Source organism: Kitasatospora sp. NPDC056783 (assembly GCF_042789895.1).
Classification (GTDB): Bacteria; Actinomycetota; Actinomycetes; order Streptomycetales; family Streptomycetaceae; genus Kitasatospora.
Genome location: NZ_JBHUAF010000021.1, coordinates 1 through 45,037, shown reverse-complemented (window position 1 = coordinate 45,037; position 45,037 = coordinate 1). Strand labels below are relative to the sequence as shown.

The following is a 45,037-nucleotide window of genomic DNA, read 5'->3' as shown; positions in this document are numbered from 1 at the left end:
GAGACGTCCAGCGGGGCGCGCAGCGGGTAGGCGCCCGCCATGTGCTCGCGGACGAGGGCCTCGACCTGCTCGCGCTCGCCCGGGGCCAGCTCCAGCACGATTTCGTCGTGCACCTGGAGCAGCATCCGGGAGGTGAGGCCGGCCGCGCGCAGCGCCTCGTCCACCCGGAGCATGGCGATCTTGACGATGTCGGCGGCCGAGCCCTGGATGGGGGCGTTGAGGGCCATCCGCTCGGCCATCTCGCGGCGCTGGCGGTTGTCGCTGTTGAGGTCCGGCAGGTAGCGGCGGCGGCCGAGCAGCGTCTCGGTGTAGCCCGTGGCCCGCGCCTCCTCGACGACCCGGTGCAGGTAGTCCCGCACGCCGCCGAAGCGCTCGAAGTAGGTGTCCATCAGGCCCTGGGCCTCGCCGGGCTTGATGCCGAGCTGCTGCGAGAGCCCGTACGCGGAGAGCCCGTACGCCAGGCCGTAGGACATCGCCTTGATCTTGCGGCGCATCTCGGCGTCCACCGCGGCGCCCGGGACCTCGAAGACCTGGGAGGCGACGGTGGTGTGCAGGTCCTCGCCGGAGAGGAAGGCCTCGATCAGCGCCTCGTCCTCGGACAGGTGCGCCATGATCCGCAGTTCGATCTGCGAGTAGTCGGCGGTGAGCAGCGATTCGTAGCCGGGGCCGACCACGAAGGCGCGGCGGATCGCCCGGCCCTCCTCGGTGCGGACCGGGATGTTCTGCAGGTTCGGGTCCTGCGAGGAGAGCCGGCCGGTGGCGGCGACCATCTGGTTGAAGGTGGTGTGGATGCGGCCCTTGGGCGAGACCGTCTTGAGCAGGCCCTCGACGGTGGTGCGCAGCTTGGCCTGGTCGCGGTGGCGCAGCAGGATGACCGGCAGTTCGTTGTCGGTCTGGGTGGCGAGCCAGGTGAGCGCGTCGGCGTCGGTGGTGTAGCCGGTCTTGATCTTCTTGGTCTTGGGGAGGGCCAGCTCGCCGAAGAGGATCTCCTGGAGCTGCTTGGGCGAGCCGAGGTTGAACTCGTGCCCGGCGGCGGCGTGCGCCTCCTCGACCACGCGCTGGATCTCGGCGGCGAACTGGGCCTCCAGTCCGGTGAGCCACTCGCGGTCGGCGGCGATGCCGTAGCGCTCCATCCGGGCCAGCAGGGCGGCGATCGGCAGTTCCATGTCGTGCATCAGCCCGGCGGCGCCGACCTCGGTGAGGCGGGTGTCGAAGAGCGCGGCGAGGTCGAGGACGGCGCGGGCCTGGAGCATCAGCGACTGGGCCGCGGCCGTCTCGTCCTCCTCCGGTGCGTCGAACGCAAGTTGGCCGGTCTCGGTGGCGGGGGCCGGGGTGAGCGAGCGGGCCAGGTACTCCTCGGCGAGCACCTCCAGGGTGAAGGTGCGGCGGCCGGGCTTCTCCAGGTACGCGGCGAGCGCGGTGTCGGCGACGACGCCGGCGATGGTCCAGCCGCGCTCGGCGAAGGCGCGCATGACCTGCTTGGCGATGTGCAGGGCCTTGGGGGCGGCGGCGTCGGCGAGCCAGTCGGCGAAGGCCCGCTCGTCCTCCTCGGCGAGCAGTGCCGGGTCGAACCAGGCGGCCGACTCCCCTGCGGCGAGGGCGACTTCGGTGACCTCGCCGGTGCCGAGCGCCCACTGGTAGACGGCGGCCAGGGCGACGGTGGTCTTGCCGTCGGCGGCGTGCTCGGCCAGCCAGGCGGCGAGGGTGCCCGGGTCGGTGAGGAGTTCGCCGTCGACCTCGACGCCGGGGGCGAGTTCGGCTTCCGCCGAGGCCTCGCCGGTGGACGGGTCGACGCCGAAGACCCGGTCGCGGAAGTTGGCGTTGCGGAACTCCAGCGACTCCATCAGGGTGCCGACGGCGTCCTTGTCGAACGGCTTGCGCTCCAGGTCGGTGACGCCGAGCGGGAGTTCGACGTCGCGGACCAGCTCGGTGAGCACCCGGTTGCGCTTGACCGAGTCGAGGTGGTCGCGCAGCTTCTCGCCGATCTTGCCCTTCACCTCGTCGGCGCGGGTGACGAGTTCGTCGAAGGAGCCGAACTGGTTGACCCACTTGGCGGCGGTCTTCTCGCCGACGCCGGGGATGCCGGGCAGGTTGTCGGACGGGTCTCCGCGCAGCGCGGCGAGGTCCGGGTACTGGCGCGGGGTGACGCCGTACTTCTCGGCGACCTTCTCCGGGGTGTAGCGGGTGAGCTCGGAGACGCCCTTGGTCGGGTAGAGCACGGTGACGTGGTCGGTGACCAGTTGGAGCGAGTCGCGGTCGCCGGTGACGATGTCGACGTCGTAGCCGGCCGCCTCGGCGGCGGTGGCCAGGGTGGCGATGATGTCGTCGGCCTCGAAGCCCTCGGCCGTCAGCCGGGGGATGTGCATGGCGTCGAGCAGTTCGCCGATCAGGCCGATCTGGCTGCGGAACTCGTCCGGCGTCTTGGCCCGGTTGGCCTTGTAGTCGGGGAACTCGACGGAGCGGAACGTCTGCCGGGAGAGGTCGAAGGCGACGGCGAGGTGGGTGGGCTGTTCGTCCCGGACGGTGTTGGCGAGCATCGAGGCGAAGCCGTAGACCGCGTTGGTGGGCTGGCCGGTGGAGGTGTTGAAGTTCTCCACGGGCAGGGCGTAGAAGGCCCGGTAGGCCATCGAGTGCCCGTCGAGCAGCATCAGCCGGGGCCGCCGGCCGGCCCCGCCGCCACCCGTCGCGCCCTTGTCCGTACTCTGCGTAGCCACGTCAACGTCCGTTCCTGCCGATTCCACTACCGGCCACCGATCCTATGGCCCGGCACCGACAAAAGGGACGCCGCGCCGGTCCGGCCGGAGCTGTTACCTACCAGTAGGACGGTCGTACGATCACAGGCGGCAGATCCCCGAGCGGCAGGAGCTCCCCATGACCGACGCGGCCCCCGACACCGACCCGGGCACCGCCCCCGACACCGACCCGGGCACCGCCCCCGACACCGACCCGGGCACCGCCCCCGTCCTGAACGTCCCGCAGGACGTGCTGGACCACTTCGCCAAGCTCGGCGTGACCCCTGGGACCTTCTCCGGCGGCCACCTCGGCGAGAAGCTCGGCATCCGGATCGTCGAGGCCTCCGGCGACCGCGTGGTCGGCACCATGCCCGTGGAGGGCAACCAGCAGCCGTACGGGCTACTGCACGGCGGCGCGTCGGCGGCGCTGGCCGAGACGCTGGGCTCGATCGGGGCGATGCTGCACGCCGGCCCCGGCCGGTACGCGGTCGGCGTGGACCTCAACGCCACCCACCACCGCTCGGCCACCTCCGGACTGGTGACCGGGGTGGCGACGGCCGTGTTCAAGGGACGCACCGCCGCCACCTACGAGATCGCGATCACCGACGACACCGGCCGGCGGATCACCAGCTGCCGGCTGACCTGCATGCTGCGCGACCTCTGACCGGACTCGCCCGCAGCAGATCCACAACGTCCCTACGGCGTCCGCGAGTTCACTCCGGACAACATCAAGTCCCTTTTCCGCCCCCTTGTTTGACCATCCGCCACCCTGGGCAGGCGTTGGTCTGAGCGAGGGGGCGTCGGCATGCCCGACCGCGGCCGGGCGCCGCCGGAGCGCGGGCCGCCGCGAACCCGCGCATGTAACGCTACGTAACAAGTAGGAAATCCGATCAATTGCCACTTCCGGTGCTCACGAGCGCCCTGGGGCACCCTCGCCGCACCTTCGATGTCCGCTATACGGACACTCAAGGCCGAAGGCAGAGCCTCGGACACCAGTGTCCGATAGTCGGAGCTGCCAGCTGCAACCCCCATTTCTGGGCCTTACATCGACCTGTCGGCACGTCAGATCCCGACAACACGGGTTCGATCGAGCCGGAACGACCGCATGTTGAGACAAATAATCCGTGTGCTCATAACAAGAGAATCACAGCCTGCTCGCAGCACTGCCCGAGCCGCCCAGCGACATCTAGAGTCACGGCCAGTCACCGCGCCATTCGATTGGGCCCGGCCCTCCGCGCACTCCGGCTCCCGCCATTCAGGCGCGGGCGCCTCCTGAACCGAAGGGGACCCTCGTGCGTCATCGTTCAGCACTTGTCGTGAGCATTGCCGTGATCGGCGCTCTCACCCTCAGCGCCTGCGGCTCCCGCGGAGAGAAGAAGAGCGGCGACGGCGGCAACGCCGACTCCGGCACGACCACCGTCGTCATCGGCGTCGACGCCCCGCTCACCGGCGACCTCTCCGCCCTCGGACTCGGCATCCGCAACTCCGTCGACCTCGCGATCAAGCAGGCCAACGAGACCAAAGAGGTCCCCGGCGTCAAGTTCGAGATCAAGGCCCTCGACGACACCGGCAAGCCCGCCCCCGGCCAGCAGAACGCCACCCAACTCGTCAGCGACCCCAAGGTCCTCGGCGTCGTCGGCCCGCTCAACACCAGTGTGGCGCAGTCGATGCAGCAGATCTTCGACGACGCCAAGCTCGCCGAGGTCTCCCCCGCCAACACCGGCGTCGACCTCACCCAGGGCGAGAAGTGGGCCAGCGGCGTGAAGAAGCGCCCCTTCCAGTCCTACTTCCGCACCGCCGCCACCGACGCCATCCAGGGCCCCTTCGCCGCCCAGTTCCTCTACAACGACGCCAAGAAGACCAAGGTCTTCCTCATCGACGACCAGAAGGCCTACGGCGCGGGCCTGGCCGCCACCTTCAAGGGCGAGTTCACCAAACTCGGCGGCACCCTCGCCGGCGAGGAGCACGTCAACCCCGACGACCGCGACTTCGCCGCCATCGTCACCAAGGTCAGGAGCTCCGGCGCCGAAGCCGTCTACTACGGCGGCGAGTACCCCGCCGCCGGCCCGCTCTCCCTCCAGCTCAAGGAAGCCGGCGTCACCATCCCCCTGATGGGCGGCGACGGCATGCAGAGCGCCGACTACCTCAAGCTCAACCCCAAGAGCCAGGGCGACTTCGCCACCGCCGTCGGCCTGCCCATCGAAAGCCTCGACACCGCCAAGAAGTTCATCGACGACTACAAGAAGGCCGGCTACAAGGACGCCTACGAGACCTACGGCGGCTACTCCTACGACAGCGCCTCCGCCATCATCCAGGCCGTCAAGGCCGCCAAGGCCGGCGGCAAGGAACTCACCCGGGTGAACGTCCGCGACGCCGTCCAGAAGGTCTCCTTCGCCGGCGTCACCGGCACCGTCTCCTTCGACGAATTCGGCGACACCACCAACAAGCAGCTCACCGTCTACACCGCCAAGGACGGCAAGTGGGCCGTGGAGAAGTCCGGCACCTTCAAGGGCTGACACACAGTCACCACCTGCTCCACAGGCGCCACTTCACCACCACAGCGCGCGGGGGCGCCACGAGTGCCCCCGCGCGCACCCACATCCACCACCCACGCGGACACCCCCGAACGCACTACGGAGGCCCAGCGGTGCACGACCTACCGCAGCAGCTGGCCAACGGCCTGATCCTCGGAGCCCTCTACGGACTCGTCGCGATCGGCTACACGATGGTCTACGGCATCGTCCAGCTCATCAACTTCGCCCACGGCGAGATCGTCATGGTCGGCGGCTTCGGCGCCCTGACCGCCTACCTCGCCCTCCCCGGCGGCACCACCCTGTGGCTGGCCCTGCCGCTCATGCTGATCGCCGGCATCCTGGTCTCCACCCTCACCGCCGTCGCCGCCGAGCGCTTCGCCTACCGCCCCCTGCGCAACGCCCCCCGGCTCGCCCCGCTGATCACCGCGATCGGGCTGTCCATCTTCCTCCAGCAACTGGTCTTCTCCTTCTACCCCGACGCCAAGAAGGCCCGGGTCTTCCCCAAACTCCCCGGAGACCCGTTCAGCCTCGGCTCCGTCACCATCCAGCGCAGCGACCTCTTCCTGATCATCGCCGCCCCCCTGTGCATGCTCGCCCTCGGCTGGTTCGTCACCCGCACCCGCTCCGGACGCGCCATGCAGGCCACCAGCCAGGACCCCGACACCGCCAAGCTGATGGGCATCGACACCGACCGCATCATCGTCATGGCCTTCGCCATCGGCGCCGCGTTCGCCGCCGTCGCCGCCGTCGCCTACGGACTGCGCAGCGGCCAGGTCGACTTCCGGATGGGCTTCATCCTCGGCCTCAAGGCCTTCACCGCCGCCGTCCTCGGCGGCATCGGCAACATCTACGGCGCCATGCTCGGCGGCCTCGCCCTCGGCCTCGCCGAAGCCCTCGCCACCGGCTACATCCAGCACCTGCCCGGCATGCACCTCTTCGGAGGCGGCGCCTGGAAGGACGTCTGGGCCTTCGTACTCCTCATCCTCGTACTCCTGATCCGGCCCCAAGGCCTGCTCGGCGAGCGCGTCGCGGACAGGGCGTGACCACCATGACCACCACCGAGACCACGCCGGTCATCCCCCTGCCCGCCCGCGCCGCGGCGGCCCTCACCGGACTCGGCGCCCTCGCCACCGCCGCCTCCGCCGCCCTCCACTGGACCTGGACCCCCGACTTCCCCGGCGACCTCACCTACGACGGCTCCCCCGCCGGCCTCCAATGGCTCGCCCTCGCCGCCGGCCTCCTCACCCTCCTCCTGCTGCTCGGCGCCCAAGGCGTCCCCGGCCTGCGCTGGACCGCCCCCACCCGCAGCAACAACGCCGTCCTCTACGCCGCCACCGGCGGCCTCGCCGTCGCCGTCTACTCCGTCGCCGCCATCGCCGGCGAACTCGGCGGCCTCGCCAACCTCGAACCCGGCGGCTGGATCCTCGCCGCGGGCGGCCTCCTCACCGTCATCGGCGCCCTCGGCCTGCCACTCGACCGCCGCACCGCCGTCCCGCTGCGCCTGCTCGACAACCGGCTCTTCCTGCTCGTCCCGGCCGCACCGCTCGTCTGGTTCGGCGCCCACGCCGTCCCCGCCGACAAGCCCGTCGCCCCCGTCCTGACCGCCCTGGCCGGCGGCCTCGCCCTCGCGGCCGGCGCCGTCCTGCTGCTCCAGCTCGGCCACCTCGCCAACACCGCGCTGCGACTGGGCCGCACCGACCACCCGCTCGCCGCCCCCCGCCCGCTCCCCTCCTGGGTCGAGATCCTCCTGATCGTCCTCGCCTTCGGGCTCGGACTCTTCGCGATCACCTTCGGCATCGACACCGAGTACGGCGAACTCTTCACCGGCTACCTGCTGTTCGTCGCCCTCGCCGCCCCCGCCCTCGCCCGGTCCGGCCTGATCGCCCGGCTGCGCGCCCTGACCGTCAAGCACCGCCCGGTCACCACCGGCGCCGCCTTCGCCGCCGCCGCGAGCTTCCCCTTCACCCAGACCAGCGACCAGTACACCTCCGTCGCCACCAACATCCTGATCTTCGCCACCGTCGCCCTCGGCCTCAACATCGTCGTCGGCCTGGCCGGCCTGCTCGACCTCGGGTACGTCGCCTTCCTCGGCGTCGGCGCCTACGCCGCCGCCCTGGTCTCCGGCTCCCCCGCCTCGCCCATCCACGTCCAGTTCCCGTTCTGGGCCGCGATGCTCACCGGCGCCGTCGTCTCCATGGTCTTCGGCGTCCTGATCGGCGCCCCCACCCTGCGGCTGCGCGGCGACTACCTCGCCATCGTCACCCTCGGCTTCGGCGAGATCTTCCGCATCACCATGCTCAACCTCAACGGCACCACCGGCCCCAAGGTCACCAACGGCTCCAACGGCATCCCCCGCATCCCCGACCTGGAGATCTTCGGCTTCGACCTCGGCAGCCCGCACACCGTCCTCGGCGTCGAACTCGGCCGCTTCTCCAACTACTACCTGCTGATGCTGCTGGTCACCGCCCTCGTCGTGCTGATCTTCGCCCGGGTCGGCAACTCCCGCATCGGCCGCGCCTGGGTCGCCATCCGCGAGGACGAGACCGCCGCCGAAGCCATGGGCATCAACGGCTTCCGCCTCAAACTCCTCGCCTTCGCCCTCGGCGCCCTGCTCGCCGGCCTGGCCGGCACCGTCCAGGCCCACGTCAGCTACACCGTCACCCCCGACCAGTACACCTTCGCCGAAGCCCTCCCCCCGAACTCCGCCTTCCTGCTCGCCGCCGTCATCCTCGGCGGCATGGGCACCATCAGCGGCCCGCTGGCCGGCGCCACCCTGCTCTTCCTCATCCCGAAGAAGCTCGAATTCCTCGCCGACTACCAGCTCCTCGCCTTCGGCGCCGCCCTCATCATCCTGATGCGCGTACGCCCCGAAGGCCTCATCCCCAACCGCCGCCGACAACTGGAGTTCCACGAGGCCGCCCTCCCGGCCCGGAGCACCGGCGAGCCGACCGCACTCACCAAGGCAGGGGCGTGACCCACCCCATGACCACCACCGCCGCACCCCTGCTCGAAGTCACCGGCGTCACCATGCGCTTCGGCGGCCTCACCGCCGTCAACGACGTCTCCCTGACCGTCGGCGAAGGCGAGATCATCGGTCTCATCGGCCCCAACGGCGCCGGCAAGACCACCTTCTTCAACTGCCTCACCGGCCTCTACGTCCCCACCGAAGGCGCCGTCCGCTACCACGGCACCCTGCTGCCCCCCAAACCCCACCTGGTCACCCAGGCCGGCATCGCCCGCACCTTCCAGAACATCCGGCTGTTCGCCAACATGACCGTCCTGGAGAACGTCCTCGTCGGCCGGCACACCCGCACCAAGGAAGGCATCTTCTCCGCCATCCTGCGCGGCCCCGGCTACCACCGCGCCGAAGCCCTGAGCCGCGAAAAGGCCATGGAACTCCTGGAGTTCACCGGCCTCGCCGCGAAGGCCGACCACCTCGCCCGCAACCTCCCCTACGGCGAACAGCGCAAGCTGGAGATCGCCCGCGCCCTCGCCTCCGAACCCGGCCTGCTGCTCCTCGACGAGCCCACCGCCGGCATGAACCCCCAGGAGACCCGGGCCGCCGAGGAACTCGTGTTCGCGATCCGCGACAGGGGCATCTCCATCCTCGTCATCGAGCACGACATGCGCTTCATCTTCAACCTCTGCGACCGCACCGCCGTGCTCGTCCAGGGCCGGAAGATCGTCGAGGGCGACCGCGCGACCGTCCAGAACGACGAACGCGTCATCACCGCCTACCTGGGCGCCCCGCTCGAAGGCACCACCCCGGCCGTTACGGAGACCGACCAGTGACCGCACTCCTCGAGGTCGAGGACCTCCGCGTCGCCTACGGCAAGATCGAAGCCGTCAAGGGCATCAGCTTCACCGTCGAACAGGGCGAGGTCACCACCCTCATCGGCACCAACGGCGCCGGCAAGACCACCACCCTGCGCACCCTGTCCGGCCTGCTCAAGCCCACCGCCGGACGCATCGCCTTCGACGGCCGGGACCTCTCGACCGTCCCCGCCCACAAGATCGTCGCGCTCGGCCTCGCCCACTCCCCCGAGGGACGGCACATCTTCCCCCGGATGACCATCGAGGAGAACCTCCTCCTCGGCGCCTTCCTGCGCGCCGACGCCCCCGGCATCGCCGCGGACGTCGAGCGGGCCTACGACCTGTTCCCCATCCTCGGCGAACGCCGCCGACAGGCGGCGGGCACCCTCTCCGGCGGCGAACAGCAGATGCTCGCCATGGGGCGCGCACTGATGTCCCGGCCGAAGCTGCTCATGCTGGACGAGCCCTCGATGGGGCTCTCGCCGCTGATGATGCAGAAGATCATGTCCACCATCGTCGAACTGAAGTCGACCGGGACGACCATCCTCCTGGTCGAGCAGAACGCCCAGGCGGCGCTCTCGCTCTCCGACCGCGGCTACGTCATGGAGACCGGCCGCGTCGTCCTCTCCGGGACGGGCGCCGACCTCCTCCACGACGAGTCCGTCCGCAAGGCCTACCTCGGCGAGGACTGACGCCCCGCACACGACGGAGGGCCCGGCAGAAACGTTCTGCCGGGCCCCTTCCGTACGTGCCCTACTCGCCCTTGTCGGCCTTGTCGGCCTCTTCCGCCTTCTTGCGGTCCTGGGCCTCGCCCTCCTCGATGACCGCCTCGGCCACCGCGGCCATCGTCATCCGCCGGTCCATCGAGGTCTTCTGGATCCACCGGAAGGCGGCCGGCTCGTTCAGCCCGAACTTCGTCTGGAGCACACCCTTCGCCCGGTCCACCAGCTTCCGGGTCTCCAGCCGCTGACTGAGATCCCCGATCTCCTTCTCCAACGCCCGCATCTCGGCGTACCGCGACACCGCCATCTCGATCGCCGGCACCAGGTCCGACTTCGAGAACGGCTTGACGATGTACGCCATCGCCCCCGCGTCCCGCGCCCGGTCCACCAGCTCCCGCTGCGAGAACGCCGTCAGCATCAGCACCGGCGCCAGGTGCTTCTCGTGGATCTGCTCGGCGGCCGACAGGCCGTCCAGCACGGGCATCTTCACATCGAAGATCGCCAGATCCGGCTTCAGCTCCTCCACGAGCCGCACCGCCGTCTGCCCGTCCCCGGCCTCCCCGACGACGGTGTACCCCTCCTCCTCCAGCATCTCCTTCAGATCGAGACGGATCAGCGCCTCATCCTCGGCGATCACGATCCGGGTGATCTGGGGCGTATCGGTCTCAAGCGGCTGCGCCTGCTCGTCGGCGGTGCTCACGGGGCTCCTAGTTCCGGCGGGGTACTGCATGCACGAGGGTACCGAGACACGGTATGTTTGAGACCAACGGGTCCGAAGTTCAACCTTCGAATCCATGGGCGCCCCGGTAGCCCAGCGGGAGAGGCGATGGTCTCAAACACCATACAGCGTGGGTTCGAATCCCACCCGGGGCACTTTTCCTTCGATTCTTAAGCCACTTAGGGTAACCTGATGGTTGGCGATCTTCATTACTTCGGATGAAGATCTCGGCATTCGCCAGATCCATCCACGCGATTCGCACACGCTCGATCGCATGTACGACATGGTCGCACGCCAACGAGCACTCGATCTGCGCGCCTCTGGGCTGACCTTCAGCCAGGTCGGCCACGCGACCGGGATATCCCGCTACACGATCCGTGAGTGGACATCCGGTGCCGTCCCCGGCCCGCGCATGACGGCCGAATGCCCGGTCCGCGGAGGCCGGCTCGATCCCTCGCGCCCGCCGGCCGACTACGCCTACCTACTCGGTCTCTATCTCGGCGACGGCTGCATCAGCGAGGGCCGCCGCAAGGTCTACGCCCTTCGCATCGCCTGCTGCGGCACTTGGCCCGGTCTCATCGACGAGTGCGCGCGGGCCGTCGCCGCCGTCATGCCTCACAACAAGGTCAACCGGGTGAAGGCGCCCGGCTGCGTCAGCGTCGTCAGCACCAGCAAGCACTGGCCCTGCCTCTTTCCCCAGCACGGCCCCGGGCCGAAGCACCTGCGGCGGATTTCTCTCGCGCCCTGGCAGCAGGAGATCGTGGACGCCCACCCCTGGGAGTTTCTCCGTGGGCTGATCCACTCCGACGGCTGCCGCATCACCAACTGGGCCACCCGTACCGTGGACGGCGTCACGAAGCGCTACGAGTACCCGCGCTACTTCTTCACCAACACCTCGACCGACATCATCGGCCTCTTCACCGCCACCCTCGACGCCGTCGGCGTCCAGTGGAAGGCAGCCTCTCGATCCAACGGCGCCACGAACATCTCCATCGCCCGCAAAACCGACGTCGCCCTCATGGACGCCCACATCGGCCCCAAGCACTGACGGCGGCGCGGCGCCCGGAGGGGCCACGCCGCCGCCGAGAGGCTCAGACGTCCAGGGTCCCCACGTGGTGGACGCGGACGAGGTTGGTGGAGCCGGCCAGGCCGGGGGGCGAGCCCGCCGTGATGACGACGATGTCGCCCTTCTGGCAGCGGCCGAGCGAGAGGAGGGCCGCGTCGACCTGTTCGACCATCTGGTCCGTCGTCGGGGCGAACGGGCCGAGGAAGGTCTCCACCCCCCAGGTGAGGGCGAGTTGGCTGCGCACCGCGGGCTCGTAGGTGAAGGCGAGCACCGGGATCGGCGAGCGGTAGCGGGTGAGCCGGCGGGCGGTGTCGCCGGACTGGGTGAAGGCGACGAGGTACTTGGCGTTCAGGAAGTCGCCGATCTCGGCGGCCGCGCGGGCGACGGCGCCGCCCTGGGTGCGCGGCTTGCTGCCGGCGGTCAGCGGCGGCAGCCCGGCCGCCAGGATGTCGGTCTCGGCGGCCTCGACGATCCGGGCCATGGTCTTGACCGTCTCGACCGGGTACTTGCCGACCGAGGTCTCCCCGGAGAGCATCACCGCGTCCGTGCCGTCCAGGACGGCGTTGGCGACGTCCGAGGCCTCCGCCCGGGTCGGCCGGGAGGCGTTGATCATCGAGTCCAGCATCTGGGTGGCGACGATGACGGGCTTGGCGTTGCGGCGGGCCAGTTTGATGGCGCGCTTCTGGACCAGCGGGACCTGTTCGAGGGGCATCTCCACGCCCAGGTCGCCGCGGGCCACCATGATCCCGTCGAAGGCGTCGACGACGGACTCCAGGTTCTCCACCGCCTGCGGCTTCTCGACCTTGGCGATGACCGGGACGTAGCGCCCCTCCTCCGCCATGATCCGGTGGACGTCCTCGATGTCCCGCCCGCTGCGGACGAAGGAGAGCGCGATCAGGTCGGCCCCGGTGCGCAGCGCCCACCGCAGGTCGGCGACGTCCTTGTCGCTGAGCGCGGGGACGGAGACGGCGACGCCGGGGAGGTTGAGGCCCTTGTGGTCGGAGACCAGGCCGCCTTCGATGACGAGGCAGCGTACGCGCGGCCCGTCGACGGCGACGACCTCCAGGGTGACCCGGCCGTCGTCGACCAGGATGCGTTCGCCGCGGCCGACGTCGCCGGCGAGTCCGGAGTAGGTGGTTCCGCAGATGTCCTTGTCTCCCACGACGCCCTTGTCGGTGGAGATGGTGAACTCGTCGCCGCGTTCGAGAAGTACCGGCCCGTGGGCGAAGGTGTCGAGGCGGATCTTCGGGCCTTGAAGGTCGGCGAGGATGCCGACGCTGCGGCCGGTCTCGTCGGCGGCCTTGCGGACGCGGCGGTAGCGTTCCTCGTGTTCGGCGTGCGTGCCGTGGCTGAGGTTGAATCGGGCGATGTCCATCCCGGCGTCGACCAGGGACTTGATCTGGTCGTACGAGTCGGTGGCGGGCCCGAGGGTACAGACGATTTTTGCTCGGCGCATAGTGCTGAGACTAGGCATTACCGACGCGTAACCACGACGCGGGTCCGGACTGCGGGATGACCTTTGCGGTAAGGCGAGTTGAACAATCTGACACACACTCGGACCACCGTGCGGGCACCCCTTCCCGCGCCCCTCCCGCGCGCCGTCCACGCTCCCCCGCGCCCCGCCCGTCAATACGATTCCGTGAAGGGGTGTTCACCCCCGGTTCATCGCCGCTTCCGTCGCCGCTCCCCGCCCGGCGGGACGCTCGTCACCCCCGGGTGGATACCCGGGCTCCCCGGGTGACCACCCGGACGAAGTAGCTGACGAGGGGCAGGCGTTCGGCATGAAACGCGCTCTAAGGGTGGTGGCGACCCTGGCCCTGTTGGGCGGGGTGGCCTTCGCGCTCATCCCCGACGACAAGCCGGAGGGCGCCAAGACGGTCACCGTCACCGGCCTGATCGGTTCGGAGAAGCGCGCCTTCTTCGAAGACGCCGACGTCAAGGCCGAGTTGGCGAAGCAGGGCCTGGACGTCCGGGCGGACTCGACGGGGTCCTGGAGGATGAGCGACCAGGCGGAGAAGACCCCGGGGCTGGACTTCGCCTTCCCCGCGAGCGCGGCGCCGGCCCGGGAGATCCAGCGGATCTGGAAGTTGCAGGACTCCCCCCTGGTGCCGTTCTACTCGCCGCTGGTGATCGTGGCCCACGACTCTGTGGCCCAGGTGCTGAAGAAGAACAAGCTGGCCGACGTGGACCCCGCCACCGGCGTCTGGACGTTCCGGATGGACGAGTACGTCAACGCCCTGAAGGGCAACCGCAGGTGGGAGGAGCTGGACGGAGCCCGCGAGCACCCCGAGCTGTCCGGCCAGCTCTTCGTGACCACCACCGACCCGGAGAGCTCGTCCTCCGGCGCGATGTACCTCGCGCTGCTCTCCTACGTCGCCAACAACCACCAGGTGGTGTCGGACGACGCCGGCGTCGCCGCCGTCAGGGACCTCCTGCACACCGCGAACTCGCTGCAGGGCATCCAGAAGAGCAGCAGCGACGAGCCGTTCCGGGACTTCGGCGCGGGGATCGGCAGCCCGCTGATCTTCGCGTACGAGTCGCAGGCCGCCGCCCTGGCGCTCCAGGGCAAGCCCACCGGGGACATGGTGGTGCTGTACCCGGACACCACGGTCTACTCGGACCACACCGTGGTGGCCCACACCGGCAACGGCCGCAGGCTCGCCGAAGTACTCCAGAACGACGAGACGCTGCGCACCCTGGAGGCCAAGTACGGTCTCCGGCCGCAGGCCAAGCCGGAGGCCTTCGCCAATCTGATGCGGGAGCGCAAGCCGGTCTTCGCACCCGATCTGACCGCGGCCAGGATCAAGCAGGCGACGCTGCCCTCGCTGGACAACCTGACCAAGCTGACCACCGCGGCGAAGGGGACCAAGTGACCAGCCCGATGAAGCGCCGCGGCCTGCTCGCCGCCGCGCTGGCGGCCGCGGTCGCCGCGGCGACCGCCTGCACCTCCGACCCCGCGCCCGGCCCGAACCCGAGCGGCCCGCCCGCCGAGACCGCCCGCCCCGGGGTGCTGCGCGTCCTGGCCGGCAGCGAACTCCAGGACCTGGCACCGGTCCTGGAGGACGCCCGGAAGGCCACCGGGGTGACGGTGCAGTTCTCCTGGACGGGCACCCTGGACGGCGCGGACACCGTCTCCTCGGGGAGGGCCGACGGCAAGTACGACGCCGTGTGGTTCCCGTCCGACCAGTACCTGCGGCTCGATCCGGCCGGCAAGTCCAAGGTGATCTCCGAGACCCCGGTGATGGTCTCGCCGGTGGCGATCGGGGTGCGCTCCTCGGCGCTCGGCGAACTCGGCTGGGGCGACGGTTCGAAGGTCACCTGGGCGCAGGTCGGCGAGGCGGCCGCGGCCGGCAAGCTGCCGTACGGGATGGCCGATCCGTCCCGTTCCAACTCCGGCTTCTCCACCCTGGTCGCGGTGGCCTCGGCCTTCTCCGGCGCGGGTGCGGCGCTGACCGACGCGGACGTGCAGAAGGCGGGCCCGCAGCTGAAGGAGTTCTTCAAGGGCCAGAAGCTGACCTCCGGTTCCTCGGGCTGGCTGGCGCAGGCGTACACCCGGGCCGAGTCGGGCGTGGTGAGCGCGCTGGTGAACTACGAGTCGGTGCTGCTGTCGATGAACCGGACGCTGCCGGCGCAGCAGCAGCTGACGGTGGTGCGGCCGGTGGACGGCGTGGTGTCGGCGGACTACCCGCTCTCGCTGATGTCCTCGGCCGCGCCGGACCAGCGGGACGCCTTCCAGCGGCTGACCGCCTACCTGCTCAAGGAGGACGTGCAGAAACGCATCTCCGAGACGACGCTGCGCCGCCCGGTGACGGCGGGCGTGGCCCCGGCCTCCGGGCTGCCCTCGGAGCGCCGCCGGGAGCTGCCCTTCCCGGGCACCCGGGCGGTCGCGGACGGCCTGCTGGCCGCGTACCAGAACGAGCTGCGCCGCCCGTCCCGGACGGTGTACGTGCTCGACACCTCGGGCTCGATGGAGGGCTCGCGGATCGCCGCGCTGAAGAGCGCGCTGGGCCGGCTGACCGGGGCGGACGACACCCGCGGGGTGCGCCGTTTCCGGGACCGCGAGGAGATCACGCTGCTCTCCTTCGCCTCCGCGGTGAAGTGGACCAAGACCCACGTGGTGCCGGCCTCCGGCGGCAAGCCGGGCCCGGAGACGGAGCTGGCCTCGATCGACGCGGACGTGCAGTCGCTGGCCGCCTCGGGCGGCACGGCGCTGTACTCCTCGCTGGAGGAGGCGTACAAGGTGATCGAGCGCCAGCAGGCGGCGGCCGGTGACGACCGGTTCACCTCGATCGTGCTGATGACCGACGGGGAGAGCAACGCCGGGGCGACGGACGCCGACTTCAAGCGCTTCCATGACGGGCTGCCGGCCGGGGAGAAGGCGATCCCGGTGTTCCCGATCAAGTTCGGGGAGGCGGCGGTGAGCCAGCTCCAGGGGATCGCGGACCTGAGCGGCGGCAAGCTGTTCGACGGGACGGGTTCGCTGGACGGGGTGTTCGAGGAGATCCGTGGCTACCAGTAACGGTGACGGCGGCTTCGGCGCCCGGACGCTGCGCTACCTGGAGTCGGCCCGCAACCTGGTCGGCTGCGCGGGCGGCGCGGTCGGGCTGGGGCTGCACTTCGCCGGACTGGGCGGGGCCTGGTGGCCGGGGGTCGTGGCCGGGCTGTACGGGGTGGGCGCGCTGCTGGCGCCCGCCCCGGCGGCCCGCCGGGAGCCGACGCCGGGGCCGGGGCCGGGGCCGACGCCGCGGACCACGGCGCCCGAGCGCTCCGGGGAGGGCGTGTCGGCCCTCCTCTCCGAGGTCTCCGCGGAGCTCTCCGCCCCCGACGGGGCCTCGGCCCGGCCGCCCGCGCGACCGCCCGTCCAGCCCGTCCAGCCGCCCGCGCCCGACCCGGAGCTGGAGGCGCTGGCCGCCTACCTGGACGGCGTGCCGCTGCCGCCCTCGGCCGGCGTGGACGGCCTGCTGGCGGCGCTGCGCTCGGCCGGTCCGGGGCCGGTGGCGGAGCGGATCGTCCGGCACGGGCTGCCGGTCGCGGTGGCGGGCTACCTGCGGGCGCGGACCTGGCAGCCCTGGGCGGGCGCGGGCGCCCCGGACCCGGTGGCCGAGCTGGGCCGGGAGGTCGGCCGGCTCGTGGGTGAACTGTCCTGACGCGCCCTCCGGGGCCCTCCCTACCACCCCGCACCTCCCCCGTTCCCGTCACGAACGAGTCGCCAAGATCTCACCTCCCGGACAGGTCCGGGGACTATCCAGCACCCCGGCCCGCACGGCACACTGCTACGCGCGTCCTTCTACGCGCGTCGACGCGTTGACGCACCCTTTTCCTCACGCACACCAGTTGACGGCCCGTTCGCCGTCGCCCCACTCGGGAGATTCGTCCATGCCCCTGAACCGCCGTGACTTCGTCACCCGGTCCGCCGCCACCGCCGCCGGTGCCGCCCTGGCCGGTGGCGCCACCCTGGCCGCCGCCCCCTCCGCCGCGGCCGCCCAGCCGGACACGGCGGCCGCCAAGGGCCCGCAGCGCAAGCCGCGCAAGCAGGCCTTCACCGTCATGGGCACCACCGACCTCCACGGCCGGGTGCTCAACTGGGACTACTTCACCGACGCCGAGTACACCGACAAGGCCCACAACGCGGTCGGCCTCGCCAAGATCTCCACCCTGGCCAACCAGGTGCGCGAGGAGAAGGGCTGGGACCGCTGCCTGCTGATCGACTCCGGTGACACCATCCAGGGCACCCAGCTGTCCTACTACTACGCCCGGATCGACTCGATCCTCAGCGACGCCGACACCGTGCCGGACCACCCGATGGCCGTCGCCATGAACCTCATGGAGTACGACGCCGCCGCGCTCGGCAACCACGAGTTCAACTACGGCATCCCGCTCCTGCGGGCCTACGAGGAGCAGCTGGAGTTCCCGCTGCTGGGCGCCAACGCGCTGTACGCGAAGAACGAGAAGCCCGCCTTCAAGCCCTTCGTGATCAAGGAGCTGCACCTGGGTGAGGGCCGCCCGCTGCGGGTCGGCATCCTCGGCCTGACCAACCCGGGCATCGCGATCTGGGACAAGGCCAACGTCAGCGGCAAGATGGTCTTCCCGGGCATCGTCGAGACCGCCGCCACCTGGGTGCCGAAGGTCAGGGCCGCGGGCGCGGACGTCGTCGTGGTCTCGGCGCACACCGGCTGCGACGAGGCGACCACCTGGGGCGACCAGCTGCCGTGGACCGAGAACGCCGCGGTCGAGCTGGCGGCGACCGTCCCCGGCATCGACGCGGTGCTGGTGGGCCACGCCCACAAGGAGATCCCGCAGCGCCTGGTCGTCAACAAGAAGACCGGCAAGACCGTCGTGCTCTCCGAGCCGCTCTGCTACGGCCAGCGCCTGACCTGCTTCGACTTCGAGGCCGAGTTCGCGGCCGGCGCCTGGACGGTCACCTCGCTCTCCTCCCGGCTGCTGAACTCCAACACGGTGCCGGAGAACCCGGAGATCACCAAGGCGGTCGCCAAGCAGCACAAGAAGGTCGTCGCGTACGTCAACCAGGTCATCGGCGCCGGCAAGATCGCGCTGTCGATCGCCGAGGCCCCGTTCAAGGCCACGCCGATCATCGACCTGATCGGCCGGGTCCAGGCCGACCAGGTCAAGGCCGCGCTGGCGGGCGGGCAGTACGCCAAGCTCCCGGTGCTGGCCCAGGCGGCGCCGTTCAACCGCACCGCGCTGATCCCGTCCGGCCAGGTCAAGCTGCGCGACGCCGCGGGCCTGTACATCTACGAGAACACCCTGGAGGCCCGCGTCCTGACGGGCGCCCAGCTCAAGGACTACCTTGAGTACTCGGTGAAGTACTACAACCAGCTCGCCCCGGGCGCCGCGGTCGACAAGGACAAGCTGACCAACGCCGAGGCCACCCCGGACTACAACTACGACTCGATCTACGGCCTGAGCTACGACATCGACATCGCGCAGCCCAAGGGCCAGCGGATCGTCAACCTGTCCTTCCAGGGCAAGCCGATCGACCCGGCCGCCGAGTTCGTCCTGGCCGTCAACAACTACCGTGCCAACGGCGGCGGCAACTTCCCGCACGTCGCCAAGGCCAAGGTGGTCTGGTCGGACTCCGACGAGATCCGCAACACCATGATCGCCTGGGTGAAGGCCAAGGGCACCATCGACCCCGCCGACTTCTTCACCGACTCCTGGCGCCTCGTCCGCGCCGGCCAGCCGGTCTTCTGACCGACGCCCCCACCGGAAGGCCGTCGCCCCGTCGGCGACGGCCTTCCGGCCTGTCCGGTGGAGAAGAATGGCGCCATGAGCGAGTTCCGGATCCCAGACCGCCACGCCCGGCTGCTGGCCTACGCGCAGAGCCTGACGCCTCCGGCCGGATGGAAGATCGAGATCTCCGGCGACGAGATCATCGTGACGGCCGGACCGCCGGTGATCCACCAGCACAACGTCCTGTTCGTCCGCGAGCAGTTCGATACACACCGTCCATCCGACCTCATGCCGAGCGAGAACACCGACCTCGCCTCTCCGAACGTCGGCAAACTGCGCAACCCAGACCTGACCTACATCCCCCGCTCGTTCGTCAAGACCGGCGGCAACCAGGTCCCCGCCGAACAGGCCGCCCTCGCCGTGGAGATCGCCTCGCCGTCGAACCCGGAGAACGACCTCGTCGGCAAGGTCCGCGACTACCCGCTGATGGCCATCCCGGTGTACCTGCTGATCGACCCGCGCGAGGGCGATCTGACGCTCTACTCGGAGCCGTCCGGCAGCGGCTACCACCGCAAGTGGAGCGGCAAGTTCGGCGACGCGGTCCCGATCCCGGCCCCGTTCGACTTCGATCTCACCACCGACGGCCTGATCCGGTACCCCGCCTGACACCACGGGCCCCGGCGGATTCCCGCCGGGGCCCGGGCCGTTCCAGGACTCCCCGGTCAGAAGGGGAAGACCTCGCGCTCGTGCTGGACGGAGATCCACTTCACGGTGGTGAAGGCCTCCACCGTGGCCTCGCCGTTGAGGCGGCCGACGCCGGAGTTCTTCTCGCCGCCGAAGGGGACGCCCGGCTCGTCGGCGATGGTGCCGCCGTTGACGTGGATCATGCCGGTCTCGATCCGCTGGGCGACCTTCACGCCGCGGTCGACGTTCGCGGTGTGCACCGCGCCACTGAGCCCGAACGGCGTGTCGTTGGCGAGCCGTACGGCCTCGTCCTCTCCGTCGAAGGGCACCAGCAGCACCACCGGGCCGAAGAGTTCGTTCCGCAGGATCGGCGCGTCCTGCGGGAGGCCGGTGAGCACCACCGGGCCCATCAGGCTGCCGACCTTGGGGCCGCGCAGCAGCGCGGTGGCGCCGGCCGCGACCGCCTGGTCGACCTGGGCGTTGAGGGAGTCGGCCTGGACGGGGTTGATCAGCGGGCCGATGTGGGTGGCCGGGTCCCTGGGGTCGCCGATGGTGAGCGAGGCCACCTTGGCGACGAACTTCTCGGTGAACTCCGCCTCGACGGCCCGGTCCACCAGCACCCGGTTGGCGGCCATGCAGACCTGCCCCTGGTGGACGAAGCGGCTGAACACCGCGGCGTCCACGGCGTGGTCCACGTCGGCGTCGTCCAGCACGATCAGCGCGCTGTTGCCGCCGAGTTCCAGGACGGTCCGCTTGAAGTGCCCGGCGGCGACGGTGGCGACGTGCCGGCCGACCCGGTCGGAGCCGGTGAAGGAGATCACCTTGGGCACCGGGTGCTCGATGAAGCTGTCGCCGATCTCGGCGATGTCGGTGATCACCACGTTCAGCAGGCCGGGCGGCAGGCCCGCGTCCTCGAAGATCTTGGCGATCAGTCCGCCGCCGACCACCGGGGTCTCCTGGTGCGGCTTGAGGACGACGCCGTTGCCGAGCGCGAGGGCCGGGGCGACGGCCTTGAGCGCCAGGAACAGCGGGAAGTTGAACGGGCTGATCACGCCGACGACGCCGACCGGCAGCCGGTAGAGCCGGTTCTCCCGGCCGTGGACGGGCGAGGTCAGCAGCCGGCCCTCGGGGGCCACCGACTGGTGCAGGCAGTCCCGCAGCACGTCCTTGACCAGCGAGAGTTCGAAGACCGCCTTCAGCGCGGTGCCGCCGAGCTCGGCCATGATCGCCTGGACGATCTCCGGCTCGCGCTCCTCCACCAGCCGCAGCGCGCGCTCGAAGACCACCCGCCGCTGGTACGGGTTGGTGGCCGCCCACTCCTTCTGGGCGCGCTCGGCGGCGCGGTAGGCCAGGTCGACCTCGGCGGTGGTGGCGACGGTGATGACGGCGAGCTTGTCCCCCGTGTAGGGGTCGACGTCGACGATGTCCCAGGAGCCGCTGCCACTGCGCCACTCGCCGTCGATGTACTGCAGCGCCAACTCGGAGAAGTACGACATCTGATCCCTCTCATGCACCGACCTGATGGGACCTCATCGTACTGACGTATTAAAGCTCCTGGCGTACCTCGTGCAACAGATCGCGGGTCTTTTCCGGGCTGAGGCTGTCGGCGACCAGATCGTCCATCGCCTGCCGGTACTCGGCCACCTCCGCCGGCTTGTCGAGGTAGAGCGCGGTGGTGAACTGCTCCAGGTACACCACGTCCGCCAACTCGGCCTCGGCGAAGCCCAGGACGGTGAAGGCACCGCTCTCCGCGCTCAGCCCGGCGTTGCCCAGCGGCAGCACCTGGAGCCGGACGTTGGGCAGCTCACCGAGCTCCAGCAGCCGGTCCAGCTGGCCGCGCATCTGCTCCGGCCCTCCCCAGGGACGGCGCAGCGCGGCCTCGTCCAGCACGGCGACCAGCTGCGGCGCGCGCTCGCCGGTCAGTACCGTCTGCCGTTTGAGCCGGACGTCGACCCGGCGGTCGATCTCCTCCGGGCCGGCGGCGTGGCAGCCGGCGGTGACCACGGCCCGGGCGTAGTCGGCGGTCTGGAGCAGCCCGTGGACGAACTGGACCTCGTAGCTGCGGATCTCGGCGGCGGCCTCCTCCAGTCCCAGGTAGTTCTGGAACCAGCCGGGCAGGACGTCGCCGTACTCGTGCCACCAGGAGCTGGTGTTGGCGTCGCGCAGCAGTCCGAGGACGCCGGCGCGCTCGTGTTCGGCCTCGACCCCGTACAGGGTGAGCAGGTCGGCCACGTCGCGTTCCTTGAAGCCGACCCGGCCGAGCTCCATCCGGCTGATCTTGGATTCGGAGGCCCGGATCGAGTACCCGGCCTCCTCCCGACTGACGCCTCTGGCCTCGCGGAGCTTGCGCAGCTGGGTGCCGAGCTGCAGGCGCCGTACGGTGGCGCCCCCGCCTGCCTGAGTCGTGCCCATCGACGTCATCCTCCGCGCTAGACCAGCCCCCCGGCCGTCGGCGGCAGTCTGCCACCTGGCACCGACGAACAACAGCCCATCGGTCGTGAACCGCTTGGGGCGGCGGACAACTCCGCTTGTTTGTCCGAGAGTTGACTCCGGCCCGGAAGCCGCTTCTCCGGTCCCGGCCGTCGGCGCCCCCGGAAGAGGACGCGACGGCGAGAGGACGCGACGGCAAGAGGACGCGACGGCGCCCGCCCTCCAACTGGTCGGGGAAGAGGGCAGGCGCCAGGAGACCGCGTTGGCCCGGCGACACTGGCGGGAGCAGCGGGTTGAGCCCCCGGCGATGCGGCGCCGGGCGTTCGGTGGGTGGGCCGGTCGGACCGTCCGCCCGTCAGACCACCAGGGGGCGGTCCGTGGGCCGGATCGGGGCGGGAAGCGGGGTCTTGCCGCCCAGGTACCTGTCCACCGCGGCGGCGGCCGAACGGCCCTCCGCGATGGCCCAGACGATCAGCGACTGGCCTCGGCCGGCGTCTCCGCAGACGTACACGCCATCGACATTGGTGGCGAACCGGCCGTCGCGGGCAATGTTACCGCGCGCGTCGAGATCCGCTCCCAGCTGTTCGACCAGCCCGTTCCTCACGTCGGTCCCGGTGAAGCCCATGGCCAGGGTCACCAGCTGGGCCGGGACGGCCCGCTCGGTGCCCGGCACCTGCTCGAACCGGCCGTCCTTGAACTCCACCTCGACCAGGTGCAGTTCCTGGACGTTGCCGTCCTCGTCGCCGCTGAAGTGGGTGGTGCTGACGGAGTAGATCCGCTCGCCGCCCTCCTCGTGCGCGGAGGTGACCTTGTACGTCATCGGCATGGTCGGCCACGGCTGGTTCCCGGGCCGCTCCTCGCCGGGCCGCGGCATGATCTCCAGCTGGGTCACGGACGCCGCGCCCTGCCGGTGGGCGGTGCCGACGCAGTCCGCGCCGGTGTCGCCGCCGCCGATCACGACGACGTGCTTGCCCTTGGCGCTGATCGGCGACTCCACGTAGTCGCCCTCCTGCACCTTGTTGGCCAGCGGCAGGTACTCCATGGCCTGGTGGATGCCCCTGAGCTCGCGCCCGGGCACCGGCAGGTCACGGGCGGTGGTGGCGCCGGCCGCGACCACCACGGCGTCGAAGCGCTCGCGCAGCTGCTGCCCGGTGATGTCCTCGCCGACGTGGACGCCGGTGCGGAACCGGGTGCCCTCCGCCCGCATCTGCTCGATGCGGCGGTTGATGTGGCGCTTCTCCATCTTGAACTCGGGGATGCCGTAGCGCAGCAGTCCGCCGATCCGGTCGGCCCGCTCGTACACCACCACGGTGTGCCCGGCCCGGGTGAGCTGCTGGGCGGCGGCGAGGCCGGCCGGGCCGGAGCCGACCACGGCGACGGTCTTGCCGGAGAGCCGCTCGGGCACCTGTGGGGTGACCCCGCCGCGGTCCCAGGCCTTGTCGATGATGGTGACCTCGACGTTCTTGATGGTCACCGCGTCCTGGTTGATGCCGAGGACGCACGCGGACTCGCACGGAGCCGGGCACAGGCGGCCGGTGAACTCCGGGAAGTTGTTGGTGGCGTGCAGCCGCTCGATCGCGCCGGTGAAGTCGTCCCGGTAGGCGAGGTCGTTCCACTCGGGGATGAGGTTGCCGAGCGGGCAGCCGTTGTGGCAGAACGGGATGCCGCAGTCCATGCAGCGGCCGGCCTGCTCGGTGATGATCGGCAGCAGGCTGCGCTCGACGTAGACCTCGTTCCAGTCCCGGATGCGGACGTCCACGGGACGCCGCTCGGCCAGCTGCTTGGGCGTGGTCAGGAAGCCCTTGGGGTCAGCCATTAGCCGCCTCCATCATCTTGCGAGTGGTCTCGGCCTCGGAGAGGCCATCGCGCTCAGCGGCGTCCTTGGCGGCGAGCACTGCCTTGTAGTCGGTCGGCATGATCTTGGAGAAGCGGGAGACGCCGCCGCCCCAGTCCGCCAGGAGTTCGGCGGCGACGGTGGAGCCGGTCTCCTCATAGTGCTGCTGCACGGTCTCGCGCAGCCAGTCGCGGTCGGCGGCGGTGGGGGCCTCGATGCCCACCATGCCGTCGTTGACGTTGGCGGGGCGCAGGTCCAGGACGTACGCGATGCCGCCGGACATGCCGGCCGCGAGGTTGCGCCCGGTCTCGCCGAGGACGACGACCCGGCCGCCGGTCATGTACTCCAGGCCGTGGTCGCCCACGCCCTCGACGACGAGGGTGGCGCCGGAGTTGCGGACGGCGAAGCGCTCGCCGGCCTTGCCGCGCAGGTGGACGCGGCCCGAGGTGGCGCCGTAGCCGATGGTGTTGCCGGCGATGACGTGGTTCTGGGCGTCGTTGCCGATGGCCGCCGCCTCGCGGGCCGGGCGGACGACGACCACACCGCCGGAGAGGCCCTTGCCGACGTAGTCGTTGGCGTCGCCCTCCAGCCGCAGGGTCACGCCGCGCGGCAGGAACGCGCCGAAGGACTGCCCGGCCGAGCCGGTGAAGGTGACGTCGATGGTCCCTTCCGGAAGGCCCTCACCGCGGTACCGCTTGGTCACCTCGTGGCCGAGCATGGTGCCGACGGTGCGGTTGACGTTTCGGATCGGCAGCTGGATCCGGACGCTCTCGCCGCGCTCCAGCGCGTCCTCGGCGAGCTCGATCAGCCGGTTGTCCAGGGCCTTGTCGAGCGCGTGGTCCTGGGTGGTGGTGCGGTGGCGGGCCGCCCCCTCGGGCAGCGCCGGCACGTGGAAGAGCGGGGCGAGGTCGAGCCCGGCGGCCTTCCAGTGGTCGATCGCGGGCCGGGCGTCGATGTGCTCGGCGCGGCCGACGGCCTCCTCGATCGAGCGGAAGCCCAGCGAGGCCAGGATCTCCCGGACCTCCTCGGCGATGAACTCGAAGAAGTTGACCACGAACTCGGGCTTGCCGGAGAAGCGCTCGCGCAGCACCGGGTTCTGGGTGGCGACGCCGACCGGGCAGGTGTCCAGGTGGCAGACGCGCATCATGATGCAGCCGGAGACCACCAGCGGGGCGGTCGCGAAGCCGAACTCCTCGGCGCCGAGCAGTGCGGCGATCACCACGTCGCGGCCGGTCTTCAGCTGGCCGTCGGTCTGCACCACGATGCGGTCGCGCAGCCCGTTCAGCAGCAGCGTCTGCTGGGTCTCGGCGAGCCCGAGCTCCCAGGGGCCGCCGGCGTGCTTGAGCGAGGTCAGCGGCGAGGCGCCGGTGCCGCCGTCGTGGCCGGAGACCAGGACGACGTCCGCGTGCGCCTTGGAGACGCCCGCGGCGACCGTGCCGACGCCGACCTCGGAGACCAGCTTCACGTGGATGCGGGCCGCCGGGTTGGCGTTCTTGAGGTCGTGGATCAGCTGCGCCAGGTCCTCGATCGAGTAGATGTCGTGGTGCGGCGGCGGCGAGATCAGGCCGACGCCCGGGGTGGAGTGCCGGGTGCCGGCGACCCAGGGGTACACCTTGTGGCCGGGCAGCTGGCCGCCCTCGCCGGGCTTGGCCCCCTGGGCCATCTTGATCTGGATGTCGTCCGCGTTGACCAGGTACTCGGAGGTGACGCCGAACCGGCCGGAGGCGACCTGCTTGATCGCCGAGCGGCGCTCCGGGTCGTACAGGCGGTCCGGGTCCTCGCCGCCCTCACCGGTGTTGGACTTGCCGCCGAGGCGGTTCATCGCGACGGCCAGGGTCTCGTGCGCCTCGCGCGAGATCGAGCCGTACGACATGGCGCCGGTGGAGAAGCGCTTGACGATCGCGGAGACCGGCTCGACCTCCTCGACCGGGATCGGCTCGCGGCCGAGCCCGTCCAGCTGGAACAGGCCGCGCAGCGTCATCAGGCGCTCGGACTGCTCGTTCACCCGGTCCGTGTACTGCTTGAAGATGTCGTACCGGCGGTTGCGGGTGGAGTGCTGGAGGCGGAAGACGGTGTCCGGGTCGAACAGGTGCGGTTCGCCCTCGCGGCGCCACTGGTACTCGCCGCCGATCTCCAGCGCGCGGTGCGCGGCCGGGATTCCGGAGGCCGGGTAGGCCTTGGCGTGGCGGGCGGCGGTCTCCCTGGCGATCTCGTCCAGGCCGATGCCGCCGAGCTTGGTGGTGGTGCCGGCGAAGTAGCCGTCGACCAGGTCCTGGGAGAGGCCGATGGCCTCGAAGACCTGGGCGCCGCGGTAGGAGGCGACGGTGGAGATGCCCATCTTGGACATGACCTTGAGCACGCCCTTGCCGAGCGCCTTGATCAGGTTCCTGATCGCCTTGTCGGCCTCGACGCCCTGGATGCCCCACTCATTCATGTACGTGCCCTGGGCGACCAGGTCCTCGACCGACTCCATCGCCAGGTACGGGTTGACCGCGCCGGCGCCGTAGCCGATCAGCAGCGCGACGTGGTGCACCTCGCGGACGTCGCCGGCCTCGACCAGCAGCGACACCTGGGTGCGCTGCTTGGTGCGGATCAGGTGGTGGTGGACGGCCGAGGTGAGCAGCAGCGAGGGGATCGGGGCGTGCTCGGCGTCGGAGTGCCGGTCGGAGAGCACGATGATCCGGGCGCCGTCGGCGATGGCGGCGTCGGCCTCGGCGGCGATCGCGGCGAGCCGGGAGGCCAGGGCCTCGCCGCCGCCGGCGACCTTGTAGAGGCCGGAGAGGGTGACGGCCTTGAGGCCGGGCTGGTCGCCGTCGGCGTTGATGTGGACGAGCTTGGCCAGCTCGTCGTTGTCGATCACCGGGAACGTGATGCCGACCGAACGGCAGGCGGCGGCCTCGGCGGCCAGCAGGTTGCCCTCGGGACCGAGGTTGGACAGCAGCGAGGTGACGAGTTCCTCGCGGATGGCGTCCAGCGGCGGGTTGGTGACCTGCGCGAAGAGCTGCACGAAGTAGTCGAACAGCAGGCGCGGCTTCTCGCTCAGCGCGGCGATCGGGGAGTCCGTGCCCATCGAGCCGAGGGCCTCGGCGCCGGTGCGCGCCATCGGCGCGAGGATGACCCGCAGCTCCTCCTCGGTGTACCCGAAGGTCTGCTGACGGCGGGTGACGGAGGCGTGGGTGTGCGCGATGTGCTCGCGCTCGGGCAGCGTGGCGAGCTGGATCTGCCCGCCGGCCACCCATTCCTCGTACGGGTGCTCGGCGGCGAGGGCGGACTTGATCTCCTCGTCCTCGACGATCCTGCCCTGGACGGTGTCCACCAGGAACATCCGGCCGGGCTGGAGGCGGCCCTTCTTGGCGATCTTCTCCTGGTCGATGTCGAGCACACCGACCTCGGAGGAGAGGACGACCAGGCCGTCCTCGGTGATCCAGTAGCGGGCCGGGCGCAGGCCGTTGCGGTCGAGCACGGCACCGATCTGGGTGCCGTCGGTGAAGGTGACGCAGGCCGGGCCGTCCCAGGGCTCCATCAGGTTGGAGTGGTACTGGTAGAAGGCGCGGCGGGCCGGGCTCATGGTGGCGTGGTTCTCCCACGCCTCCGGGATCATCATCAGCACCGAGTGCGGCAGCGAGCGGCCGCCGAGGTGGAGCAGTTCCAGGACCTCGTCGAAGGAGGCGGAGTCGGAGTGGTCCGGGGTGCAGATCGGGAAGATCCGCTCCAGGCCCTGCCCGTTCTTGTTGGCCTGGATGAGGTCGGTGGCGAGCTGCGACTCCCGGGCACGCATCCAGTTGCGGTTGCCCTTGACCGTGTTGATCTCGCCGTTGTGGGCGACGAAGCGGTACGGGTGGGCGAGCGGCCAGCTCGGGAAGGTGTTGGTGGAGAACCGCGAGTGCACCAGGCCGATGGCGGAGGCGTAGCTGCGGTCCGACAGGTCGGGGAAGAAGGGTTCGAGCTGGCCGGTGGTCAGCATGCCCTTGTAGACGATGGTGCGCGCGGACAGCGAGGGGAGGTACACCCCGGCCTCGCGCTCGGCGCGCTTGCGGACCACGAAGGCGATCCGGTCCAGCTCGATCCCGGCCGGGGCGTCCTGGGCCGGGTCCTGTCCGGCGGGCGCCGCGAGGAAGAGCTGCCGGAAGCGCGGCATCACGCCGCGCGCGGTGGAGCCGAGCAGGTCCGGGGTGACCGGGACGTCGCGCCAGCCGAGGACGGCCAGTCCCTCCTCGGCCGCGATCGTCTCGATCCGGGCGACGGCGGCGGCGTCCGCCGCGTCCTCGTCCGGCAGGAAGGCGATGCCGACGGCGTAGGACCCGGCCGCCGGGAGCTCGAAGGAGACCTTTCCGCGCAGGAAGGCGTCCGGGATCTGGGTGAGGATCCCGGCGCCGTCGCCGGAGTCCGGCTCGGCGCCGGTGGCGCCGCGGTGCTCCAGGTTGCGCAGGACGTTCAGCGCCTGCTCGACGATGGTGTGGTCGGCGATGCCGGTCAGGGTGGCGACGAATCCGACGCCACAGGCGTCGTGCTCGTTCCGCGGGTCGTACAGGCCCTGGGCAGCAGGTCGGGCATCCGGCACGAGCGCGTACGGCCGGCTGGTGGCGCCGGCCTGGGGCTCGTTGGCGGAGTGCGTGGATGCGGACAGCATCGGCTCTCCCGTCGTCGTCTTTCGGCAGGTTGGTGCAAGTAGGGACGACGCTGGCCCTGATGCGGTGGTGCGTGGGTGCAAGTTACATGATGCCCGTGACCCTGAGAAGCGGAATATCCGTCCGGATGGCGGGATGCCGCGCAGGTCAGGAGGTGTGTGAGAGGACGCGCCGCAATGCGCGTCCCGACGATTGTGCCCAACCGTCCGCGGCCCGAAACAGCGGCGGTACCGGGCAGCCGTGGAAGCCGATCATGGCCGCCTGCGAATCCATTCCGGGAGCCCGCCCGCGGATGCGAATCCGCGGCGCGGCGGCCCGAATGGTGAGACTAGGCCAGGCGTCGCCGGACCCTCATGTGTGGAACGTCACGCACTCGACAGCATAATCATGCATACGTACGGCTCATCCCAGGTGCCCGCCGATCAGCCACCCGAGCAGGTAGGTCACGCCGGCCGCGGCCCCGCCCAGGACCAGCTGCCGCAGCCCGCTGAACCACCAGCTGCGCGCCGTCACCCGGGCCACCACGGCACCGCAGAAGAACAGCCCGGCGGCGGCCAGCAGCAGGGCGGGCAGCAGCGTGGTCGCCCCCAGCAGGTACGGCAGCAGCGGCAGCAGCGCGCCGAGCGCGAAGCACAGGAACGACGATCCGGCCGCCACCAGCGGCGAGGGCAGGTCGGTCGGATCGATGCCCAGCTCCTCGCGGGCGTGCACCTCCAGGGCCAGCTCCGGGTCGGCGGACAGCTGCCGGGCCACCTCGTGGGCCAGTTCCGGGTCCACCCCGCGCGAGGCGTACAGCTGGGCCAGCTCGGCCAGCTCGCCGTGCGGGTTGCGGGTCAGCTCCAGCCGCTCGACCTCGATCTCGGCCTGCACCAGCTCCCGCTGCGAGGCCACCGAGGTGTACTCCCCCGCCGCCATCGAGCAGGCGCCGGCCGCCAGGCCCGCCAGCCCGGTGAGGATCACCGTCCCGTTCGACGCCGCGCCGCCGACCACGCCGGTCATCAGGGCGAAGTTGGACACCAGCCCGTCCACCGCCCCGAACACGGCCGGCCGCAGCCAGCCCCCGTTGACGTCCCGGTGGTGGTCGGCCGCGGGAATCCGGGGCTGGTGTCCGGCGTCGGGCTCCACAGTGATCGTACTCATCGTCGTTCCCCTCCTGAGTCGGTTCGTCCGCCCTGACCGTAGCCCGCCTGACCTGGGCATTTCCAGCAAAGTAAGGCTGTCCGAACACCACTGGGGCCATCCTTCGCGAGCTTCGCGAAGGATGGCCCCAGTCAGGGAAGGCCCAGGTCAGATCGGGTTCTCGGCGTCCTTTCCGGCCGCCTTGGCGGTCGTCACCGGCTTCTCGTCGGCCTTCTCCCCGGCCTTCTCCCCGGCCGACTTCGCCACCTTCACGCCCTTGTCGCCGTCCTCGGCGTCCTGCTCCGCCCGCGCGGCCGGGTCGATGCTCGCCGGATCCTCCCGGCCGGGCCGCTTCCGCCCCATGATCACGAAGTAGGCCACCGCGCCGAGGAACACCGCGATGGACACCCAGTCGTTCAGCCGCAGGCCGAAGTAGACGTGCGCGTCGTCGATCCGCAGCCACTCGATCCAGAACCGGCCGACCGTGTACGCGGCCACGTACAGCGCGAACGCCCGGCCGTGGCCCAGATTGAACCGGCGGTCCGCCCAGATGACCAGCAGGGCGACGCCGACGCACCAGAGCGACTCGTACAGGAAGGTCGGGTGGTAGACGCCCTTCAGGACCTCGCCGTTGGGCAGCGTCTTGTCGATCTCCAGGCCCCACGGCAGGGTGGTGGGCCGGCCGTACAGCTCCTGGTTGAAGAAGTTGCCCCAGCGGCCCAGCGCCTGCGCGAGCGCGATGCCCGGCGCGATGGCGTCGGCGTACGCGGGCAGCGGCACGCCGCGGCGGCGGGCGCCGATCCAGGCGCCGACCGCGCCGAGCGCGACCGCGCCCCAGATGCCGAGGCCGCCCTCCCAGATCTTGAGGGCGTCCCAGGGGTTCTTCCCGTCGGCGAAGTACAGTCGGCCGCCGTCGGTGATCACGTGGTAGAGGCGGCCCCCGACGAGACCGAACGGCACGGCCCACACCGCGATGTCGCCGACGGTGTGCTTGGCACCGCCCCGGGCGACCCAGCGCCTGCTGCCGAGCCAGACGGCGACGAGGACACCGAGGATGATGCAGAAGGCGTAGGCGCGCAGCGGGATCGGTCCGAGGTGCAGGACGCCCCGCGACGGGCTGGGAATGTAGGCGATATCCATGGCAGTTCCGACGCTACAGGGTCCGACGGCCCCGTCGGACACCCCCGGGGTCACAGAAACCGAACAACGGGTCGGCGCCGCCCCCTCCGGACGGGGAGGGGGCGGCGCGGCGCGATGGGCTCAGCCGGCCGCCGGCGAGGGGTTGTTCGCCTCCGAAGCGGTGCTGGTGGGGGCCGGGGTCTGCCCGTGGGAGCCCGCCGTGCCGAGCTGCTTGCCCTCGTTCGCGGCGTCCACCCACTTCACCAGGTTCGCCGGGGTGATCTCCTCGCCGGCGTTCTTCGGGTAGATCGGCTGGCCGTTGAGCAGCACCGTCGGGGTGGACTTGAAGCTGGACTTGTCGAAGTCCTGCTGCACCGCGGAGACCCATCCGCCGAACTTGCCGTCCTTGACGCAGGACTGGAACTCGGGGGTGTCCAGGCCGTTGACCTGCTTGGCCAGGTTCAGCAGTACGGCCTTGTCGCCGAAGGCGTCGTTGGTCTCGTCCGGCTGGTTGCGGTACAGCACGTCGTGGAAGTCCCGGAAGTGCCCGGAGTCCTGGGCGCAGCCCAGTGCGTTGGCGCCCGTCCTGGAGCCCTTGCCCGGTACGGCCCGGTCGATGAACGACACGATGTGGTAGTTGGTGAAGATCTTCCCGGCGTCCTCGAGCTGGTCGACGGTCGAGGAGAACTCGCGCTCGAAGGTGCCGCAGGCGGGGCAGCGCGGGTCCTCGTAGACGGTGAGGACGGAGGGCGCGTTGCCGGCGCCGACCGGGATGACCAGGTTCTTGTCGCCGATCGTCCCGGCCGGGGCGGCGACCGGGGTCTCCGGCTTGGAGCGCTGGTTCTGCACCACGACGCCGGCGATCACGGCGGCGGCGATCACCGCGAGCACGGAGCCGCCGACGATCAGCTTCTTCCTGCGCCGGGAGGACGTCTCCTCGGCCGCCCGCTGTTCCAGCATCCGCTCGCGGGCGGTGCGCTTGCCTTCTCGGTTCTTCTCGCTCATTGCCTTGACATCCACGGTCGGGGAGCCTTCGTCGGGTGCAGGGATGTGGGGGTCAGCTCGCCAGCCGGGCGTCGGCCGACAGCCGGGTGCGGGGCCGCCACAGCAGCCACCCGGCCAGTACCAGGAATCCGGTGTCGCGCAGGATCTCCTGGAGGTACTCCGTCCGGGACTCGTCGACGTGCCCGCCGCCGCCGAAGCAGCCGCAGTCGATCGAGATGCCGCGCGCCCAGGCGGAGGAGATCCCGGCGATGAAGACCAGCAGCAGCAGCGCGGAGACCGCGGCCACCAGTCGGACGCCGAGGCCGGCCACCAGCAGCAGGGCGAGCGCCAGCTCCAGGAACGGCAGGCCGTAGCCGATCGGCTTGACCAGGCCCTCGGGCAGGATCTCGTAGGCCCGGACGGCCTGGGCGGCCTCCGCCGGATCGGAGACCTTGGCGAGTCCGGCCCACCCCCAGACCACCGCGAGGCCGAGCCGGACGGCGGTGCCGAGCCACTCGCTCCAGGCGGGCACCGGGCGCCGCGCCGTGGGCGTGGGCGCGGGGCCACCGGGCTGCGCGGCCATCAGGGAAACCCCCTCGGGAAACTCGTTCACTCCCTGATGAACCGCGACGGAGGAGGGGCGGTTCCTCCGGATTCAGGAATGAAGCCGGATGAGTGACGTTCCGTCCGGATATCCCGAACATCCGTCCGTCACCGGCAGCCCGTCAACCACCCTTCCTCGAACAGTTCGGGGTGCCGGGCCGCCTCCGCGCAGGCCACCGCCTCCCGCTCCGCCCGCTCCGCCCCCCGCTTGGCCAGGGCGTGCCCCACCTCGGTGTGCACCCCGACCGCGCAGCCGAGCGCCACCCCGGCCGCCGCCGCCCGCAGCAGCACGGCCCGCTGGAGACCAGCCACCGGCTCACCCCTTCCCGCTCGCCCCCGTCACCCCCGCACACGTCCGTGCACTCGTCCCTCCGCTCAACGGTCCCCAACCCCGGCTGATGCGTGTCCCCACCCCTTGTTCACCCGTTCGGGTCCACCCCTCGCCTCGAAGGCCGGCCCACAACGCCGACGGCCCCCCGCTCCCGAAGGAGCGAGGGGCCGCCGGGCACGTCGCGTCAGTGCCGGCGCACGCCCGAGGCCAGCTCCCCGGCCAGGGCCCGCACCGCGTCCAGCGCCGCCGCCTCGTCCTCGCCCGCGGCCAGGATGCGCTTGACGAACGCCGATCCCACGATCACCCCGTCGGCGAACCGCGCGACCTCCGCCGCCTGCGCGGCGTCCGAGACCCCGAGGCCGACGCAGACCGGCAGGTCCGTGGTGGCCCGGGTCCGCGCGACCAGGTCCTCGGCCATCGAGCCGACGGCCGACCGGGTGCCGGTCACGCCCATCACCGCGGCCGCGTACACGAAGCCGCTGCCCGCCGCCGTGACCTCCGCCAGCCGGGCGTCCTTGCTGCTGGGGGCGACCACGAACACGGTGTCCAGCCCGTGCTCGTCCGCCGCCTTGCGCCACTCCTCGGACTCCTCCACCGGCAGGTCCGGCAGGATGCAGCCGGCCCCGCCCGCGGCCGCCAGGTCGGCCGCGAAGCGGGCCACCCCGTAGCGGTCGACCGGGTTCCAGTACGTCATCACCAGCACCGCGGCCTCGGGGTGCGCGGTGGCGACCTCCCGGACGGTCCGCAGCACGTCCTTGATCTTCACCCCGCCGCGCAGCGCGATGTCGTCCGCGGTCTGGATGACCGCCCCGTCGAGCACCGGGTCGGAGTGCGGCAGGCCGACCTCGACCACGTCGCAGCCGCCCTCGATCAGCGCCTTGACGGCCCGGATGCCGCCGTCCACGGTCGGGAACCCGGCCGGCAGGTAGCCGATCAGCGCGGCGCGGTCCTGCGCCTTGGCCGCCGCCAGGACACCACTGAGCTTGCTCGCCATGATCACTTGCCCCCCTCGGCGGAGCTGTCGCCCGAGCCGGCCTTCTCGTCGTACAGCCCGAAGTACTCGGCCGCGGTGTGCATGTCCTTGTCCCCGCGCCCGGACAGCGAGACCAGGATGGTCGCCTCCGGCCCGAGCTCGCGGCCCAGCTCCAGAGCGCCGGCGAGCGCGTGGGCGCTCTCGATGGCCGGGATGATGCCCTCGGTGCGGGAGAGCAGCAGCAGCGCCCGCATCGCGGCGTCGTCGGTGACCGGCCGGTACTCCGCCCGTCCGGTGTCCTTCAGCCAGGCGTGCTCCGGCCCGACGCCCGGGTAGTCCAGACCGGCCGAGATCGAGTGCGACTCGATGGTCTGCCCGTCCTCGTCCTGGAGGACGTACGTCCGGGAGCCGTGCAGCACTCCCGGGTCCCCCTTGGTGAGGGTGGCCGCGTGCCGGGGCGTCTCGGCGCCCTCGCCGGCGGCCTCGCAGCCGAGCAGCCGCACCCCCGCGTCGGGGATGAACTCGTGGAAGATCCCCATCGCGTTGGAGCCGCCGCCCACGCAGGCCACGACCGCGTCGGGCAGCCGCCCGGTCCGGTCCAGCACCTGCTGACGCGCCTCGACGCCGATGACCCGGTGGAAGTCCCGGACCATCATCGGGAAGGGGTGCGGTCCGGCGACGGTGCCGAACAGGTAGTGGGTGGAGTCGACGTTGGCGACCCAGTCCCGGAACGCCTCGTTGATGGCGTCCTTGAGCGTCCGGCTGCCGGACTTGACGGCCACCACCTCGGCGCCGAGCATCCGCATCCGGGCGACGTTGAGCGCCTGGCGCTCGGTGTCGACCTCGCCCATGTAGATGGTGCAGTCGAAGCCGAACAGCGCGCAGGCGGTGGCGGTGGCCACGCCGTGCTGGCCCGCGCCGGTCTCGGCGATGATCCGGGTCTTGCCCATCCGCCGGGTGAGCAGCGCCTGGCCCAGCACGTTGTTGATCTTGTGCGAGCCGGTGTGGTTGAGGTCCTCGCGCTTGAGCAGGATGCGCGCCCCGCCCGCCTCGGCGGAGAAGCGGTGCACGTCGGTCAGCGGGCTCGGGCGCCCGGTGTAGTCCTTGAGCAGCCCGTCGAGCTCGGCGGCGAACGCCGGGTCGGCCTTGGCCTTCTCGTACTCCTCGGCGACCTGCTCGACCGCGGCGACCAGCGCCTCGGGGATGAAGCGGCCGCCGTACGCGCCGAAGTAGCCGCGCGCGTCCGGCACCTGGGCGCCGGGCAGGTAGTCCTTTTCGGACATGGTGTGGTTTCCCTTGACGAAGATGGACGACGATGACGTCTGATCGGCCGTCCCGGTCGTTCGACCGGTCAGCCGGACGTCACCCGCCATCGCCGCCCCGGCACCTGCCCGGGCTCGCAGCCGATGACGTACCGCACCCGACGCCCCAGCACCCGGCGTGCGGGCGCGCGGCAGCCGCGCGGGCGGCAACCGGGGGCGAGTCGGGCGGCGATCTTCATCGGGCGGCGTCAGTCCTTGTGCCGGACGGCGGGGTGGGCCCCGGCGGCGACCAGGTCGGCGACCGCGGCACGCGGGTCCTTGCCGGTCACCAGGGTCTCGCCGACCAGCACCGCGTCGGCGCCCAGGTTGGCGTAGTTGATCACGTCCAGCGGGCCGCGCACACCGGACTCGGCGATCTTGACGATGCTGTCCGGGATGGCGTGGGCGACGTTCTCGAAGGTGTTGCGGTCCACTTCGAGCGTCTTGAGGTTGCGGGCGTTGACGCCGATGATCCGGGCGCCGGCGTCCACCGCGCGCTTGATCTCCTCCTCGTCGTGCACCTCGACCAGCGGCGTGAGACCGATCGACTCGGCGCGCTCGATCAGCGACACCAGGGCCGGCTGGTCGAGGGCGGCGACGATCAGCAGCGCGAGGTCGGCGCCGTGCGCACGGGCCTCCCACAGCTGGTAGGCGGTGACGATGAAGTCCTTGCGCAGCAGCGGGGTGTCCACCGCGGCGCGGACGGCGTCCAGGTCGGCCAGCGAGCCGCCGAAGCGGCGCTGCTCGGTCAGCACGCTGATCGCGGCGGCACCGCCGGCCGCGTAGTCGACCGCCAGGGCGGCCGGATCGGCGATCGAGGCCAGGGCGCCCTTGGACGGGCTGGAGCGCTTCACCTCGCAGATCACCCGGACCCCGTCACCCTTGAGGGCGGCGACGCCGTCCTTGGCCTCCGGAGCCCTGGCGGCCAGCGCCTTGAGCTCGTCCAGGGAGACCCGGGCCTGCCGCTCGGCGAGGTCCTCGCGGACCCCTTCGATGATCGAGTCGAGCACACTCACTCAGGAGCCCCCATCTTTTCTGCCAGTCGGTCGGCGCGAGTCGGCGGGCGGCAGCCCACCGGCTCTTCGATGGTATCGGCACCCGGGGGCGCGGGGCGCACCGGTTCCGCCCCCGTCTCGCGGACCGGACGCCGGCTCCGGCGGTCCTCAGCTGCGGGTTCACCGGTTCCGCACCGGCACCCCCGGCCGTCCTCGGGGCGGCCGGGGGGCTGTGCCGGCTGCCCCGAGGACGGCCGGTCAGACCAGCGGCGGCGCCAGCCCCGTCCCGACCGGCGAGTTGCGCACCACCGTGAACACCAGCACCAGCAGGGCGATCAGCACCCAGCGCCGGGCCCCGACGGTGATCCTCGGCGGCGCCCCGCCGGTCAGCGCGGCCCAGCCCCAGCGCAGCCAGAGCACCCCCAGCACCCCGGCCAGCAGGACCACGACGGCGTTGTCGTGCAGGGCCCCGGTGAGATCCCCGCGGGTCAGCGCGTGGACGCAGCGCAGGCCCCCGCAGCCGGGGCACCACCAGCCGGTGGCGGTCAGGAACGGGCAGTCCGGGTAGTGCCCGGGGACGTTCGGGTCCACCAGGGCGACGTACGCGGAGGGGACGGCCACCGCCGCCAGCGCGGTCAGCGGCGGGCTCAGCCGGCGCAGCACGGGCGGCGGGGCGGAGGCGGTGGGGACGGCGTTCACGCCCCGATTCTGCCCGGGTCGGGCCCGGACACGACGAAACGGCGGGCGTGGCGCGCCCGCCGTTCCGATGTACGACAAACGTGTGGTGCGACGAGCCCGTCGTCAGGCGGCGACGACGGCGCGGGCCTCACGGGCCGCGAGCTGCTCCTCGGCCGACTTGTAGACGTTGGGGCTCGGCTGCTGACCCATGCCGGCCATCGACATGGCCTTGCCGACCACACCGCCGAGCAGGATGATCGCCAGGCTGACCCAGACGAAGAGCACCGACGGCAGGATCATCGCGACGCCCGCGGCGCCGAAACCGACGAAGGAGATGATGACGCCGGTCCAGGCGGCGGGGGTGTGGCCGTGTGCTGCTGCTGCCATCTGAATGGTGCTCCTTGGCTCTCGGGGCCCGGCCGGGCCTGCGGGGCCGCCGGCGGGTTGACGGTTCCATTGTGCCGGGCCACACATCGGCGGCCCAAAGGGGGTGGCGGGTCTATCGCGTCACATGCGCCGCTCAGACGGCCGTCGGGTCCTCGCCGCGGTCCAGTGCCTTCCACAGGTCGCCTGGCGTGTCGGCCTTCGCCGGGGCCTTGCGGGTCGGCGCCTCGTAGCGGCTGCCCATGGCCGGCCAGCCCCGGCCGTAGCGCAGGGTGAGCAGTCCGGCCACGGCCAGCAGCACCCCGCCGACCAGCGCGACCCAGGGCCAGCCGGTGTGCGAGACCTCGGTGGCCGTCGAGCCGGTCAGCGCGAGCTTGCGGGCCGCCTCGTTGTCCAGCGCGGCGGTGTCGCCCGCCCCGGCGACCGCGGCGGCGGCCGCGCCGAGCCCGGCCAGCAGGGTCAGCGCGCCGACCGCCAGCCGACCGACGCCGCGTACCGCGAACACCGCGACCGCCGCGGCGAGGCCCACCAGGGCCAGCCCGCCGGGCAGTTCGGAGATCTTGCCGCCGGTGACGGACACGTCCAGGGTGCCGGCCCGGCCCTCGGCCCAGGTCCGTCCGGCCGCGGTCAGCACCAGCACGGCGCTGAGCACGGTCAGCAGCAGCGTCACACCGAGGGTGCGGCGACTGGAGGAGGCGGGGGCGGGGGTCTGCTCAGCGGTCACCCGTCCACTATCCCCCGGCCGACACCCGGGTCCGTACCCGGGGTGGGGAACTCGTCCGTGCGCAGCACCACCGTCCGGCCGCCGAGCGGCAGGAAGACGTCGTTGCCGAACGGCACCCGCTCGGCCTCCCGGTACACCCCCTCCGGCGACGGCGCGGTGTGCACGGTGCAGACGGCCGCCGCCGGATCGACCACCAGGTAGACCGGCACTCCGCCGTGCGCGTACGCCCGCGCCGCCCGCTCCAGGCCCGGCCGGGCCACCTCCAGCACCGCCTCGACCCCGGCCCCGCCGAACCGGCCCCGCCCGCCCCGGGCGGCGTCCCGGGCGAGCACCGCCAGGTCGGGGGCGAACACCGCCGCGCCGTCCCGGTCGGGGCCGCCGGGCGCCGCCGGGAAGTCGACCGCCACTCCCGACAGCACCCGGCCGTGGCCGGCCGGCTGCTCGCCGAGCTGCCCGACGACGCCGCGCACGACCTCCCAGCGCAGTTCGTCGTACGGCACCCCGGGCATTCCGGCGGCCTCCCTCCGTCTCAGGACAGTTCCGGCGTCCGCAGCGTATTGGCGGTGGCGACGGCCCGCAGCACGGCGGCCGCCTTGTTGCGGCACTCGGTGTCCTCGCCGTGCGGGTCGGAGTCGGCGACCACGCCCGCGCCGGCCTGCACGTACGCGGTGCCCTCGCGCAGCACCGCGGTGCGGATCGCGATCGCGGTGTCCGAGTCCCCGGCGAAGTCCAGGTAGCCGACGCAGCCGCCGTACAGGCCGCGGCGGGTGGGCTCCAGTTCCTCGATGATCCGCATCGCCCGCGGCTTGGGGGCGCCGGAGAGGGTGCCGGCCGGGAAGCAGGCGGTCAGCACGTCGAAGGCGGTCCGCCCGGGGGCGACCTTGCCGGTCACCGTCGACACGATGTGCATCACGTGGCTGTAGCGCTCGATCTGCATGAAGTCGACCACCTCGACGCTGCCCGGCTCGCAGACCCGGCCGAGGTCGTTGCGGCCGAGGTCCACCAGCATCAGGTGCTCGGCCCGCTCCTTGGGGTCGGCGAGCAGCTCGGCCGCCAGGTTCGCGTCCTCCTGCGGGGTGGCGCCGCGGTGCCGGGTGCCGGCGATCGGGTGCAGCATCGCCTCGCCGTCGGTGACCTTGACCAGCGCCTCCGGGCTGGAGCCGACCACGTCGAAGCCGCCCTCGGAGCCGCCGTCCGGCCCGGGGAAGCGGAACAGGTACATGTACGGGCTGGGGTTGGTGGTGCGCAGCACCCGGTAGACGTCCAGCGCGGAGGCCGGGCAGGGCGCCTCGAAGCGCTGCGAGGGCACCACCTGGAAGGCCTCCCCGGCCCGGATCCGCTCCTTGACCACCTCCACGGCGGCGCGGTACGGCTCGCCGCCGAACGGCGAGTGGACCTCGCCGGGGCCGGCCGGGGTGAAGGTGGCCAGACCCGGGTCGACCGGCTTGGCCAGCTCGGCCTCCATCGCGTCCAGCCGGGCGACCGCGTCCGCCCAGGCCTCGTCCACGCCACTGGCCAGGTCGTTGTGGTTGACGGCGTTGGCGATCAGCAGCACGGTGCCGTCGGTGTGGTCGAGCACCGCGAGGTCGGTGGCGAGCAGCAGGGTCAGCTCGGGCAGGCCCAGGTCGTCCGGGTTGAGGTCGGGCAGCTTCTCCAGCCGGCGGACGATGTCGTAGCCGAGGTAGCCGACCAGGCCGCCGGTGAGCGGGGGCAGGCCGTCGTCCTCCCGGCGCGGGGTGTGCAGCGCCGTCAGGGTGGCGCGCAGCACCTCCAGCGGGTCGCCGCCGGTCGGGATGCCGACCGGCGGGGCGCCGAGCCAGCGGGCCCCGCCGTCCGGGCCGACGGTGAGCGCGGCGGCGCTGCGCACTCCGACGAAGGAGTAGCGCGACCAACTGCGGCCCTGCTCGGCGGACTCCAGCAGGAAGGTGCCGGGGCGTTCCCCGGCGAGGCTGCGGTAGAGGCCGATCGGGGTGAGGCCGTCCGCGAGGAGCCTGCGGGTGACCGGGATGACCCGGGTGTCGACGGCGAGCTTGCGGAAGGCTTCGAGATCCATGCTGGGCGGCACCTTCTGGAGTTGCGGGGGGGTCTGGAGTTGTGGCCGGGGTCGTGCGGGTCGGACGGGCTCCGCGGCCGGACGGGCTCTCGCCGTCAGGCGGGCTCCGCGGCCGGGCGGGCTCTCGCGGTCAGGCGAGCGGGAGCACGTCGGCGTCGAAGCAGGTGCGGTCGCCGGTGTGGCAGGCCGCGCCGGTCTGGTCGACCTTGACCAGCAGGGTGTCGCCGTCGCAGTCGAGGGCCACTGACTTGACCGCCTGGACGTGACCGGAGGTGTCCCCCTTCACCCAGTACTCCCGGCGGCTGCGGCTCCAGTAGGTGCAGCGGCCGGTGGTGAGGGTGCGGTGCAGCGCCTCGTCGTCCATCCAGCCGAGCATCAGCACCTCGCCGGTGTCGTACTGCTGGGCGATGGCCGGGATCAGCCCGTCCTCGGTGCGCTTGAGCCGGGCGGCGATCTCGGGGGCGAGGGCGGTGGTGCCGGGAGTGGCGGGTGTGGTGGACATGGGCCCATTGTGTCAGCCCGCCCCACCGCCCCGGCGGGGTCGTCCGCCGGCGGAGGAGGCCCCGGCCGTCCCGTACGGGGCGATTTCGGCCAACCGCCTGCCGGGCGGGGGCCGGGTGGGCCATTCTCGTGGCCATGACCTCCGAGCAGCCGCCCCCCGCAGCCGCCGCCTCCCGTCCGTCCCGCGGCCTGGTCCTCACCGTCGCCGCCGTGCTGGTCGTCCTGCTCGCGGTGGTGGCCACCGCGGTGCTCTGGCCGGACGACGGGAAACCGGCCGCCGCGCCGCCCCCGCCCTCCCCCACGGCCACCCCGACCCCGACCCCGACCCCCACGCCGACTCCCACCCCGACCAAGCCGCAGCCGCCGTACGCCTTCTTCCCGGTCGGCGCGTGCTTCGACCACCCGCAGCTGAGCCCGGTGATCACCAAGGCGGAGGAGCGCCCCTGCGCCGGTGAGCACGACGGAGAGGTGATCGCCGACCTCAAGCTGGCCGACGGCCTGACCGGCGAGATCCAGGTCGCCCTGGCCATGCGGGACGGCTGCAAGGAGGCCGAAGCCGCCGCCAAGGCCCGTCAGGCCGACGGGAAGACCTACTACGGCCGGCAGTTCGGCCCTGCGATGGTCAACTACCAGCAGGGCTGGCGGGACTACACCTGCACCCTGACCGCCGGCAACAAGCAGGGCGGCGCCAAGCTCACCGGGACCCTGCACCCCCAGTAGTACTTCGGCCCTCTCACCGGCACCCGTGCCCCGTCCGGACGGGGCGCGCAACACGGCCGGGCACCCGTGCAACCGATCGGGTGCCTTCGCCCCGGCGTTCGAACGACACCGCCTGCGAGCCTCAGCCGCCCGGCTCCGCGGCCCCGGAGACTTCGAACGCTCGTTTCGTGTTCGCTTGGTGAGAGGACTGAGGTGAAGTCCAGTCAGAACCGGGTGACCGCCGTCACCTGGAGACGCAAACTCGCCAGGGCGATGACCACCGCCCTGGCGTTGACACTCGTACCCTTCGGAATGTCGCTCGTCGAACCGTCGACCGCTCAGGCGGCCGGCCTTCCGGGCGGCCTCGGACCGTGCCTCGGCGCGGACTGCCCGGCAGTATTCCCGCCGGTCAACAACGGTCCCTTCGCGGGCCGTGACGACGGTGTGAACATCTTCGTCGGCGGCGACTACAACGTCAGGGAATCGGCCGCGGAGGCCGAGGGACACGTGGTGACCCTCGGGAACTTCGACATGAACAAGAGCGGGGCCAGTGCCGTCTTCAACATCGGCATCGTCGGCGCCGGTTCACGCGTCCCCCCGCCGGACGGCGCGGACTTCCTCACCACCGGCGGCAACGTCACCGTCGCCCGGGGCGAGCAACTCCTGGCCGAAGGGGGCGTCGTCCGCTACACGGGCACGGTCACGGGCAGCATCGCCGGAACGGTGATCCAGGACCCGCAGGCCGCGACCGCCTACCAGCCGCTGCGCGGCCAGCTCCAGTCGGCGAGCGAGTGCTACGCCGGGGTCGGCACCCCGCGCCCCGCCACCGGGACCGCCGTCAACCAGGGCTACCAGACCCTGTTCACCGGGGACGGCACCTCCGCGCTCCAGGTCTTCAACGTCGACTTCGACCTCGTCGGCAACGGCGGCGGCCAGCAGGGCATCGCCTTCGCCGGCATCCCCGCGAACGCGACGATCCTGGTCAACCTCGTGGGCGGCCCCCGCGTCATCAACACCTACAGCGGCAGCCTGGCGGACACCGACCCCTGGAACCAGCTGCGCGAACGTCTGCTGTGGAACTTCCCCACCGCGACATCGGTCAGCCTCATCGGATCGGGACAGTTCCAGGGCAGCGTGCTGGTGGGCAACCCGGCCAGCACCGCCACCATGGGCATGCCCGGCTTCAACGGACGGTTCTTCACCACCGGCTCGCTGGTGCAGAACTCCGGCGGGGGGATGACCGGCTCCGAGTTCCACGCCTACCCCTTCGACGGCGACCTCCCGGACTGCGGCACCTCGGTCCCCACCGCCTCGACCACCGTGACGAAGGTCGACTCCGTCACCGGCCAGCCGCTGGCGGGCGCGACCTTCCAGCTCTGGCGCGAGACCAACAGCGTTCCCGGCCTCCAGACCAGGGGCACCACTCCGGACACCGAGGTGGGCGGTCCCTGCACCACCGGGGCCGACGGCGTCTGCTCCGTGAGCGGACTCCCGCTGGGCACCTACTACTGGCAGGAGACCGCGGCACCCCCCGGCTACGACCTGCCCGCGCAGCCGGTGACGACCGTCGTCCTCGACACCAACGGGCAGAACGTCCAGGTCACCGTCCAGGACACCAAGAGCCCGGTCGTCGAGACCGGGTCCACCAGCGTCACCAAGGTCGACTCGGCGACCGGGCAGCCCCTGGCCGGCGCCACCTTCCAGCTCTGGCAGGAGACCAACGGCGTCGCCGGCCTCCAGACCACCAGACCCGACCCGGACACCCCCGTCGGCTCCCCGTGCACCACCCCGGCCGACGGCATCTGCTCCGCCACCGGACTCCCGCTGGGCACCTACTACTGGCAGGAGACCGCGGCACCCCCCGGCTACGACCTGCCCGACCTCAACGTGACCACCGTCGTCCTGGACACCAACGGACAGAACGTCCCCGTCACCGTCCAGGACACCAAGACCGTCGCCCCGACGGCCTCCACCACCGTCACCAAGGTCGACTCGGCGACCGGGCAGCCCCTGGCCGGCGCCGTCTTCCAGCTGTGGCACGAGACCAACGGCGTCACCGGCCTCCAGACCACCGGGGCCAACCCCGACACCCCGGTCGGCTCACCGTGCACCACCCCGGCCAACGGCATCTGCTCGGCGGACGGCCTGCCGCTGGGCACCTACTACTGGCAAGAGGTCTCCGCACCCGACGGCTACGACCTGCCGGACCTCAACGTGACCACCGTCGTCCTGGACGCCAACGGCCAGAACGTCGCGGTCACCGTCGAGGACACCAAGACCGTCGCCCCGACCGGCTCCACCAGCGTGACCAAGGTCGACTCCGTCACCCAGCAGCCGCTGGCGGGCGCGACCTTCCAGCTCTGGTTCGAGACCAACGGCGTGCCCGGCCTCCAGACCAGCGGTGCCAACCCGGACACCCCGGTCGGCTCACCGTGCGTCACCCCGGCCAACGGCGTCTGCTCGGCGGACGGCCTGCCGCTGGGCACCTACTACTGGCAGGAGGTCTCCGCGCCGGACGGTTACGACCTGCCCGCGCAGCCGGTGACGACCGTCGTCCTCGACACCAACGGGCAGAACATCCCGGTCACCGTCCAGGACATGTCTCTTATAGACCTCTGAGGCTGCAGACGCGTGACGAAGGTCGACTCCGTCACCGGCCAGCCGCTGGCCGGAGCCGTCTTCCAGCTCTGGCACGAGACCAACGGCGTGCCGGGGCTCCAGACCACCGGAGCCAACCCGGACACCGCCGTCGGCGCGCCCTGCGTCACGCCCGACACCGGTGTCTGCTCGGCCGGCGATCTGCCACTGGGTACGTACTACTGGCAGGAGACGGCGGCACCCGCCGGCTACGACCTGCCCACGCAACCGGTCACCACGGTCGTCCTCGACACGAACGGACAGAACGTCCCCGTCACCGTCCAGGACAGCCAGACCGTCGTTCCGGCCGGTTCGACCAGCGTGACGAAGGTCGACTCCGCCACCCAGCAACCGCTGGCCGGAGCCACCTTCCAGCTCTGGCACGAGACCAACGGCATCACCGGCCTCCAGACCACCGGAGCCAACCCGGACACCCCGGTCGGCTCACCGTGCGTCACGCCCGACACCGGTGTCTGCTCGGCCGGCGATCTGCCACTGGGTACGTACTACTGGCAGGAGACGGCGGCCCCTCCCGGGTATGACCTGCCCACGCAGCCGGTGACGACCGTCGTCCTCGACACCAACGGACAGAACGTCCCCATCACCGTCGAAGACATCAAGACCGCCGCCCCGACGGGCTCCACCAGCGTGACCAAGGTCGACTCCACCACCGCACAGCCTCTGGCGGGCGCGACCTTCCAGCTCTGGCAGGAAACCAACGGTGTCTCGGGGCTCCAGACGACGGGCATCAACCCGGACACCCCGGTCGGCGCGCCCTGCACCACCCCCGCCAACGGCATCTGCTCCGCGACCGGGCTCCCGCTGGGCACCTACTACTGGCAGGAAACGGCAGCCCCTCCCGGGTATGACCTGCCCACGCAGCCGGTGACGACCGTCGTCCTCGACACCAACGGACAGAACGTCCCCATCACCGTCGAAGACATCAAGACCGCCGCCCCGACGGGCTCCACCAGCGTGACCAAGGTCGACTCCACCACCGCACAGCCTCTGGCGGGCGCGACCTTCCAGCTCTGGCAGGAAACCAACGGTGTCTCGGGGCTCCAGACGACGGGCATCAACCCGGACACCCCGGTCGGCGCGCCCTGCACCACCCCCGCCAACGGCATCTGCTCCGCGACCGGGCTCCCGCTGGGCACCTACTACTGGCAGGAAACGGCAGCCCCTCCCGGGTATGACCTGCCCACGCAACCGGTGACGACCGTCGTCCTCGACACCAACGGCCAGAACGTGCCGGTCACCGTCGAGGACATCAAGACCGTCATCCCCACCGGCTCCACCAGCGTGACCAAGGTCGACTCCACCACCGCACAGCCTCTGGCGGGCGCGACCTTCCAGCTCTGGCAGGAAACCAACGGTGTCCCGGGGCTCCAGACCACGGGCACCAACCCCGACACCCCGGTCGGTGCGCCCTGCACCACCCCGGCCAACGGCATCTGCTCCGCGAACAACCTGCCGCTGGGCACCTACTACTGGCAGGAAACGGCGGCTCCCCCCGGCTACGACCTGCCGCAGCAGCCCGTCACCACGGTCGTCCTCGACACCAACGGGCAGAACGTCCCTGTC

General features: G+C 71.4%; 37 protein-coding genes and 1 tRNA gene. 16 read left to right on the top strand and 22 right to left on the bottom strand.

Translation table 11 applies throughout. The annotated features are described in order from the left end of the window. A partial coding sequence (gene polA, locus ACFRMQ_RS05850) for a DNA polymerase I (RefSeq protein ID WP_380727349.1) occupies positions 1 to 2,648 on the bottom strand: 2,648 nt, incomplete at its 3' end. A gap of 223 nt (positions 2,649 to 2,871) precedes the next feature. On the opposite strand from polA, the gene ACFRMQ_RS05845 reads away from it, so the two are divergent. The 6 genes from ACFRMQ_RS05845 to ACFRMQ_RS05820 all read left to right on the top strand — a co-directional run bounded on the left by ACFRMQ_RS05845 (position 2,872) and on the right by ACFRMQ_RS05820 (position 9,771). Further along, positions 2,872 to 3,396: a PaaI family thioesterase gene (locus tag ACFRMQ_RS05845; protein ID WP_380727337.1), complete on the top strand. Its 525-nt coding sequence runs from the start codon at positions 2,872 to 2,874 to the stop codon at positions 3,394 to 3,396. A gap of 628 nt (positions 3,397 to 4,024) precedes the next feature. After that, a complete protein-coding gene (locus ACFRMQ_RS05840) occupies positions 4,025 to 5,248 on the top strand; it encodes an ABC transporter substrate-binding protein (protein ID WP_380727335.1) in 1,224 nt (407 codons plus the stop codon). 131 nt (positions 5,249 to 5,379) lie between these two features. Continuing rightward, positions 5,380 to 6,309 carry a branched-chain amino acid ABC transporter permease gene (locus ACFRMQ_RS05835; RefSeq protein ID WP_359819021.1) on the top strand — a complete coding sequence of 310 codons (930 nt, stop codon included), beginning with the start codon at positions 5,380 to 5,382 and terminating at the stop codon, positions 6,307 to 6,309. A gap of 5 nt (positions 6,310 to 6,314) precedes the next feature. Continuing rightward, the gene (locus tag ACFRMQ_RS05830) at positions 6,315 to 8,240 is read left to right on the top strand and encodes a branched-chain amino acid ABC transporter permease (RefSeq protein ID WP_380727347.1); all 1,926 of its coding nucleotides are present in this window, start codon (positions 6,315 to 6,317) and stop codon (positions 8,238 to 8,240) included. An 8-nt stretch (positions 8,241 to 8,248) separates the two neighbouring features. Further along, the gene (locus tag ACFRMQ_RS05825; RefSeq protein WP_380727345.1) at positions 8,249 to 9,058 is read left to right on the top strand and encodes an ABC transporter ATP-binding protein; all 810 of its coding nucleotides are present in this window, start codon (positions 8,249 to 8,251) and stop codon (positions 9,056 to 9,058) included. Beyond that, positions 9,055 to 9,771, top strand: a complete 717-nt coding sequence (locus ACFRMQ_RS05820) for an ABC transporter ATP-binding protein (protein WP_380727332.1) — start codon at positions 9,055 to 9,057, stop codon at positions 9,769 to 9,771. The genes ACFRMQ_RS05825 and ACFRMQ_RS05820 overlap by 4 nt, the downstream gene beginning before the upstream one ends. Positions 9,772 to 9,832: 61 nt before the next feature. Here the strand turns inward: ACFRMQ_RS05820 and ACFRMQ_RS05815 are convergent, their stop codons facing one another. Next, entirely contained in the window at positions 9,833 to 10,531 is a 699-nt protein-coding gene (locus ACFRMQ_RS05815; protein ID WP_380727329.1) for an ANTAR domain-containing response regulator, read from the bottom strand. A gap of 70 nt (positions 10,532 to 10,601) precedes the next feature. Here ACFRMQ_RS05815 and ACFRMQ_RS05810 point away from each other — a divergent pair. Together ACFRMQ_RS05810 and ACFRMQ_RS05805 are read left to right on the top strand one after the other, a co-directional pair. Beyond that, positions 10,602 to 10,674: transfer RNA gene (locus tag ACFRMQ_RS05810), tRNA-Leu, on the top strand. Between the two features lie 119 nt (positions 10,675 to 10,793). Then, the gene (locus ACFRMQ_RS05805) at positions 10,794 to 11,567 is read left to right on the top strand and encodes a transcriptional regulator (protein ID WP_380727343.1); all 774 of its coding nucleotides are present in this window, start codon (positions 10,794 to 10,796) and stop codon (positions 11,565 to 11,567) included. A 43-nt stretch (positions 11,568 to 11,610) separates the two neighbouring features. Here the strand turns inward: ACFRMQ_RS05805 and pyk are convergent, their stop codons facing one another. After that, positions 11,611 to 13,041, bottom strand: coding sequence for a pyruvate kinase (gene pyk, locus ACFRMQ_RS05800; protein ID WP_380727327.1), 1,431 nt, complete (start codon positions 13,039 to 13,041; stop codon positions 11,611 to 11,613). A gap of 325 nt (positions 13,042 to 13,366) precedes the next feature. Here pyk and ACFRMQ_RS05795 point away from each other — a divergent pair, with 325 nt between their 5' ends. From ACFRMQ_RS05795 to ACFRMQ_RS05775, 5 genes are all read left to right on the top strand, one after another. Further along, entirely contained in the window at positions 13,367 to 14,458 is a 1,092-nt protein-coding gene (locus ACFRMQ_RS05795) for a hypothetical protein (protein ID WP_380727325.1), read from the top strand. 8 nt (positions 14,459 to 14,466) lie between these two features. Beyond that, a complete protein-coding gene (locus ACFRMQ_RS05790) occupies positions 14,467 to 16,104 on the top strand; it encodes an extracellular solute-binding protein (protein ID WP_380727341.1) in 1,638 nt (545 codons plus the stop codon). Beyond that, complete coding sequence (locus tag ACFRMQ_RS05785) at positions 16,091 to 16,732, top strand: hypothetical protein (protein WP_380727323.1); 642 nt, start codon at positions 16,091 to 16,093, stop codon at positions 16,730 to 16,732. The genes ACFRMQ_RS05790 and ACFRMQ_RS05785 overlap by 14 nt, the downstream gene beginning before the upstream one ends. Positions 16,733 to 16,961: 229 nt before the next feature. Continuing rightward, positions 16,962 to 18,797 carry a bifunctional metallophosphatase/5'-nucleotidase gene (locus ACFRMQ_RS05780; protein ID WP_380727321.1) on the top strand — a complete coding sequence of 612 codons (1,836 nt, stop codon included), beginning with the start codon at positions 16,962 to 16,964 and terminating at the stop codon, positions 18,795 to 18,797. A gap of 75 nt (positions 18,798 to 18,872) precedes the next feature. Further along, positions 18,873 to 19,442, top strand: a complete 570-nt coding sequence (locus ACFRMQ_RS05775; RefSeq protein WP_380727319.1) for a Uma2 family endonuclease — start codon at positions 18,873 to 18,875, stop codon at positions 19,440 to 19,442. A 56-nt stretch (positions 19,443 to 19,498) separates the two neighbouring features. Here ACFRMQ_RS05775 and ACFRMQ_RS05770 read toward each other — a convergent pair whose 3' ends face one another. From ACFRMQ_RS05770 to hisI, 19 genes are all read right to left on the bottom strand, one after another. After that, positions 19,499 to 20,956 (bottom strand): aldehyde dehydrogenase family protein, encoded by a 1,458-nt coding sequence (locus tag ACFRMQ_RS05770; RefSeq protein ID WP_380727339.1) that lies wholly within the window; start codon positions 20,954 to 20,956, stop codon positions 19,499 to 19,501. Positions 20,957 to 21,005: 49 nt separating this feature from the next. Then, positions 21,006 to 21,872, bottom strand: coding sequence for a helix-turn-helix domain-containing protein (locus ACFRMQ_RS05765; protein WP_380727317.1), 867 nt, complete (start codon positions 21,870 to 21,872; stop codon positions 21,006 to 21,008). A gap of 373 nt (positions 21,873 to 22,245) precedes the next feature. Continuing rightward, a complete protein-coding gene (locus ACFRMQ_RS05760; RefSeq protein WP_380727315.1) occupies positions 22,246 to 23,706 on the bottom strand; it encodes a glutamate synthase subunit beta in 1,461 nt (486 codons plus the stop codon). Beyond that, positions 23,699 to 28,354 (bottom strand): glutamate synthase large subunit, encoded by a 4,656-nt coding sequence (gltB, locus tag ACFRMQ_RS05755; RefSeq protein ID WP_380727313.1) that lies wholly within the window; start codon positions 28,352 to 28,354, stop codon positions 23,699 to 23,701. Before gltB ends, ACFRMQ_RS05760 begins: the two co-directional genes overlap by 8 nt. Positions 28,355 to 28,754: 400 nt before the next feature. Further along, positions 28,755 to 29,492, bottom strand: a complete 738-nt coding sequence (locus tag ACFRMQ_RS05750; protein WP_380727311.1) for a VIT1/CCC1 transporter family protein — start codon at positions 29,490 to 29,492, stop codon at positions 28,755 to 28,757. Positions 29,493 to 29,639: 147 nt separating this feature from the next. After that, on the bottom strand, positions 29,640 to 30,611 hold the full coding sequence (gene lgt, locus ACFRMQ_RS05745; RefSeq protein ID WP_380727309.1) for a prolipoprotein diacylglyceryl transferase: 972 nt from the start codon (positions 30,609 to 30,611) through the stop codon (positions 29,640 to 29,642). Between the two features lie 120 nt (positions 30,612 to 30,731). Beyond that, positions 30,732 to 31,595, bottom strand: coding sequence for a DsbA family protein (locus ACFRMQ_RS05740; RefSeq protein WP_380727307.1), 864 nt, complete (start codon positions 31,593 to 31,595; stop codon positions 30,732 to 30,734). Positions 31,596 to 31,647: 52 nt separating this feature from the next. After that, positions 31,648 to 32,157: a MauE/DoxX family redox-associated membrane protein gene (locus ACFRMQ_RS05735; protein WP_380727305.1), complete on the bottom strand. Its 510-nt coding sequence runs from the start codon at positions 32,155 to 32,157 to the stop codon at positions 31,648 to 31,650. A gap of 128 nt (positions 32,158 to 32,285) precedes the next feature. Further along, positions 32,286 to 32,489 (bottom strand): hypothetical protein, encoded by a 204-nt coding sequence (locus ACFRMQ_RS05730; protein WP_380698029.1) that lies wholly within the window; start codon positions 32,487 to 32,489, stop codon positions 32,286 to 32,288. Between the two features lie 203 nt (positions 32,490 to 32,692). Then, positions 32,693 to 33,502, bottom strand: a complete 810-nt coding sequence (trpA, locus tag ACFRMQ_RS05725) for a tryptophan synthase subunit alpha (protein ID WP_380727303.1) — start codon at positions 33,500 to 33,502, stop codon at positions 32,693 to 32,695. Between the two features lie 2 nt (positions 33,503 to 33,504). Further along, positions 33,505 to 34,764 (bottom strand): tryptophan synthase subunit beta, encoded by a 1,260-nt coding sequence (gene trpB, locus ACFRMQ_RS05720; RefSeq protein WP_380727301.1) that lies wholly within the window; start codon positions 34,762 to 34,764, stop codon positions 33,505 to 33,507. Positions 34,765 to 34,832: 68 nt separating this feature from the next. Next, on the bottom strand, positions 34,833 to 34,982 hold the full coding sequence (gene trpM / locus ACFRMQ_RS05715; protein ID WP_188296911.1) for a tryptophan biosynthesis modulator TrpM: 150 nt from the start codon (positions 34,980 to 34,982) through the stop codon (positions 34,833 to 34,835). A gap of 9 nt (positions 34,983 to 34,991) precedes the next feature. Further along, a complete protein-coding gene (gene trpC, locus ACFRMQ_RS05710) occupies positions 34,992 to 35,798 on the bottom strand; it encodes an indole-3-glycerol phosphate synthase TrpC (RefSeq protein WP_380727299.1) in 807 nt (268 codons plus the stop codon). Between the two features lie 237 nt (positions 35,799 to 36,035). Continuing rightward, positions 36,036 to 36,476 carry a DUF2752 domain-containing protein gene (locus tag ACFRMQ_RS05705; protein ID WP_380727297.1) on the bottom strand — a complete coding sequence of 147 codons (441 nt, stop codon included), beginning with the start codon at positions 36,474 to 36,476 and terminating at the stop codon, positions 36,036 to 36,038. 102 nt (positions 36,477 to 36,578) lie between these two features. Then, the gene (locus ACFRMQ_RS05700; protein WP_380727295.1) at positions 36,579 to 36,842 is read right to left on the bottom strand and encodes an HGxxPAAW family protein; all 264 of its coding nucleotides are present in this window, start codon (positions 36,840 to 36,842) and stop codon (positions 36,579 to 36,581) included. Between the two features lie 133 nt (positions 36,843 to 36,975). Then, positions 36,976 to 37,563, bottom strand: coding sequence for a TIGR02234 family membrane protein (locus ACFRMQ_RS05695; protein WP_380727293.1), 588 nt, complete (start codon positions 37,561 to 37,563; stop codon positions 36,976 to 36,978). Next, positions 37,560 to 38,072, bottom strand: coding sequence for a Uma2 family endonuclease (locus ACFRMQ_RS05690; protein ID WP_380727291.1), 513 nt, complete (start codon positions 38,070 to 38,072; stop codon positions 37,560 to 37,562). The genes ACFRMQ_RS05695 and ACFRMQ_RS05690 overlap by 4 nt, the downstream gene beginning before the upstream one ends. 20 nt (positions 38,073 to 38,092) lie before the next feature. After that, the gene (locus ACFRMQ_RS05685; RefSeq protein ID WP_380727289.1) at positions 38,093 to 39,616 is read right to left on the bottom strand and encodes an anthranilate synthase component I; all 1,524 of its coding nucleotides are present in this window, start codon (positions 39,614 to 39,616) and stop codon (positions 38,093 to 38,095) included. Positions 39,617 to 39,746: 130 nt separating this feature from the next. Continuing rightward, on the bottom strand, positions 39,747 to 40,118 hold the full coding sequence (gene hisI, locus ACFRMQ_RS05680) for a phosphoribosyl-AMP cyclohydrolase (protein ID WP_380698012.1): 372 nt from the start codon (positions 40,116 to 40,118) through the stop codon (positions 39,747 to 39,749). Between the two features lie 134 nt (positions 40,119 to 40,252). Between hisI and ACFRMQ_RS05675 the strand changes: the two genes are divergently transcribed. The 3 genes from ACFRMQ_RS05675 to ACFRMQ_RS05665 form a co-directional block, all read left to right on the top strand. Next, complete coding sequence (locus ACFRMQ_RS05675; protein ID WP_380727287.1) at positions 40,253 to 40,837, top strand: hypothetical protein; 585 nt, start codon at positions 40,253 to 40,255, stop codon at positions 40,835 to 40,837. Between the two features lie 192 nt (positions 40,838 to 41,029). Next, on the top strand, positions 41,030 to 43,435 hold the full coding sequence (locus tag ACFRMQ_RS05670; protein ID WP_380727285.1) for a SpaA isopeptide-forming pilin-related protein: 2,406 nt from the start codon (positions 41,030 to 41,032) through the stop codon (positions 43,433 to 43,435). A 12-nt stretch (positions 43,436 to 43,447) separates the two neighbouring features. Next, the coding region (locus ACFRMQ_RS05665) for a SpaA isopeptide-forming pilin-related protein (protein ID WP_380727283.1) at positions 43,448 to 45,037 on the top strand (1,590 nt) is incomplete at its 3' end.

Bases quoted from the DNA above. Each gene is read 5' to 3' on its own strand.
- ACFRMQ_RS05740 (WP_380727307.1), bottom strand. From the start codon at position 31,595: ATGAGCGAGAAGAACCGAGAAGGCAAGCGCACCGCCCGCGAGCGGATG.
- hisI (WP_380698012.1), bottom strand. From the start codon at position 40,118: ATGTCCACCACACCCGCCACTCCCGGCACCACCGCCCTCGCCCCCGAG.
- ACFRMQ_RS05675 (WP_380727287.1), top strand. From the start codon at position 40,253: ATGACCTCCGAGCAGCCGCCCCCCGCAGCCGCCGCCTCCCGTCCGTCC.
- ACFRMQ_RS05790 (WP_380727341.1), top strand. From the start codon at position 14,467: ATGAAGCGCCGCGGCCTGCTCGCCGCCGCGCTGGCGGCCGCGGTCGCC.
- lgt (WP_380727309.1), bottom strand. From the start codon at position 30,611: ATGGATATCGCCTACATTCCCAGCCCGTCGCGGGGCGTCCTGCACCTC.
- ACFRMQ_RS05795 (WP_380727325.1), top strand. From the start codon at position 13,367: ATGAAACGCGCTCTAAGGGTGGTGGCGACCCTGGCCCTGTTGGGCGGG.
- ACFRMQ_RS05780 (WP_380727321.1), top strand. From the start codon at position 16,962: ATGCCCCTGAACCGCCGTGACTTCGTCACCCGGTCCGCCGCCACCGCC.
- ACFRMQ_RS05760 (WP_380727315.1), bottom strand. From the start codon at position 23,706: ATGGCTGACCCCAAGGGCTTCCTGACCACGCCCAAGCAGCTGGCCGAG.
- trpB (WP_380727301.1), bottom strand. From the start codon at position 34,764: ATGTCCGAAAAGGACTACCTGCCCGGCGCCCAGGTGCCGGACGCGCGC.
- trpA (WP_380727303.1), bottom strand. From the start codon at position 33,502: ATGGCGAGCAAGCTCAGTGGTGTCCTGGCGGCGGCCAAGGCGCAGGAC.
- ACFRMQ_RS05805 (WP_380727343.1), top strand. From the start codon at position 10,794: ATGTACGACATGGTCGCACGCCAACGAGCACTCGATCTGCGCGCCTCT.
- gltB (WP_380727313.1), bottom strand. From the start codon at position 28,354: ATGCTGTCCGCATCCACGCACTCCGCCAACGAGCCCCAGGCCGGCGCC.
- ACFRMQ_RS05700 (WP_380727295.1), bottom strand. From the start codon at position 36,842: ATGGCAGCAGCAGCACACGGCCACACCCCCGCCGCCTGGACCGGCGTC.
- pyk (WP_380727327.1), bottom strand. From the start codon at position 13,041: ATGCGCCGAGCAAAAATCGTCTGTACCCTCGGGCCCGCCACCGACTCG.
- trpM (WP_188296911.1), bottom strand. From the start codon at position 34,982: ATGAAGATCGCCGCCCGACTCGCCCCCGGTTGCCGCCCGCGCGGCTGC.
- ACFRMQ_RS05775 (WP_380727319.1), top strand. From the start codon at position 18,873: ATGAGCGAGTTCCGGATCCCAGACCGCCACGCCCGGCTGCTGGCCTAC.
- ACFRMQ_RS05735 (WP_380727305.1), bottom strand. From the start codon at position 32,157: ATGGCCGCGCAGCCCGGTGGCCCCGCGCCCACGCCCACGGCGCGGCGC.
- ACFRMQ_RS05690 (WP_380727291.1), bottom strand. From the start codon at position 38,072: ATGCCCGGGGTGCCGTACGACGAACTGCGCTGGGAGGTCGTGCGCGGC.
- ACFRMQ_RS05815 (WP_380727329.1), bottom strand. From the start codon at position 10,531: ATGCAGTACCCCGCCGGAACTAGGAGCCCCGTGAGCACCGCCGACGAG.
- ACFRMQ_RS05825 (WP_380727345.1), top strand. From the start codon at position 8,249: ATGACCACCACCGCCGCACCCCTGCTCGAAGTCACCGGCGTCACCATG.
- ACFRMQ_RS05830 (WP_380727347.1), top strand. From the start codon at position 6,315: ATGACCACCACCGAGACCACGCCGGTCATCCCCCTGCCCGCCCGCGCC.
- ACFRMQ_RS05845 (WP_380727337.1), top strand. From the start codon at position 2,872: ATGACCGACGCGGCCCCCGACACCGACCCGGGCACCGCCCCCGACACC.
- ACFRMQ_RS05750 (WP_380727311.1), bottom strand. From the start codon at position 29,492: ATGAGTACGATCACTGTGGAGCCCGACGCCGGACACCAGCCCCGGATT.
- ACFRMQ_RS05765 (WP_380727317.1), bottom strand. From the start codon at position 21,872: ATGGGCACGACTCAGGCAGGCGGGGGCGCCACCGTACGGCGCCTGCAG.
- ACFRMQ_RS05685 (WP_380727289.1), bottom strand. From the start codon at position 39,616: ATGGATCTCGAAGCCTTCCGCAAGCTCGCCGTCGACACCCGGGTCATC.
- ACFRMQ_RS05770 (WP_380727339.1), bottom strand. From the start codon at position 20,956: ATGTCGTACTTCTCCGAGTTGGCGCTGCAGTACATCGACGGCGAGTGG.